This window comes from Sulfurimonas sp. (genome assembly GCF_034005705.1).
Lineage (GTDB): Bacteria > Campylobacterota > Campylobacteria > Campylobacterales > Sulfurimonadaceae > Sulfurimonas.
On sequence record NZ_JAVEUF010000007.1, the window covers coordinates 57,672 to 99,128 of the forward strand.

44 protein-coding genes (1 of these 44 cut by a window edge) are annotated in these 41,457 nt (G+C 41.4%); 34 read left to right on the forward strand and 10 right to left on the reverse strand.

Going from position 1 to position 41,457, the window contains the following annotated elements:
- The 6 genes from rnpA to ruvX all read left to right on the forward strand — a co-directional run.
- A protein-coding gene (gene rnpA, locus RBR61_RS05325; protein WP_320342656.1) for a ribonuclease P protein component crosses the window boundary here: on the forward strand, positions 1-97 show its final stretch. Its footprint begins 257 nt before the window's first position; only the last 97 of its 354 coding nucleotides appear in the window; its start codon lies off the left edge, out of view; its stop codon occupies positions 95-97.
- Entirely contained in the window at positions 90-425 is a 336-nt protein-coding gene (gene yidD, locus RBR61_RS05330) for a membrane protein insertion efficiency factor YidD (protein WP_320342594.1), read from the forward strand. The genes rnpA and yidD overlap by 8 nt, the downstream gene beginning before the upstream one ends.
- On the forward strand, positions 419-2,047 hold the full coding sequence (gene yidC / locus RBR61_RS05335) for a membrane protein insertase YidC (RefSeq protein WP_320342596.1): 1,629 nt from the start codon (positions 419-421) through the stop codon (positions 2,045-2,047). The genes yidD and yidC overlap by 7 nt, the downstream gene beginning before the upstream one ends.
- A complete protein-coding gene (locus tag RBR61_RS05340; RefSeq protein ID WP_320342598.1) occupies positions 2,040-2,924 on the forward strand; it encodes a Jag N-terminal domain-containing protein in 885 nt (294 codons plus the stop codon). Before yidC ends, RBR61_RS05340 begins: the two co-directional genes overlap by 8 nt.
- A gap of 3 nt (positions 2,925-2,927) precedes the next feature.
- Positions 2,928-4,268, forward strand: coding sequence for a tRNA uridine-5-carboxymethylaminomethyl(34) synthesis GTPase MnmE (mnmE, locus tag RBR61_RS05345; RefSeq protein WP_320342599.1), 1,341 nt, complete (start codon positions 2,928-2,930; stop codon positions 4,266-4,268).
- 112 nt (positions 4,269-4,380) lie between these two features.
- Positions 4,381-4,779 carry a Holliday junction resolvase RuvX gene (gene ruvX / locus RBR61_RS05350; protein ID WP_320342600.1) on the forward strand — a complete coding sequence of 133 codons (399 nt, stop codon included), beginning with the start codon at positions 4,381-4,383 and terminating at the stop codon, positions 4,777-4,779.
- A gap of 26 nt (positions 4,780-4,805) precedes the next feature.
- Here ruvX and RBR61_RS05355 read toward each other — a convergent pair whose 3' ends face one another.
- Positions 4,806-5,060: an excalibur calcium-binding domain-containing protein gene (locus RBR61_RS05355; protein ID WP_320342601.1), complete on the reverse strand. Its 255-nt coding sequence runs from the start codon at positions 5,058-5,060 to the stop codon at positions 4,806-4,808.
- Between the two features lie 227 nt (positions 5,061-5,287).
- On the opposite strand from RBR61_RS05355, the gene proB reads away from it, so the two are divergent.
- Positions 5,288-6,052 carry a glutamate 5-kinase gene (gene proB, locus RBR61_RS05360; protein ID WP_320342603.1) on the forward strand — a complete coding sequence of 255 codons (765 nt, stop codon included), beginning with the start codon at positions 5,288-5,290 and terminating at the stop codon, positions 6,050-6,052.
- A 15-nt stretch (positions 6,053-6,067) separates the two neighbouring features.
- Here the strand turns inward: proB and RBR61_RS05365 are convergent, their stop codons facing one another.
- Positions 6,068-6,568, reverse strand: coding sequence for a MarR family transcriptional regulator (locus tag RBR61_RS05365; protein WP_320342605.1), 501 nt, complete (start codon positions 6,566-6,568; stop codon positions 6,068-6,070).
- A gap of 91 nt (positions 6,569-6,659) precedes the next feature.
- Here RBR61_RS05365 and RBR61_RS05370 point away from each other — a divergent pair, with 91 nt between their 5' ends.
- Genes RBR61_RS05370 through RBR61_RS05380 form a run of 3 tightly spaced genes read left to right on the forward strand, consistent with a single transcriptional unit; the run spans position 6,660 to position 12,096 of the window.
- Positions 6,660-7,889 (forward strand): TolC family protein, encoded by a 1,230-nt coding sequence (locus RBR61_RS05370; protein ID WP_320342606.1) that lies wholly within the window; start codon positions 6,660-6,662, stop codon positions 7,887-7,889.
- Positions 7,890-8,990 carry an efflux RND transporter periplasmic adaptor subunit gene (locus RBR61_RS05375; protein WP_320342607.1) on the forward strand — a complete coding sequence of 367 codons (1,101 nt, stop codon included), beginning with the start codon at positions 7,890-7,892 and terminating at the stop codon, positions 8,988-8,990. It begins immediately after the preceding gene.
- Between the two features lies 1 nt (position 8,991).
- The gene (locus RBR61_RS05380) at positions 8,992-12,096 is read left to right on the forward strand and encodes a multidrug efflux RND transporter permease subunit (protein ID WP_320342608.1); all 3,105 of its coding nucleotides are present in this window, start codon (positions 8,992-8,994) and stop codon (positions 12,094-12,096) included.
- 12 nt (positions 12,097-12,108) lie between these two features.
- Here the strand turns inward: RBR61_RS05380 and RBR61_RS05385 are convergent, their stop codons facing one another.
- The gene (locus tag RBR61_RS05385; protein ID WP_320342609.1) at positions 12,109-12,729 is read right to left on the reverse strand and encodes a hypothetical protein; all 621 of its coding nucleotides are present in this window, start codon (positions 12,727-12,729) and stop codon (positions 12,109-12,111) included.
- A gap of 165 nt (positions 12,730-12,894) precedes the next feature.
- Here RBR61_RS05385 and ilvC point away from each other — a divergent pair, with 165 nt between their 5' ends.
- The gene (gene ilvC / locus RBR61_RS05390; RefSeq protein WP_320342611.1) at positions 12,895-13,917 is read left to right on the forward strand and encodes a ketol-acid reductoisomerase; all 1,023 of its coding nucleotides are present in this window, start codon (positions 12,895-12,897) and stop codon (positions 13,915-13,917) included.
- A 144-nt stretch (positions 13,918-14,061) separates the two neighbouring features.
- On the opposite strand, the gene RBR61_RS05395 is transcribed toward ilvC, so the two are convergent.
- From RBR61_RS05395 to RBR61_RS05405, 3 genes are read right to left on the reverse strand one after another with little or no spacing between them, the layout of a single operon-like run.
- Complete coding sequence (locus tag RBR61_RS05395; RefSeq protein WP_320342612.1) at positions 14,062-15,024, reverse strand: DNA polymerase III subunit delta; 963 nt, start codon at positions 15,022-15,024, stop codon at positions 14,062-14,064.
- Positions 15,025-15,026: 2 nt separating this feature from the next.
- Positions 15,027-16,982 carry a ribonuclease R family protein gene (locus RBR61_RS05400; RefSeq protein WP_320342614.1) on the reverse strand — a complete coding sequence of 652 codons (1,956 nt, stop codon included), beginning with the start codon at positions 16,980-16,982 and terminating at the stop codon, positions 15,027-15,029.
- A complete protein-coding gene (locus RBR61_RS05405) occupies positions 16,982-17,779 on the reverse strand; it encodes an HDOD domain-containing protein (RefSeq protein ID WP_320342616.1) in 798 nt (265 codons plus the stop codon). The genes RBR61_RS05400 and RBR61_RS05405 overlap by 1 nt, the downstream gene beginning before the upstream one ends.
- A 116-nt stretch (positions 17,780-17,895) precedes the next feature.
- Here RBR61_RS05405 and RBR61_RS05410 point away from each other — a divergent pair, with 116 nt between their 5' ends.
- From RBR61_RS05410 to purL, 3 genes are all read left to right on the forward strand, one after another.
- Positions 17,896-18,222 (forward strand): hypothetical protein, encoded by a 327-nt coding sequence (locus tag RBR61_RS05410; RefSeq protein ID WP_320342617.1) that lies wholly within the window; start codon positions 17,896-17,898, stop codon positions 18,220-18,222.
- Between the two features lie 10 nt (positions 18,223-18,232).
- A complete protein-coding gene (gene greA / locus RBR61_RS05415) occupies positions 18,233-18,745 on the forward strand; it encodes a transcription elongation factor GreA (RefSeq protein ID WP_320342618.1) in 513 nt (170 codons plus the stop codon).
- A gap of 63 nt (positions 18,746-18,808) precedes the next feature.
- The gene (purL, locus tag RBR61_RS05420) at positions 18,809-21,022 is read left to right on the forward strand and encodes a phosphoribosylformylglycinamidine synthase subunit PurL (RefSeq protein WP_320342620.1); all 2,214 of its coding nucleotides are present in this window, start codon (positions 18,809-18,811) and stop codon (positions 21,020-21,022) included.
- Here purL and RBR61_RS05425 read toward each other — a convergent pair.
- Entirely contained in the window at positions 21,019-21,330 is a 312-nt protein-coding gene (locus RBR61_RS05425) for an NGG1p interacting factor NIF3 (protein ID WP_320342622.1), read from the reverse strand. The genes purL and RBR61_RS05425 overlap by 4 nt on opposite strands.
- Positions 21,331-22,290, reverse strand: coding sequence for a 6-phosphofructokinase (locus RBR61_RS05430; protein ID WP_320342624.1), 960 nt, complete (start codon positions 22,288-22,290; stop codon positions 21,331-21,333). It lies immediately after the preceding gene.
- A 206-nt stretch (positions 22,291-22,496) separates the two neighbouring features.
- On the opposite strand from RBR61_RS05430, the gene purH reads away from it, so the two are divergent.
- Positions 22,497-24,032: a bifunctional phosphoribosylaminoimidazolecarboxamide formyltransferase/IMP cyclohydrolase gene (purH, locus tag RBR61_RS05435; RefSeq protein WP_320342626.1), complete on the forward strand. Its 1,536-nt coding sequence runs from the start codon at positions 22,497-22,499 to the stop codon at positions 24,030-24,032.
- Between the two features lie 93 nt (positions 24,033-24,125).
- Here purH and RBR61_RS05440 read toward each other — a convergent pair whose 3' ends face one another.
- The gene (locus RBR61_RS05440; RefSeq protein WP_320342627.1) at positions 24,126-24,368 is read right to left on the reverse strand and encodes a hypothetical protein; all 243 of its coding nucleotides are present in this window, start codon (positions 24,366-24,368) and stop codon (positions 24,126-24,128) included.
- Positions 24,369-24,455: 87 nt separating this feature from the next.
- On the opposite strand from RBR61_RS05440, the gene htpX reads away from it, so the two are divergent.
- From htpX to RBR61_RS05455, 3 genes are all read left to right on the forward strand, one after another.
- Entirely contained in the window at positions 24,456-25,331 is an 876-nt protein-coding gene (gene htpX, locus RBR61_RS05445) for a protease HtpX (RefSeq protein WP_320342628.1), read from the forward strand.
- A 78-nt stretch (positions 25,332-25,409) separates the two neighbouring features.
- Positions 25,410-26,300: a J domain-containing protein gene (locus tag RBR61_RS05450; protein ID WP_320342630.1), complete on the forward strand. Its 891-nt coding sequence runs from the start codon at positions 25,410-25,412 to the stop codon at positions 26,298-26,300.
- Between the two features lie 3 nt (positions 26,301-26,303).
- Positions 26,304-26,681, forward strand: coding sequence for a helix-turn-helix transcriptional regulator (locus RBR61_RS05455; protein ID WP_137015389.1), 378 nt, complete (start codon positions 26,304-26,306; stop codon positions 26,679-26,681).
- 3 nt (positions 26,682-26,684) lie between these two features.
- Here RBR61_RS05455 and murA read toward each other — a convergent pair whose 3' ends face one another.
- Positions 26,685-27,968: a UDP-N-acetylglucosamine 1-carboxyvinyltransferase gene (gene murA / locus RBR61_RS05460; RefSeq protein WP_320342633.1), complete on the reverse strand. Its 1,284-nt coding sequence runs from the start codon at positions 27,966-27,968 to the stop codon at positions 26,685-26,687.
- Between the two features lie 85 nt (positions 27,969-28,053).
- Here murA and RBR61_RS05465 point away from each other — a divergent pair, with 85 nt between their 5' ends.
- The 16 genes from RBR61_RS05465 (at position 28,054) to RBR61_RS05540 (ending at position 41,339) form a co-directional block, all read left to right on the forward strand.
- Complete coding sequence (locus tag RBR61_RS05465) at positions 28,054-28,482, forward strand: hypothetical protein (RefSeq protein ID WP_137015393.1); 429 nt, start codon at positions 28,054-28,056, stop codon at positions 28,480-28,482.
- A complete protein-coding gene (locus RBR61_RS05470; protein ID WP_320342634.1) occupies positions 28,475-29,014 on the forward strand; it encodes a hypothetical protein in 540 nt (179 codons plus the stop codon). The genes RBR61_RS05465 and RBR61_RS05470 overlap by 8 nt, the downstream gene beginning before the upstream one ends.
- On the forward strand, positions 29,008-29,724 hold the full coding sequence (locus tag RBR61_RS05475) for an exonuclease domain-containing protein (protein WP_320342635.1): 717 nt from the start codon (positions 29,008-29,010) through the stop codon (positions 29,722-29,724). Before RBR61_RS05470 ends, RBR61_RS05475 begins: the two co-directional genes overlap by 7 nt.
- A gap of 36 nt (positions 29,725-29,760) precedes the next feature.
- Positions 29,761-30,126 carry a hypothetical protein gene (locus tag RBR61_RS05480; RefSeq protein ID WP_320342637.1) on the forward strand — a complete coding sequence of 122 codons (366 nt, stop codon included), beginning with the start codon at positions 29,761-29,763 and terminating at the stop codon, positions 30,124-30,126.
- Complete coding sequence (gene rsmD, locus RBR61_RS05485) at positions 30,116-30,706, forward strand: 16S rRNA (guanine(966)-N(2))-methyltransferase RsmD (protein WP_320342639.1); 591 nt, start codon at positions 30,116-30,118, stop codon at positions 30,704-30,706. Before RBR61_RS05480 ends, rsmD begins: the two co-directional genes overlap by 11 nt.
- Before the next feature lie 45 nt (positions 30,707-30,751).
- The gene (locus RBR61_RS05490) at positions 30,752-31,795 is read left to right on the forward strand and encodes a flagellar basal body P-ring protein FlgI (protein WP_320342640.1); all 1,044 of its coding nucleotides are present in this window, start codon (positions 30,752-30,754) and stop codon (positions 31,793-31,795) included.
- A 9-nt stretch (positions 31,796-31,804) separates the two neighbouring features.
- Positions 31,805-32,086, forward strand: a complete 282-nt coding sequence (locus RBR61_RS05495; protein WP_320342641.1) for a rod-binding protein — start codon at positions 31,805-31,807, stop codon at positions 32,084-32,086.
- 70 nt (positions 32,087-32,156) lie between these two features.
- On the forward strand, positions 32,157-32,366 hold the full coding sequence (locus tag RBR61_RS05500; protein WP_320342643.1) for a flagellar biosynthesis anti-sigma factor FlgM: 210 nt from the start codon (positions 32,157-32,159) through the stop codon (positions 32,364-32,366).
- Between the two features lie 30 nt (positions 32,367-32,396).
- The gene (locus RBR61_RS05505) at positions 32,397-32,825 is read left to right on the forward strand and encodes a hypothetical protein (RefSeq protein WP_320342645.1); all 429 of its coding nucleotides are present in this window, start codon (positions 32,397-32,399) and stop codon (positions 32,823-32,825) included.
- A 1-nt stretch (position 32,826) separates the two neighbouring features.
- The gene (flgK, locus tag RBR61_RS05510; protein WP_320342646.1) at positions 32,827-34,710 is read left to right on the forward strand and encodes a flagellar hook-associated protein FlgK; all 1,884 of its coding nucleotides are present in this window, start codon (positions 32,827-32,829) and stop codon (positions 34,708-34,710) included.
- 6 nt (positions 34,711-34,716) lie between these two features.
- A complete protein-coding gene (locus RBR61_RS05515; RefSeq protein WP_320342647.1) occupies positions 34,717-35,511 on the forward strand; it encodes an ABC transporter permease in 795 nt (264 codons plus the stop codon).
- Between the two features lie 68 nt (positions 35,512-35,579).
- Positions 35,580-36,149 (forward strand): aminodeoxychorismate/anthranilate synthase component II, encoded by a 570-nt coding sequence (locus RBR61_RS05520; protein ID WP_320342648.1) that lies wholly within the window; start codon positions 35,580-35,582, stop codon positions 36,147-36,149.
- On the forward strand, positions 36,146-37,339 hold the full coding sequence (locus tag RBR61_RS05525; RefSeq protein WP_320342649.1) for a hypothetical protein: 1,194 nt from the start codon (positions 36,146-36,148) through the stop codon (positions 37,337-37,339). The genes RBR61_RS05520 and RBR61_RS05525 overlap by 4 nt, the downstream gene beginning before the upstream one ends.
- An 87-nt stretch (positions 37,340-37,426) precedes the next feature.
- Entirely contained in the window at positions 37,427-38,761 is a 1,335-nt protein-coding gene (locus RBR61_RS05530; RefSeq protein ID WP_320342650.1) for an ATP citrate lyase citrate-binding domain-containing protein, read from the forward strand.
- 9 nt (positions 38,762-38,770) lie between these two features.
- On the forward strand, positions 38,771-40,585 hold the full coding sequence (locus RBR61_RS05535; RefSeq protein WP_320342652.1) for a citrate/2-methylcitrate synthase: 1,815 nt from the start codon (positions 38,771-38,773) through the stop codon (positions 40,583-40,585).
- A 142-nt stretch (positions 40,586-40,727) separates the two neighbouring features.
- The gene (locus RBR61_RS05540) at positions 40,728-41,339 is read left to right on the forward strand and encodes a type II secretion system protein (RefSeq protein WP_320342653.1); all 612 of its coding nucleotides are present in this window, start codon (positions 40,728-40,730) and stop codon (positions 41,337-41,339) included.
- Positions 41,340-41,457 lie beyond the last annotated feature (118 nt).

Here is a 41,457-nt window from a genome sequence, read left to right on the forward strand (position 1 = left end):
GCAATCAATCAATGAAGCCACGCACCAAAAACTCAAAAATGATTTTCAAAAGATCTTAAATCGGTTAAATGCGATAAAGAAAGAGTCTGATGATTAGGAAGTTTTTGCTTAAAGTTCTGTGGCTTTATCAGAAGTTTTTTACGCTTATAGGTTACGGCAGTTGCAGATATTACCCATCTTGCAGCGAATATGCGAGAATTAACTTCGAAAAAAACTCCATTTCAAGTGCTTTTTACCACACTTTTATTAGAATACTGCGTTGTAATCAATTCTTTGATGGCGGTATCGAGTACCCACTGCTCGACAAACTCTCATTAAAGCCCGCAAAACTCGGGGTTGATTCTATAAAATATTGGTTGGTTCCAAATAAAAAAAACCGCTTTTATATTATAAAAAATTTTTCATTTAAGGGTAAAATGTGTTAGACAAAATGACACCAAATCAAAGATTAACGATAGCCGTAGTGCTCTCGATCCTGTTCTTCGTAGTATATACGCTTATTTTTCCGCCAGAGGAGATAGAAGCTGCAAAAAGCAATCAGACAAACGCTCAAGGCGTAGAAAAAACTCAAACAACACAAACTTCTTCCGAAGCTTCACCTGTGAAAGTAGAAGATGTAGTAAGCCATGAGATCTCAACCGATGAGAAGATGGCTGTAAACGATATGAGCACTTTAGTTACCGTAACAAGTAACAACTTCGTAATGAAGCTCGATACACTGGGGCGTATCTCTTCAAAAGTGCTTCTTCAAGACAAGTACAATGACAAAGACGACAAGCATGCACAGCTTATTCCTGATGCGGGTCCAAAACCACTTTTCATCAGATTTTTGGAGCCAAGTTTAAATGATGAAGCGTCAAAGGTTCCTTACAAGACTTCGGTCTCAGAGGTATCTCTAAAGGACGGTTCACAAAGAGTCATACTCACACAGGAGCTGCCTAGCCTGACGGTTACAAAAGATATTCTCTTTTTTGCTGACGGGCATTACGATGTAAAGATATCTCTATCCCAAGATAAGAGATACTTTGTATATCTGGGGCAGAGACCGCGCATTACTGAGCAGATGATGACGGTATCGGGCGCGATGGTCTATACAGACGATGAGCTGGTAACTATCATAGAAGACGGTGACGCTGCAGGAAGAAAAACATTTACGGGCGTTGAGCTGATCTCCGCGTTTGATCAGTACTCTGCGACAATTATGTACGGATTTGCAAAAGATACGAACATAATTGTAGAGAGAGACAGAAACGATGATCCGGTCATCTATTTTGAAGCACTTCAAAATATGACATTCAGCGGTTACGTAGGGCAAAAAGAGTACAAGACGCTTCATAGCATAAACCCAGTTTTGACGAACGCTATCGAGTACGGATGGTTTACGTTTGCATCAAAGCCACTCTTTCAGCTTCTCTCATGGCTATATGACATTTTTGGCAACTGGGGTTGGTCAATCGTAGCTCTCACTATTATTATTAGAACAATCCTCTACCCTTTGACATACAAAGGTATGGTCTCTATGCAGAAGATGAAGGATCTCTCTCCTCATATAAAAGAGCTTCAGAAAAAGTACAAAGGCGATCCGCAGCGTATGAACGCAGCAGTTATGGATACATACAAAAAGCACGGTGCAAACCCTCTTGGCGGTTGTCTGCCGATGCTATTGCAGATCCCGGTATTTTTTGCGATCTACCGCGTACTTCTAAATGCGGTTGAGCTTCAGGGTGCAGAGTGGGCGCTTTGGATAGACGACCTCTCTAGAATGGATTCTACGTTTATACTTCCTATATTGATGGGTGCTTCAATGTACTATCAGCAGAAGCTTACGCCTAGCAACTTTACCGACCCTATGCAAGAGAAGATATTTAAGTTCCTGCCTATAATATTTACGTTCTTCTTCTTGACGTTCCCGTCAGGCTTGGTTCTTTACTGGTTTGTAAACAACCTTTTCTCTATCGCGCAGCAGTTTATCGTAAACCAGCAGTTCAAAAACGCTAAAGAGGCGGAGATCGCAGCGCATAAGCATGTGGAGAAAAAAGATGATTAAGATAGAGTCAACAACTCTGGAGCAGGCTTGCAAGGATGCTGCAGCTGCTTTAGAGTGTTCGGCAAGCGAGCTTATGATCGAGATCGTACAGAGTCCAAGCAACGGCTTTATGGGGCTTTTTAAAAAGAGCGCGATAATAGTTGCGGCTAAGAAAAAGCCAGAGACAAAGAGCGTTGATGAAAAACCTCTTAAAAAAGAGAAACAAGAACAAAGACCAAAAGATAGAACAGTACAAAAAGCAGAGCAAAAAAAAGATAGCAATAAACCTTCACAAAATATAATTAACGATACAATTATGCCAGAGTCATTCGTCAGTATGCAAGAAGACGAAGACTACGATATGGAAGATATCAACTATACAGCCGACTACGAAGAGGATGAAGAAAAGAAACAAGAGAGCAGTGCTAGAGCCGTTAGCGCATATGAAGTAGCTAAAAAAGTAGAAAAAGAGATAAACGAGCTCTTTGGTCTCATCTGCTTTAAAATAGATAAGATAGAGGTGAGCGCATACGATGAAGATACTCTTCTAGTAGAGTTCAAAGGCGAAGATGCAGCGCTTCTCATAGGTAAAGAGGGCTACAGATACAAAGCGCTCTCATATATGATATTTAACTGGATAAATACAAAGTACCAGCTGCAGCTTCGTTTGGAGATAGCAGAATTTTTAAAGAACCAAGAGGAGTCGGTAGCCAGATACCTGAGCGCGGTTTATGAGAACGTGGAACGAGACGGCAGAGCACAGACGAAAATACTAGACGGTGTTTTGATCCAGATAGCACTAAAAGAGCTTAGAGAGAAGTACCCTAATAAATATGTGGCAGTCCGCTCTACGCGCGACGGGCTTAAATTTATCATCATAAACGATTACCACAACTAAGAGATGAGTGAAGATACCATAAGTGCCATTGCTACAGCAAACGGCATAGGCTCTATAGCGATCATCCGCATAAGCGGGGATAGAGCCTTGAGTATTGCTAAAAAGCTCACCCGCAGAGAAGATTTTTCCCCAAGATACGCAACACTCTCAAACATCTACGATCAAAACGGCTGCCTTATTGATGAGTCTATACTTATCTACTTCAAAGCACCATTCTCATTTACGGCTGAAGATGTGGTCGAGATACAGTGCCACGGCGGTTTTATAGTCGCGCAAAGCATACTAAAAACCACCCTCGCTCACGGAGCAAGGCTTGCAACTGCGGGAGAGTTCTCAAAAAGAGCCTTCTTTAACGGCAGGATAGATCTGAGCGAAGCAGAAGCGATCGCACAGCTTATAGAGGCAAAAAGCGAAGACGCCGCAAAGATACTCGCACAGCAGATGAAAGGCTCGCTAAAAGAGTATATAGAGAGTATCCGCGATGAGATCATCCATGTACTTGCCTACTCAGAAGTGAGCATTGACTATGCGGAAGAGGACCTGCCGGAGGACTTGGTAGCTCAGATAGAGGCAAAACTAAAAGAACTTAAGCGCTCTCTCTCCTCGACCCTTCTAGCAAGCAGGGCAAGAGAGGGGCTGATGCAGGGCTTTAAGGTGGCGATCGTCGGAAAGCCCAACGTCGGCAAAAGCTCGCTTTTAAATGCACTCCTAAGCTACAACCGTGCGATTGTGAGCGACATAGCAGGGACGACAAGAGACACCATAGAAGAGCAGGTAAAGATCGGCACGCATCTTATACGCATAGTTGACACTGCGGGCATCCGTGAAGCAGGAGATGAGATAGAGCGCATAGGCATAGAGCGCTCGCTAGAAGCGATAGAGCAGAGCGATATAGTTGTCGCTCTTTTTGACGCATCAAGAGAATCTGACGCAGAGGATGAGAAGATAATATCTCTGCTTGAGTCAAATGCAAAAAACAAAGATGTCATATATGTAAAAAACAAGATAGACCTTGAGCCGAAGTTTAAGGCTTCTGGTATTGAGTTTGATATGGCTCTCAATACAAAACAGAGCGTTGATGAGTTGATCCAAGCTCTTGAAGATATTATGAACAGAGCAAACTCCTCAGATGAGATGATGCTTATATCGCAAAGACAGATATCTGCGGTTGAGAACACGCTAAAAAATATTGACGAAGCGTTTGAGCCGCTTGGCGACCAAGAGCTTGAGATATTCTCTTTCCATCTAAACGAGGCGGTAAAAGAGATGGCATCTATAACAAGACCTTTTGAGAACGATGAGATGCTTGACAAGATGTTCGGCTCTTTTTGTCTAGGAAAATAGAATTGGTAAATTCTATTTTCCTAAGCCTTGTAAAAGGCTACTTTAGTGCCATAGCGGCTAGCGCAAACTATATGGGCTTTGCTCATATAGTTTATATAAAAAAGTAGAATAATTGAAATATATTGCTATTGATCTAGGCTTAAAGAGAGTAGGTTTGGCGTACAGCGCGCATAAAGACCTAGTAACTCCGCTTAAAGCCGTTGAGCGAAAAAACAGAGACCAAGCCGCAAGAGATGTAAAAAAAGTTCTTGACGAGTGGGAAGCGGATGCGGTCGTTGTCGGCATACCGATGGGCGGAAGTTCTGAAGATGAGATGAGACGCCGCGTCGCACACTTTATGAACCTGCTCGATTTCAAAGGCGAGATATTTTATCAGGATGAGAGCAACTCCTCAAAAGAGGCAGAAGCGATGATGAGGGGCGAGATAAAGCAGATACGCGACGGACGCATCGACTCCATCTCCGCTATGATAATTTTGCAGCGGTTTTTATCCAACAAGAGTAATTATTAGATAATATCCTTGTGTCTGATTGAGTTTTAGTGACTGATACAATGTTGTTTTTCACAAGGAATTCCGTCCCCATCACCATCTGTTTTTTGATCTGGACAATTTCTTAAGAAAAATTTTGCTTCTTCACATGAACTCATTTGGCTACAATATTTACGACCATCACACTTGAACTTCGGTTGGCTTTTGGCAAAAAGGTGCTTGTCAAAATTTGTTTTTATTTCTTCTGCATAAGTTGCTGATGTTGTAAGAAGAATAAACATTAGTAAAATCACTTTCTTCATTATTAAAAGCCTTATTTTGATATATTAAAACTACTTATTCAAAAAACATTATATATCAAAAGTCTTGATATTGTCTAAATAAACTAACACAAAAGATAGATTATGCCACGCTGTTTATATTTAAGAGTACTTTTTTTAACAAAGAGGAGAATCTCTTTTTGCTTCGGAGTTTAAGAGTAGGAACTATACACATGTTATAATGGGTGTTACACATAAAGGAATTTTATATGAAACGTATCGTTGTTAAAGTTGGTAGTAGCGTCTTAATTGAGGATGGTAGAATTGCAAATGAGAGGATGTTAAATCTCGTCTCTCTTATTGTAGAGTTGCGAAAAAAGCATGAAGTTATTTTAGTCACATCCGGAGCTGTAGCAGCCGGGTATACCGCAGTCCAACTCAATAAACTTGTACCAACAAGTAAAAAAGTGCTGGCTTCATTGGGGCAGCCTATCCTTATGAGTTCATATAAGAACCTGTTTGATATTTTTGACGTTACGATCTCCCAGATCCTTATGACAGAAGATGATTTCAACTCAAAACCCCACACAGAAATTTTTCAAGAGATCATAGAGAGAACATTTAAAAATGACATATTGGCTATTGTCAACGAAAATGACATCTCAACTACACCGGAGCAGCTTTTTGGGGATAATGACCAGCTCTCAGCACATATAACATACTATGCAAGAGCAGATCTGCTTGTGATACTGAGTGACATCGACGGTTATTACGACTCAAATCCAAAAGAGAATCCAAAAGCGAAAATACGAAAGTATGTAAACGAGTTAACCAAAGAGGAGTTAGACCAAGAGTTCACACCAAATTCTAAATTTGCATCAGGCGGCATCGTAACAAAGCTAAAGGCGGCTAAATATATAATGGAAAACGATCTGGAGATGTTCTTATGTAATGGCTTTGATCTAACATCAGCGAGACGATACCTGCTTAGTGATGTTCATGAAAACGGCACGCTCTTTACGACTAAAAAGTAGAAGTGAAGTGGAGGGCTACTTTACACTGTTGATATTTAAGAGTACTTTTTTTAACAAAGAGGAGAACAGCTCTCTCTCTTCTTGGCTGAAAGCTTCAAAGTATTTACTGCACTCTTTTGAGATTTCGCCCAAAGAGTTTAGGACAATATCTTCACCGCTTTGTGTAAGGCAGACAAGCATACATCTCTTGTCGTTTTCATCCTCTTTTCTGTAAATAAAACCTTTAGACTCAAGTTTTTTTAAAACCTTGGTCATACCGCCAGATGAGAAGATGGTCAGGTCGTAAAGCTGTGTCGGAGAGAGTATTTTTCCGTGTGTAAATAGCGAGGCTAAAACATCTACTTCTGAGTTTAGGAGATCAAACTTCTCTTTTAAAAAACTCTCTGCATGTGTAAAGATTGTCTTTTGGATGAGTGCTATTGGAAAGGTCATTAAAAAAACTTCGGGAAGCTCCCCGCCGCCCACTTTGTCATAAAAATTTGTTATAAGGTCAGTATGTACTCTATTTTTTTTCATAGTAGAAGTATAGCCAAAATATATCTTTCTGGCAAGACATATTTAAGAGTTTATGTGATACCATTTCGCATTAATAGATAAAGGAGAGTAAGTGAGATTTTTATTTCCAATGCTCTGCATCCCGGTTTTTCTATACTCATACACGCTTGATGAGCTTATAGAGTTATCGCACAAAAACAGGGTTGTCGAGTCCGCTACGCATCAGCTTAGCGCAAAAGAGAAAGCTTATGATAGCTCCAAAAGTTCCTATCTGCCTACACTGGAGCTTGGCGGAACATATCAAAACGTTTATGAAGAGACTCCCGCACTTGCGCAAAACTCTCTAAAGGTCCAAGCAAGCCTGAAGTACACCATTTATGACGGCGGTAAAAAAGGGAGCCTCTACGATCAGTTGGAATCAGGCATAGATGCAAGCAGACAAAATGTTGAGGCCATCAAAAACAGCATCTCTCTTGATGTGGCAAGGCTCTATTTTGAGTATCTCTCGCTGGAATCGGACAAAGATGCTACAAATCAGGAGATAGAGCAGCTAAAGGCGGAGTTTAAAAGACTCGATCTCTTTTACAAGTCAGGCTCTGCGACAAAAGATGAGGTCGCAAAGATCGACTCCAGACTTAAAAATGCAATGGTTATGCTAAGCGAGATAGAGCTAGAATCACAGAGAATACTGCACACTCTTGAGTACTACACGACGCAGAAGATCCAAAAGATAGACGAAGGCTCCGTAGTCACACTAAATGAGCAGGAGAGAGTTGCAAGAGCCGATATTGAATCGCTTGAGTATGAAGCACTCTCCGTTTTGCATGAAGCCAAGACAAAAAAGAGCGAGAACCTGCCAAAGGTATATTTTGACAACACGCTAAGTTACAGCGACTACTATTTTGACGACAAGAGTCTGGAGAGCAGTTTCTTGGTAGATACTCAAAATATAGCTATGCTGAACCTCTCTTGGAACGTCTTTGACTTTGGCGCGCGCACAAAGGCTTATGAGTCGAAATTTCAAGAGTATTTGAGTAAAAAATCCGCACTGGAGCATGAGAAGCATAGGGCGGATGTCGAGTATAGATTTGCAAAAAAAGCGTTAGAGATCGCCAAGCAGAAAGTCGATGCAACCAAAGCAACGCTGGATGCCGCATCTTCAACCTATGAGCTTGTAAAGTTTAAGTACCAAAACGGAACTATCGACAATGTGGCGTATCTAGAATCAATGAGCGAGAAGTATGATGCTGACAGAGGTTATAAAAGAGCGCTATTGGATTTGGAAGTGAAAAAAGCGGAGCTGATCTACTACAGCGGAAAAGATGTAAAGGAGTTTTTATAGATGAAAAGTTTAGTATTGTCGCTTGTGGCGGTCTCACTGCTGTTTATAGGGTGTAGTGATGAAAAGGGTGCTGCTTCAAGCCAGCCGCAGATGGCACAGATGCCGCCACTACCAGTAAAAGCCCAAGTCGTAAAATATGAGAAGGTTGATTTTACCAAAAATTACTCGGCAGTTTTAAAGCCGTTTAAAGAGGTTCAGATCGTTGCGAGAATAAACGGAGTTTTGGAAAAAGAGAACTTTGTGGAGGGCTCGGAAGTCAAAGAGGGCGATGTTTTGTATGAGATACAAAAAGAGGAGTACAAAGCTGCGCTCGATGAGACAAAAGCGACACTCCTAAAAGCAGAGGCAAACTTTAACAAAGCTTCAAAAGATTGGAGCAGAGCCGAGTATCTATTTAAAAACAGCGCAATAAGCGAACAGCAAAGAGATGAGTTGTTATATGCATATGACAATGCAAAAGCTGAAGTGCAAAAGGCAGAGGCGGCAGTTGCAAACGCAGAGCTGAAATACAGCTACACGACCATAAAAGCACCGATAAGTGGCGTAATAGGCATGAGCGGCAGCGATGAGGGAAGCTACATAAACGTAGATGCTCCAAGTGCAAATCTCACCACCATAACGTCTTTGGATTCTATATATGCAGAGTTCTCCGTGCCTAGCAGCGATGTTTACAGATACTCTTCGCAAATAAAAAACTATGCGCCCGTATCTCTTAGAGTGGGCTCAAAAACATACAGCGGTAGAGTTGATTATGTGGCTCCAAAGCTTGATATGCAGACCGATACGCTTGGGCTTAGAGCAGTTTTTAAAAATCCAAACAGAGAGCTTGTAGTGGGCTCTTACGTTGAGGTCGGAATGGACGGGTTTAGTTATGACAATGTCGTGAAGATCCCGCAAAATGCCCTCATTAAAACTCCGGAAGCGGTGATGGTGTATGTCGCCAAAGAGGGTGTGGTCTCTATGCGCCCGGTTGAGGTTTTACAGGTAATGGACGGTATTGCACTGATCTCTAAGGGACTTAGCGAGCAAGAGAGTGTTGTCGTGAGCAATATCGCAAAGCTAAGACCAAACTCAAAAGTGGCTATTATGGACGGTAACTAAGATGTTTTCTGCTTTTTTTATAAAAAGACCCATCTTCGCATCCGTAATAGCGATAATCATCGTTCTTGCAGGAACGATCTCCATGATGGGACTTCCCGTAGGCGAATATCCAAGAGTCATTCCACCGCAGATCGTGGTCTCAACCTCATATCAGGGTGCAAGTGCAGATACTATCTCAAAAACGGTTGCAGCACCTCTTGAACAGGAGATAAACGGAGCAAAGGATATGCTCTATATGAGCTCCATCGCCGCAGACAACGGCACTCTTAGCATAAATGTCTTTTTTGAGGTCGGTACAAATCCCGATGATGCCAAGATAGACGTAAACAACCGTGTTCAAGCCGCACTCTCAAGACTTCCCGAGCAGGTTCAAAGACAGGGTGTTAGAGTTGCGGAAAAGTCACCCGATATGCTACAGGTAATCATTCTACACTCTCCAAAGCAGACAAAAGATGTAACATTTCTTTCAAACTATGCTCTTATGAACATAGTCGATGATCTAAAGAGGGTCAAAGGGGTCGGAGACGTAACGATCTTTGGTGCAAAAGATTACTCCATGAGAGTCTGGATAGACCCTCTAAAGCTCAAAAAATACTCTCTTACCGTAAATGATCTCATCTTGGCCATCAGAGAGCAAAATGAGCAGTATGCTGCAGGTAAGCTCTCGGCTGAGCCGGTCTCCGGGAGCGAGATGTTTACCTACACTCTTGAGACGCAGGAGCGCTTTAGCGATCCATCGGAGTTCTCTGATATCATCATAAAATCAAACGAGGACGGAAGCTCTCTTAAACTAAAAGATGTAGCAACCATAGAGCTCGGCTCTCAAAGCTATGTGATGAAAAACAAGCTGAACAATGCTCCTGCCGTTCCTGTTGCCGTATTTTTACAAAGCGGTGCAAATGCGATCGAGACCGCAAAAAACATAAGAGAGGTGATAGCTTCGATCAGTAAGAACTTTGAAGAGGATGTAGAGTATGAGATACCTTATGACATCACGGAGTTTGTCGAGCTCTCTATAAACGAGGTTATAAAGACTTTTATAGAGGCGATCATTCTTGTTGTTCTTATCATCTACCTCTTTTTGCAAAGCTGGAGAGCTACGCTCATACCTATTTTGGCAGTTCCAGTATCAATTATAGGTGCTTTTATAGGGATGTATATTTTGGGTTTCAGTATCAACCTGCTTACGCTCTTTGGGCTTGTTCTGGCGATCGGGATAGTGGTGGATGATGCCATTATCGTTATTGAGAACGTCGAGAGGCATATAAAAGAGGGGCTCTCACCAATGGAGGCTTCGCTTGTTGCCATGAAAGAGGTCTCAGGTGCGCTTGTAGCCATAGTGCTTGTTCTCTCTGCCGTCTTTATCCCGGTCGCATTTTTGGGAGGGCTAAGCGGCGAGATGTACAGGCAGTTTGCGGTTACAATCGTCATCTCATTGGCAATATCCGGTTTTGTGGCACTTACTCTTACGCCTGCGCTTTGTGCGCTTATGTTAAAGCCGACACATCAAGAGCCGAAATATTTCTTCAAATGGTTCAACAGCTTTTTTGAGTTCGCTACAAGAGGCTACTCAAAAGCATTGAAGCTGACCATAAGATATGCATTTTTAAGTATGCTTCTCTTTGGAGGACTTATCTACATAACATACGATATGTTCAACTCTCTCAAGACAGGGCTTGTCCCGACGGAGGATAAGGGAACGGTCTTTGTATTTAGCTACAATCCTCCGGGCTCCGCTCTCAGCAGAACGGACGCTCTTACTTCAGAGGTCTACGACATTGTCTCTAAAGATAAAGAGAGCATAAAGAACATAGTCCAGTTTGCGGGAATAGACTTTGTAACATTCTCGCTAAGAACGAACTCTGCCGCTACTATTTTGAAGCTTCAGCCTTGGGATGAGAGGACACAGCCGCATCAGCATGCCGTACATATAGCATCACAGATGGGTAAAAAGCTCTCAACTACCAGTGACGGTTTCTCTTTTGGCGTAGTGCCTCCTCCGATCCGCGGGATGGGGATAGCAGGCGGTTTTGAACTATATGTTCAGGATAGAACAGGCTCGGATATTAAAGAGCTTCAGAAGTATGTAAACGAGATCATACAAAAAGGGAACAATAGGCCAGAACTTGAGGGTGTTAGAAGTACGCTCAATACAAATGTCCCGAAGTATAAAGTGATTGTGGACAGTGCAAAGGTAAAAGCAAAGGGAGTCGGCATAGATGACGTTTACCAGACTCTAAATGCGACCTTTGGAACTTTTTACGTAAACGACTTCAACCTCTTTGGCAGAACCTATATGGTAAATATGCAAGCGGATGAGTCCTTTAGAAAAACTCCCGAAGATCTGGGCAAGATATATGTCAGAAATGACAAAGGGGAGATGCTTCCGCTTAGCTCGTTCGTTGAGCTAAAACAGATAGTAAGTGCCGATCTGGTGGAGAGGTTCAACCTCTTTAGCGCGGCTAAGGTCTCAGGACAGCCTGCTCTTGGATACAGCTCAGGCGATGCCCTAAAAGCCATAGAGGAGGTCGCAAACGAGGTTCTGCCTCAGGGATATACCATCAGCTGGATAGGAACCGCATATCAGGAGAAGCAGATAAGTAGTGCGGGGAGTATGGCGTTTATATTCGGGATAATATTTTTGTACCTGATATTGGCTGCGCAGTATGAGAGATGGCTGATGCCTGTCTCCGTTATTTTGGCGGTTCCTTTTGGGGTGTTTGGGGCAGTTGTCGCAAACCATATAAGAGGGCTTGAAAACGATATCTACTTCCAGATAGGTATTCTTGTTTTGGCGGGTCTTAGTGCAAAAAATGCGATCCTTATCGTAGAGTTTGCTATGCAAAAAAGAGAGCAGGGCATGGAGCTTGTAGAAGCAGTACTGGATGCGGCAAAGATTCGTCTGCGCCCTATCATTATGACCTCTCTTGCATTTACGCTCGGCGTAATTCCTCTCGCACTTAGCAGCGGAGCGGGAGCAGCGAGCAGACACTCAATAGGTACTGGAGTTGTGGGAGGAATGTTGGCAGCAACTTTCTTGGCGATCGTATTTATTCCGCTCTTTTATGTTCTTGTTTCAAAGTTCGGAAAGAAAAAGAGCAGTTAAAAAAAGCAGAAGCTAAAGAGCCTTAAAAAACTCTGCAGCTTCAAGCTCATCATCATTCAGACTCTCTTTTTCAAAATCCTCATCTTCTTCGATCAGTCTCTTTACCTCTTTTTGGCAGTATGCAAAGAGAGTCTCTGCCGCATGTTTATGGTCTGCAATAAAACCAAGACCGCTGAATTGGTAAGGGTCCTCCTGCTCTATGCAGATTAGTGTTCCTTCGCACTTCTCCTCAAGAAGCTCGACAAGCGTTCTGTAGTTGATGTTAAACTCGGCGGCATGCCACCCGATATCCTCCATCTCTTTTGTACTGAACTCATCGACACCGTCACCCGTAGTATCGTCGTATGTAGCTCTTGGTGTGTTAAAACCAATGATCTCCTGCCAGTTTGAAAAAGCTTTGATGAGAACTCTGCTGCCGTCCTCTACAACCTGATATTTTCTACCAAGAGCCTCACAAAGAGCGGCTTTTGCGTCTGGAATGCCTATGTAGATGAGAATATCATCTGTCGTAAAGGGCTCATGGCAAATCTTGCCGCCAATATCTATGCCAAAAGTTTTTTGTGCATCTATCGCAACTTGTAGACTATTTTTATCGACCGTGATGATTTCTTTAAAAAGATTAAATTTTTTCATAAATATTCCTCTGTTTTTGCTTGGTATTATAAAAGTTTTTGCTTTATTCTAGTATAATGCCAAAAAAATTTTAAGCGTTTAAGGCAACTCTAAAAATTTTATAAGTTCTCAACAATACTATTTTTAGAGTTGCCTTTAAGCTTAATATAATATCAAGGAAAACAAATGGCATTAAATGTTTACTACGACAAAGATTGTAATATCGAACTGATCAAAAGCAAAAAAGTTGCAATGATAGGATTTGGTTCTCAAGGTCACGCACATGCGGAAAACTTAAGAGACAGCGGTGTTGAAGTAGTTGTTGGTCTAAGAAAAGGCGGTTCTTCATGGGCTAAAGCTGAAGCTAAAAACTTCAAAGTTATGAGCGTTGGCGAAGCTTCTGCTTACGCTGATGTTGTAATGATCCTTTTACCGGATGAAAACCAAGCAGAGATCTACAAAAACGAGATCGAGCCAAACCTAAAGCAGGGTGCTACTATAGCATTTGGACACGGGTTTAACATCCACTACGGAAGAATCCACCCAAGAGCAGACATCAACGTAACTATGATCGCTCCAAAAGCACCGGGTCACACTGTTCGTTCAGAGTTTGTAAGAGGCGGCGGTATTCCGGATCTTATCGCTATCGGTCAAAACCCAAGCGGTACTACTAAAGAGTTGGCACTTTCATACGCTTCTGCTATCGGCGGCGGTAGAACTGCTATTATCGAGACGACTTTCAAAGATGAGACTGAGACTGACCTTTTCGGAGAGCAGGCTGTTCTTTGCGGCGGTGCAGCATCACTTGTTCAAGCAGGTTTTGAAACTCTGACTGAAGCTGGATACGCTCCAGAGCTTGCATACTTTGAGTGTCTTCACGAGTTGAAACTTATCGTTGACTTGATGTTTGAGGGCGGGATCGCTGATATGAGATACTCGATCTCAAATACTGCAGAGTACGGTGACTACGTTTCAGGCAAGCGTGTTATCAATGCAGAGTCTAAAGCTGCGATGAAAGAGATCTTAAAAGAGATCCAAGACGGTAGATTTGCAAAAGACTTTATCCTTGAGGGTCAAGCAGGCTATCCGAGAATGAACGCTGAGCGTGCAAATGCAAGAGCTTCTTTAATCGAGCAGACAGGTGTTAAGTTAAGAACTATGATGCCGTGGATATCTAAGAATAAAATAGTAGACACAACTAAAAACTAAAATAGCGACGCATTTTCTGCGTTGCTACACTCGTCACGTGCTTTAAGCACGCTTCCTCGCTATGCGCCTTGAAACTCCATCACTCTTTTAGTTTTTAAAATATCTAAAATCTAAGCACTATAAATCAAAAATCTTTAGCTTTTACTATAGCAGTTGCTGAGCTCTTAAAAGCGTTGATAGCAAAACAGCGCCTTTGTCAACGTGAGAGCTCTTCATCTTTAGTTCGCTATCAAGTAGCAGTTCATGCAGTTTATAGTAGGTTTGCGGTTTTATCTTTATCGACATTGCCGCTTTAGCATCGACTACAAATTTCGGGGCAGGGTATCCAAGTATCTCCATAGCATTTGGAGCGCCGTTTAGGCGAATGTAGATGTGAAACATATAGAGCTGCGTCATGTAGGAGGTTATGGCTGTCAGTATCCTTATCTCATCCTCTCCGTGATCGAGCATACTCTCAAGGTCTGCTTTAAAATCTTTTTTATTCAGTATCTTGTTTATAAAACTCTCAATATTTACCTCTGCCAGACCGAATACAAGATTGTCTATATCTTTTGTTGTTATCGCTCTGTCGTAGACTTTTAGCTTATCTATCTCATTGCTTGCAAGGGATACATCCCAGTTGTGGATTGAGAGCAGATGGCTGATGGACTGGTTGTCGATAGTGACATTTTTTTCGCGGGCTACCTGAGAGAGCGTGAATATTGCCTCGCCCTGATTTGGGTTAAAAAAGCGCACACACATGGTCTTTGTCTTTGCGGGAGCTTTTGCATAGGCCTTATGGTCATCGCCGTAGTAAGCGTAGACAAAAACATTCTCCTGATTTTTTTCGCAATACTCTATCAGCGTCTCAAGCTCTTTTTTTGGTATCTTCTTCTCGCTCTTGATTATGAGGACATTTCTGTCTCCAAAGAGAGAGGCTTGCGATAGGTGGGCTTTTGCGCTGCTAAAATCATACTCGTCATGGTAGAACTTTGCAACGGAAGCATCAGGAATGTTTGTGAGAAGATGAGTATATCTGTCTATTAAAAAGGCGCTCTCCCCAAAAAGTATAAAACTGTTTGCAAGAGTTCCTTGTTGTATATGTTTGTCAAGTTCGCTTTTATACACGCTTAGAGGTCTCTCTCTACTCTCTCGACAACGCTTGCGTATATCTTAGCTTTAGCGATGTCCGCTTTGTCAATTCTTACTTTTACGTCTTCAAAGAGCTGAGCATCAAGCCCGTGGTTAATAAGAAATCTGGCACCTTGGATCTCATCATGAAGCTCTGCTTTTAGATACGGATCAGTAGAGGTTATTCTGGCTTTAAAGACGCCGCCGATATTCTCTCTTGCCCAGCGGGTGAACTTTCTTGCCATAAACTCATTCTCTATGGTTGAAGCCTCTCTCTCTTTTTCGCTCACGCTCATACAGAGTGACTCTATGTTTCTAAGCACGTAAGAGCTCTCCTCTTTATCGCCTCTGGCAATCGCTTTTAAGAGCCTGTGAACGATAAGGTCCGAGTATCTTCTGATAGGTGAAGTAAAGTGCGTATACTCATCAAAACCTAGCCCGAAGTGCCCAACATTGAACGGTGCATATCTGGCCTGCATCTGAGACTGGATTATAAGCGTGTCTACCTCGCTTGCAAGCCCCATCTCGCTTGCTTGATTCTGTATTTCGGTGATAGTGTCTTTTATAGATTTTTTAATATCAACATACATACCGATCCCTGCTAGCTCTTGGTAGAGATTTTGCAGTTTCGCTTGGGTCGGCGGCTCATGTATACGGAATATCCCTTTTTTAAACCTCTTTGCAGCCTCTTTGTTCGCAAGCAGCATACAATCTTCAATCAAAGCGTGCGAAGGAGTCTCTTGAGCGTAAGTTGTATGTGTGATGTTTGAATTCTCATCTATGAACATCTCAAGTTCGTTGGAGCGAAAGTTATAACCAACTTCGAGTCTTTTCTCTTTGAGTCTGTCCGTTATGATTTTGAGTTTGGAGATGTACTCAAATATCTCCTTTTCAGAGTCATTTTGCGCTTCAAGCCTTCCCTCTAAAAAATCGTCGATCTCTTCATAGTTGAATCTTCTCTGCGAGTGTATTATCGCCTCATAAACTTTTGAGTTCTTTACTTCAAGCGAATCAAGATCCAGTTTTATTTCAAAAACATAAGAGAGTCTGTCGACATGCGGCTGCAAAGAGCAGAGCGTCTCACTTAGCTGGCGTGGGAGCATCGGGATTGAGCGATGCGGAAGGTAGATAGAGAAACTTCTGTAGATCGCCTCGTTGTCGATCGCTCCAAAAGGGGTCACATATTCGCTGACATCCGCAATCGCTACATAGAGAGTAGAATTCTTGTCATCCCAGTATATCGCGTCGTCAAAATCTTTTGCGGTTACTGGGTCGATCGTACAAAATGCAAGCTCTCTTAGATCTTTTCTTGAAGGGTATTTTGAGGCGTCTACCTCTTTGAATGATGAAGCAAGTTCGAGTACTTCGGGCTCAAATTCATCATGTTTGTTGAACTGTGCAAGAACGATCTTCTCATCAACGAGAGGGTCCTCTATATTGCCCAGACGCTCCATAATGGTAAAGTCCTGATTGTTGATCTTAAATACATCGCCATTTTCATACTCATCCAGCTCATCTTGCGTCATCTCCACGCCGGTTGGGTACTCGGTCTTTAAATCAACCAGAGACTTTCTGCCATCTTTTGAGATAATATATGCGACGCTGTAGCTCTGCGCTCTTCCTACTATCTCGACGACTTTTGCACCGGGGGCGCCTCTTTTGCCAAGGAGTCTCTGCACTATGACAAGGTCGCCCTCTTTGGCATATGAGAGATCCCCTTCGCCCACGAACATATCACGTACATACTCGCCTATGACGTGAAGGTATGCGGTCTCGTTCTGTATTAAGCCTAGTGTTCCTGCGCGATATTTTGAGTTAAACTTGTAGACATCATCTTTTTTTGTGATGTATCCTTTGGCAAGATAGTTGTTTATATACTCTCTCTCATCCGAGGCAACATCCTGCTCGTTAAGAGCGTTTGTAAGTTTTATAAGGAGCGATTTGATATCAAGCATTATAGATTTTGCAACGCTCTATCGAAGCTCTCCATGTCAAGAGAGTATTTCTCTATTAGCTTTTTTGCAGCGGCAATGCTCTCGTCCGTTACCGTACCGTTAAGCTCAACTACCGTGCGTACCACATGCAATATCTGGGCAGGCTTTTTTATCTCATCGTTCGCCTCTTGGGGATTTAGGCAGTGGCGGATTGTATCTACAAGCCCCGCTTCAAATCTCCAGTGCTCAAATATTTTAGCACTTACTTCCGGCGTATCTACACCGGTCACTTCTCTCTCGGCCTCTTCAAGCGTAGCAGAGCTCTTGATCGCTTCTTTGAATCTGTCTTGGGTATTGTCGGACATGATCTGCTGAGCTATTAAAACTTTGCCTATCTCGACCAAAAATGCCGCAGGGGAGAGTATTCCAAGAAGTTTAGAATCTTTTTTAAGGCACCATGATGTCGTAATGGCATGCTGTTTTTTTGATAACATTGAGAATGTATCGTTGTCAATTCCGTAAACCGAGAGGTCAAGCTCAAAGCTCTTCTTTACTATGCTCGCAAGTGCAAAACCTCTTACGGTTCCCATGCCAAAGAGTCCCACAGCTTGGTTTATAGCATTGATCTCACGGCTAAATCCATAAAGAGGAGAGTTCGCCGCTTTTAATATGTCCGCTGTTAGAAGGGGATCTTTTTCGAGTATTTTGACCATGTCGTTAAAGGTGCTTTCAGGGTCTTGATAAACAGATTCAATTTGCATAACTGATTCAGGAAGCGGGGGTAATTGTTTGATTTTTTTGAGTATCTCTTCAGTCATTTAATTCTCTCTTTTACCGAATATTAATTTAGGGTAGATGATACATATATGTTCATAAAAAAGTACTGAATATTTACAAATAGTTGATACTATTTTAAAAAAAAGAGGAATTAGATATGCAAAAAGAAGCGATGCTTACACAACTTGGTTACGTCCCAAACAACGCCTTGCTTGAACAACTTCAGAGGATCGAAGAGAACACTTCCGGTTATGAAAAAATACAAAAACACATCATGGATCTGCATGACCATCTAAAAGTGGACGGATCTTATGTTGCAATGTCCAATTCAAACGATTTTTTTAAGATAAAGGTCGAAGCTCCAAGCCCGGAACTTGCAGAGGAAGCTCACGAGAAGATACAGCACTTTAGCGAAAAGTACAAAGTTGCAATCAATAAGCTTGAGAATAAAAACACATATTACATACTAGGGTTTAGCCATTAGCAAAGAGCCGATGAGCATTGAGGGGTATGACCTCTTGATCGAGGAGTTTAAATTTCTGCTCGAAGTTGAAAAACCGAAGGTCGCGCAGGAAAAACTCGTAGCCGCCGCTTTGGGAGATAGAAGCGAAAATGCCGACTATCAGGCAGCCAAAGAGAAGCTCAGGTTTATTGACAAAAGACTCTTTTACTTAAACTCTATGATAGAGAAGTCACAAATTATCGACCCCTTTAAACTTCCGCACGACAGAGTCAGTTTTGGAAGCAGCGTAAAGATTGTAAATCTTGAGACGGATGAAGAGGAGAGCTATACGATCTGCGGTGTTTTAGAGTCAGAACCCGAAAACGGACTTATATCCGTCCACTCTCCTTTAGCTTGTGCGATGATGGGAAAACAAGTAGAAGATGAGTTTAAGATCACACTTCCGCTTGGAAAAAAGGAGTATGAGATAGTTGAGATCAGCTATAAAAACATCTTCTCTTTAAAGAAAAATATCCGCACAAAATCCGACTTTTCTTTTCATTAAAAATCTTTTTACCTCATATTAGATATAATCCCACTTTAAAAACTAAATTTTTAGGATTCCCCTGTGAGCCAACAACTAGAAAATATTGAAAAAGTACTTGCTTCGCATAAGCTTTCAAATGACGATTACGCACATATCAAGCAGATTTTAGGGCGTGAACCGAACTTGGTAGAGATAGGGATTTTTTCTGCAATGTGGAGTGAACACTGCAGTTACAAATCATCAAAAGTCCACTTAAGCGGCTTTCCTACAAAGGCTCCTTGGGTTATTCAAGGTCCGGGCGAGAATGCAGGGGTCATCGATATAGGCGGCGGATATGCTGCGGTATTTAAGATGGAGTCACATAACCACCCAAGTTTTATTGAGCCGTATCAGGGTGCTGCAACAGGTGTAGGCGGCATTATGCGTGACGTATTTACAATGGGAGCCCGCCCTGTTGCAAACTTGAACGCTCTTAGATTCGGGAATGTTTTAAACAACGATGACGTCTCAAAGCATCAGAGATATCTGGTTCGCGGCGTTGTTGAGGGTATCGGCGGTTACGGAAACTGTATGGGAGTTCCTACAATAGGCGGCGAGACAAGTTTTGACGAGTGCTACAACGGAAACATTTTGGTAAATGCCTTTACTCTGGGACTTGCAAAAAGCGATGAGATATTTTACGGAAGAGCAGACGGTATCGGCAACCCGGTGATCTACGTGGGTGCGAAAACAGGTCGTGACGGTCTGGGCGGCGCAGTTATGTCATCGGACAGTTTCACGGAGGAGTCAAAATCTCTTCGTCCTACTGTTCAAGTGGGTGACCCTTTTACTGAAAAACTTCTGCTTGAGGCTTGTTTGGAGCTCTTTAAGACTGACCATGTTGTCGGTATTCAGGATATGGGAGCTGCAGGGCTTACATCTTCGTCATTTGAGATGGCGGGGAGAAGCGGAAGCGGTATGATAATGCACTTGGACCGTGTTCCTGCACGCGAAGAGGGTATGCAGCCGTACGATTTTATGCTCTCCGAATCTCAAGAGCGTATGCTTCTTTGTGCTAAAAAGGGAAGCGAAGCTGAGATCATCAAGATTTTTGAGAAGTGGGATCTAGATGCTGCTGTTATTGGTGAGGTTACGGATACGGGCAAGATGGAGCTTTTCTGGCATGGAGAGAGAGTTGCAGAAGTTCCTGTTGATCCTGTAAGTGAAGAAGCACCTGTACTAAACCGTCCTATGAGCAGACCTGCATATCTGGATAAAATTGCAGATGTAACGATAGACGACTTTGCAAAAGTCGCAAATCAGGAGGCATTTGAGAAGCTCACAAAATCCATGGAAGTTGTAGATAAGTCATGGATATATACGCAGTATGATTCTATGGTGCAGACAAATACGGTTAAAAAAGGCGGGATGCTTGATGCTTCTGTAATCCGTGTAAAGGAGAACGGCAAAGCTCTTGCAATGTCGGCTGACTGTAACGTGCGTTACTGCTACATAGATCCAAAAGGCGGAGCTGCTGCGGCAGTTATTGAGTCAGGCAGAAATGTTGCGATGAGCGGGGCAAGACCTTTGGCTATTACCGATTGTCTAAACTACGGTAATCCTGAAAATCCTGAAGTTATGTGGCAGTTCGGACAAGGATGTCTGGGGATAAAAGAGGCTTGTGCTGCACTGACGACTCCTGTTATCGGCGGGAATGTCTCTCTTTACAACGAGACGAACGGCGTATCTGTTTTTCCTACACCTTCAATCGCGACGGTAGGTGTGAACGATGATGCCAATAAAGTGTTGATGTCAAGCTTCCAAGAAGAGGGAAACACTCTTTATTTGGTAGGCGATAACATGAGCGAGTTCGGTGGATCTCTTTACATGAAAGAGATTTGTGGAACAGTGGCAGGAAAGCTTCCTGAGATAGATTATGAAAAAGAGCTTGCTCTTTGGGAACTGGTCATAGAGGCAAACAAAAAAGGGATATTAGAGTGTGCAAAAGATGTAAGCAGCGGCGGTGTTGCGATAGCACTTGCAAAAATGGCTGCTGTAAGCGGTCTTGGATGCAGTACAAAGATGCTTGTAAATGATGAGAGAGACATCTTTGCTGAGAGTATGAGCCGTGCTATTATTGAGGTTAAGCAGGAAAACAGCGCCTCTTTTGAGAGTATGGTTGGAACTTTAATGTGCCAAAAGATCGGAACTGTAGGCGGAGACAGGATCAAAGTTAACAACGTTGAGATGAGCATGCAAGAGCTTCAAGACAACTACTTTAACACATTTAAAAGAGTTATCGAGAGAGATATCTAAAACTCTTCCATTTTAAAAACTTCATAAGCCACCTCTTCATAAGGGTGGCTCTCTTTTAGAACTTCAACAGCTTTTTTTATAATTTCAGCAGAGCAGATCATCTCTACTTTATACTCTTCAACGTGTTCTATAACATTCAATTTGCCTATATGCGGATTTGCCTTGTTTATAGGCTTGAACTGTCCGGTTCCGAGTGTCTCAAAAGAGCAGCATTCGTAGTTTTCATATCTGCCTACACCGATAGCAAACAGAGCCTCTTTTACTCTCTCTTTATCCTCGGATGGTACGAAAAAGTTTAGCTTATACATCTAAAACCTTTTCAAGTAGCCCAAAAGTTCGCTATCAAGCTGATACTTCTTGTTTGCGACTTCATCTATGCTTTTGTACTCAAAACCTTTTTTTGCATAGCAGATCACGCTCTCGTCTCTGCCGCCGAGCAGACCGTCAATAGCGTGATTTACGAACTTATATGCCATGAGCCTGTCGTAAATAGTCGGGTTTCCGCCTCTTTGCGTATGCCCCAAGATAGTCACTCTTGACTCAAGCCCAATCTTCTGCTCAAACCACTCTGCGATCTCGCTAGACTTCTCTTTTATCCCCTCCGAGACTACCGCTATGAAGTATTTGCGACCGCTTCTTATCTGCTCTTTGAAACTATCTTCATACTCTTTTAGATCATACTCTATCTCTGGGATTAGACAGAGTTCCGCTCCGCTGCACAGGGCTGATACAAGTGCCAAGTAACCGCAGTTTCTTCCCATTGTCTCTATGACAAAAGCTCTTGAGAATGAGGCTGCGGTATCTCTTATGTTGTCTATGGAGTCTTTGATGACGTTTAGTGCCGTATCTACTCCCAAGCAGTACTCGGTGCCGTTTATGTCGTTGTCAATTGTAGATGGAATACCGCAGAATTTTACTCCGTGCTCTTTGTAGAAAATATCCATTCCTCTAAAAGAGCCGTCACCGCCAAGAACAAGCAGCATATCGATACCTAGAGCGTCAAGATTTTTCTTCGCAACTTCTCTAAACTCTTTTTGCATAAATCTTTTGCTTCTGGCACTCCCGATTATAGTTCCGCCGCGGTTGATGATTCCTGCCGCATCTTTATGGGTTGCTTTAATTATTTTGTTATCAATCAGACCCTCAAAACCGTCATAAACAAAGTAGGGCGTCAAAGAATTTTGCAGTGAATACTCGACAAACTGTTTAAGGGCGGGGTTCATACCGCTGACATCGCCGCCTGAGCATAAAATGGCTATGTTTTTCATTTTTCATATCTCTTTTTTATTAGATATATTTCATAACTATTGCGAGTGAACGATTCTGCAACGGAAGGGTCAAATTTCTCTTTTGAAATTTGGGGTACCCACCGTGAAGCCGAAGTGAGCGAGTATAAGTTATGAAAAAAGTTAGTTTACCATCTTCTAATCTCAAATGAGATAAAATTCCATAATTTATTTTCACAAGGTCATTAATGAAAAGAGCATTGGTAAGCGTTAGCGATAAAGCAGGAGTGATAGATTTTTGTAAATCTTTAGTAAAAAACGGTTTTGAGATAATCTCAACCGGCGGAACCTATAAAATATTAGTAGAAGAGGGCATAAAAGCTATCGAGATAGATGAGGTCACAAAATTTCCTGAGTGTTTTGAAGGGCGTGTAAAGACTCTTAACCCTTACGTTCACGGCGGAATTTTACACAGACGTGACAAGCAGTCTCACCTGGATCAGGCAAAAGAGCTTGGCGTTGAAGCAATTGACTTGGTTTGTGTAAACCTCTATCCGTTTAAAGCGACAATCGAGAAGACTGACGATTTTGAAGAGATCATAGAAAACATCGATATCGGCGGTCCTGCGATGGTTCGTTCTGCTTCTAAAAACTTTGAGAGTGTTATGATCGTGACTGATGTAAATGATTATGCAAAAGTTATAGATGCGATAGAGAATGAGAAAAATACGCTTGAGTTTCGCCGCAATCTTATGATAAAAGCGTTTGAGCATACCGCATCATACGACTCTATGATCGCAAACTATATGAACAAGCGTTTTAACAGCGGTTTTGGCGAGAAGCAGTTTATTGTAGGAAATAAAGTGATGGATACACGTTACGGTGAAAATCCTCACCAAAAAGGTGCGCTTTACGAGTTTGACAAGCACTACTCAAATAACTTTAAAACGCTTAAAGGCGAAGCTAGTTTTAATAACCTGAACGATTTAAGCGGCGCGGTTAAGATAGCTTCTGCATTTGGAAGCGATAATGCGGTTTGTATAACCAAGCATGGAAACCCGTGCGGTTTTGCTATCCGTGACAATCTTGTAGATGCTTACGTAGAGGCTTTAAAATGTGACCCTGTTTCAGCATTCGGTGGTGTTGTAGCAGTTAACGGCATTGTGACAAAAGAGCTTGCGCTTAAGATGAACGAGATCTTTTTGGAAGTCATCATTGCAGGACGCATAACTGAGGAAGCTCAAGAGGTTTTTGCATCCAAAAAACGTATCAAACTCTTTGAGATGGGTCATGACAAACTTGTTCTTGCAAATGACGAGAAAGATTTCAAGCACATTGACGGCGGTTTTGTATATCAGGATGCCGACAAAGTAAACGACGATGAGGTAAAAAACGCAAAGCTGATGACTACAAGAGAAGCAACTGCGAGTGAGAAAAAAGATATGGAGATAGCTTACAAAGTAGCATCTCTTACAAAATCAAACTGCGTTGTCTATGTCAAAAACTCTGCGATGGTAGCTGTGGGAATGGGAATGACAAGCCGTGTTGATGCAAGCCAGTGCGCGCTTAAAAAAGCAAAAGAGATGGGACTTGATGTGGAAGGTGCCGCACTGGCTTCCGAGGCGTTCTTTCCGTTTCGTGACTCAATCGACGCTGCTGCTGCGGCAGGTGTGAAGTCTGTAATAGAACCTGGCGGAAGTATCAGAGACGATGAGATCATAGAGGCTGCAAATGAGTTTGGAATGAGCCTTTACTTCTCAGAGGTCAGACACTTTTTACACTAAAATATTATCTGCATGTCAAGCATTTTGCTTGACTCTTTAAAGACAAATAAAGCGTATGCAAAAAGCATAAACTCTCTTAAGAATATTAAAAAATTATTTTTCTTTGCTTTCTTCTTCTTGAAATAAATTCCAAAACCATACACTAGGCGCTAACACTGTTTCAATGACCGCACTTACAACTGTTGCAGGAGCATAATAAAATGTTGATGACGCTGTGCCATCTTTTCCCATCTCTTTTACAAAAGAAGTTGTAGCCGAATAATACTTAATTTTATCGGCATTAACCGTAGTGCTCAACATTATCCCAACAACCAATAAAAACATTATCTTTCTCATACCAACTCCATTGAATAATTTTGAAATCATTCTACCATATTATTTACTTATGTATCTTAAAATTATTAAAATTTTAAAGGAATAAAAATGTTTAAACGAGTCGGACTTTTCCTTCTTACAAACTTGGCTGTAATTGTTGTTATTAGTATCATTGTCAATATATTCGGATTAAATAGATTTTTAAATGAAAATGGACTTGATCTGGCCTCTCTTTTTACCTTCTCTTTGGTGGTCGGATTTACGGGCTCTATCATCTCACTGCTGATGTCAAAGAAGATGGCGAAGATGGCGGTCGGGGCGAGAGTTATAACGAATCCAACAAATCAAGAGGAGTTATGGCTGGTCGATAGCGTAGCAAAGATGTCGGCAAAAGCTGGCATAAGGATGCCAGAAGTTGCAATATTTGAAGACATGAGCCCAAACGCTTTTGCAACGGGAGCTTTTAAAAATGACGCTTTGGTGGCGGTGAGCCGCGGGCTTCTAAGAAGCATGAGCCAAAGAGAGGTCGAGGCTGTTTTGGGTCATGAGATAGGTCACGTTGCAAACGGAGATATGGTAACTCTTACCCTTTTGCAAGGTGTCGTAAATACTTTTGTGGTATTTTTTGCGCGCATAATCGGCTACGTTGTAGACAGGGTTATTCTGAAAAACAGAAGCGAAGGTGTAGGTGCGGGCTACATGATAGCAAGTATTTTGGCGGAGATAGTTTTGGGAGTGCTGGCTATGATGATCGTAATGGCATTTTCAAGATACAGAGAGTACAGAGCGGATGAGGCAGGTGCGTATCTTTCCGGCAGAGAGAATATGATAGCTGCTCTGCAGGCTCTTTCAAGATCAAAAGAGGAGCCGCATCTGCCTGAACAGATAAAGAGTTTCGGCATAAACGGCAAAGGGCTTATGGCGCTTTTTAGCACACATCCATCGCTTGAAGATAGAATTGAGAAGCTAAGAAGATCTGCTTAAAGTTGATTGACTTTGACTCAACTCTTATGATATAATTTCGCTTAATAAACAATAATATAAATTTTAGGAAGAAAAATAATGAGTAAATCTTTATATGAAACACTGGAAGTTTCTGAAAATGCAAGCGAAGCAGAGATAAAAAAAGCGTATAGAAAATTAGCAAGACAGTATCACCCTGACGTAAACAAAGACAAAGGCGCGGAAGAGAAGTTTAAAGAGATAAATGCCGCGTATGAGATACTTAGCGATAAGCAGAAAAAAGCACAGTATGATATGCACGGGGACAATATGTTCGGCGGGCAGAATTTCCACGACTTTTCACGCTCATACGGCGGCGGACAGGCCGACTTGGATGAGATTTTAAGAAGTATGTTCTCAGGCGGCGGCGGTTTCGGAGGATTCGGCGGCGGCGGATTTAGTTCCAGAGGCTTTGGAGGCGGCGGTTTTTCACAGCAGCAGCAACAGCCAAACCTCGATATAGAGACAAGCGTTACTATACCTTTTAGCGTCTCTATCTTAGGCGGTTCCCACTCGGTTTCAGTCAACGGTGAGAGATTTGACATTAAGATCCCTGCGGGTGTTAAAAGCGGAGAGAAGATGCGCGTCAAAGGAAAAGGACACGCACAGGGCGGCAGAGCTGGGGATCTCTTTTTAAAGATAAATGTCGCTTCGAATCCTGAGTATATCAGAGAGGACGACGACCTGATCAAAAAGTTTGACGTGCCTCTTTACGCGGCGCTCTTTGGCGAGAAGATATCCGTGCAGACATTGGAGAAAGAGATAAAACTCAAAATTCCTCAAAACACAAAGAATGGACAGAGATTCCGTGTAAAAGAGATGGGTGCGATGAACAGAAAGACAAAAGAGCGCGGAAATCTCTACTTGGAAGCTAATATAGTTCTGCCAAAAGTTGAAGATCTGGACGAAAAGTTAGTAGAATTAATGAAAGAAAAACTGCCCAAGGAGTAAAGTATGATACATCAGTATGACGAACCGGTATATTTGATCAGCATTGTCGCAAAGGTTTTGGATATACATCCGCAGACTCTAAGACAGTATGAGAGGGAGAATCTTGTAACACCCTCAAGATCAAACGGCAGAATAAGGCTCTACTCACAAAGAGATATAGACAGGATCAAGCTTATACTAAGACTTACGCGTGAGCTTGGAGTAAATCTGGCGGGTGTTGATGTCATACTGAGGCTCAAAGAGAATGTTGATAATATGGAACAGGATATCAGAGATCTTAAAAATGAGCTTTTAAGAGCGAAGAACTCTCAAACGGTCTCGCATGATAAAGCTCTTGTGACTAAAAAGAGTATCTACGAGATGATAATATTTGAAGATTGATCGTTAAGCCGATCCCTCTTTAAGTCTTGTTATATCTGCTCCCACATTTTGAAGCTTCTTCTCCAAGGAGTCATATCCTCTATCAAGATGGTAGATACGGTGAACGTCTGTAATACCGTCTGCTACAAGACCTGCTAGGACAAGTGCGCTTGAAGCTCTTAGATCAGTTGCCATGACATCGGTTCCGCTTAGTTTTGATCTGCCATTTACCGTTGCCACATTTCCGTTTAGGGTTATATTTGCACCCATTCTTTGAAGTTCGCTCACATGCATAAATCTGTTCTCAAAGAGTCTCTCTTCGATGATAGATGTACCGTCTGCCTGAGTTGCAAGTGCCAAAAACTGAGCCTGCATATCGGTCGGGAAAGCAGGATACTCCTGAGTGACTATCTTGACAGGTTTTATGATCTCGGATGGATGGATGGTAATTGAATCTTCTGTTATCGTAAACTTACTGCCCATCTCTTGAAGTTTTGATATGACGGAGCCAAGATGTTTAGGGTTTACATCCCTTAATGTCAGTTCCGATCTTGTAATTGCCGCAGCACAGAGATATGTTCCAGCTTCAATACGATCTGGAATAACGCTAAAAGGTTCAATATTTAATAGCTTCCCGGCTGTTCCGTGGATCGTTAGGACCGCTGTTGCGATACCTTCTATTTTCACGCCGTTTGCATTTAATATCTCACAAAGCTGCACGACCTCTGGTTCTCTTGCCGCATTTGTAATGGTCGTCACTCCCTCTGCAAGAGATGCCGCCATAACGATGTTTGCGGTTCCCGTTACGGTTATCTTGTCAAAAATAATCTCGCACCCTTTAAGACCATCTGGAGCAGTTGCGTGAATATAGCCAGCTTCTATATTTATGACCGCGCCCATCTGCTCTAGCGCTTTTAAGTGCAGATCAACAGGTCTCTGCCCTATGGCACATCCGCCCGGAAGCGAGACTTCACAGTGTCCGAATCTAGCTAATATAGGTCCTAGAACAAGTATGGAAGCGCGCATGGTTCTGACAATGTCGTAAGTCGCTTTTGTCTCTTTAAGGTCTGAGGTATCAATTGTTGTTATATTCTCTTCATCACTCCAAGATGAAGAACACTCGGCTCCCAGATTTGAGAGTAGTTTTAAAAGTGTATTTATATCCGCAACATGAGGAAGATTTTTTATAGTTACGCTGTTGTTGGCAAGAATAGTCATAGCTATTAGCGGCAGAGAGGCGTTTTTAGCGCCGGAAATTTTTATCTCTCCACTTAGGGAGGCAGCTCTTTTAATCTGTAAGTAATCCATGTCTCTCTTTTTTTTTAAATGTGAAATTATATCTAAATTAGTTTTGCTTTTTGGTATAATCGCTTAAGCAAACAGAGGAATATTGATGAGTTCAGCCTTAGATAGATTAAAAAATATAACAAATAAGATCTCTAGTTACGAGCGTGCCAGAAAAGATAACTTAACTCTGCTAAAAGAGCTATATAACGAACTTGGCATAAATGAAAAGGTTGAAGAGTTTAGCGATCTTTTTCATTTCAAGGCCATAAATCTCTCGGGTGCTTCGCTTCTTAGCGAGAGTCTGGGAGAGATAAAAAAAGGAAAATATCTTCAGATACTTGCCATCGGTTATGACAAAGAGGCGGTTGTAAAGAGCAAAAATATCTCTCTGGGCTATTATGGGAAAGCAGAAAATGTAGATGCTGGGCTTAAAAATAAAATAGTAGAGTTCATCATCCGTTTTAGATTTGAGAAGAGTTTTATGACGCTTGAGCACTACTACACTATGCTTGAAACATTTAAAGCAGATGAGTAGATTTTATCTCTTTTTATGGCTTAGATGGGCGGCGCGCCTCACTTTTTGCAGTACCTCTCTCGCAGCACTTTCATCTTTTTTAGTCACCGCAATAACATATGTATCAAGAGGTTTGCCTGAACTGAATATGGAGATAGCAGGCGCTCTAGTTGATATTTTTATATTTTGGTTTCCTCTCTTTTTCTCTTTTACGATCTTGATCGCACTCTTTAGAGGGTTAAAGTATATATTCAACAGCTGCATAGACGGCTTTGAACTACAGTTGCTGACGTGCGATGGCAACGAAGTAATAGAGAACATAGGCTACGGAGACCTGGTGAAGGTTTGGCGAAAATGGCTGATGCTGCTTATCTGGCTGGTGGGTTCCATCATGATACTCGCACTTATCTACACAAACCTCTTTACATCTTACAGCGCTCTTTTTGAGTGGTTTAATATCTACTGGCTCTATGGTTTTATTCTTATTGGCGGACACTTCTCTTTTATCATTATGAGTTCCAGATGCAAAAAAGTAAAGATCGTAATGTGTTGATATTTTTAGATCTAGAGACCACAGGGCTGCAATGTAGTGATAAGATCTGCTCTATCGGGATAATAGCCGTAGATAAAGAGGAGAGCTTAAGTATCTATGAGCTTGTAAATGAGGGCAAAAAGATACCCGCAGAAGCTTCAAGCATCAACCATATAACAAATGAGATGATAAAAGGCAGACCTTCACTAAAAGAGAGCAGCGCATGGAAATTTCTGAGTGAGCACAATCATGAAAGTTCGACTCTTATCGCTCACAATATAGATTTTGACCTAGGCATGCTTGAGTCATCCGGATTTGTGTGGCAAGGCAAAACAATTGATACATTAAGAGTCACAAAACATCTGATGCCAGAGTGCGAACAGTTCTCTTTGCAGTTTTTGAGATATGAGTTAAAGCTCTACAGAGATGAGCTGCAAGAGGCGTTTAAGTATGGTCTTGATGGTGGAGGAGTAGCGCATAATGCACTTGGCGATGCACTGTGTGTAAAACTTCTATATGAGTCTCTATTGCAGATAAAAGAGCATGACACTTTAGTCGAACTGACTCAAAAAAATGTTTTGATGCAGAAGTTTGATTTTGGAAAATACAGCGGAAGATATATTGAGGAGATAAGTATGTGCGACAGGGGCTACCTGGAGTGGATGCTCTCAAACATAAGTGACCTGGATGAGGATATGAGGTATACCCTCAAAAGATATTTACATGGTTGATATGCTATACTTCAAACTAAAAAAACAAGGATCGCTTTGAGAGTAGCTGTTGAGTGCAAATCGCCGTTAATGCAAAAATCACTAGAACTTTTCTTGGACAAACATCTTAGTTCCGTAAAAAATTGCGATATTCTCATCAGGGATGTAAAGTGCTTTGATGATGAGAGATGTTTTTATATCTCGAGTGCAAAAGATGCCGATCTGTTAAAACCGTTTTCAAAGTCACAGCTTATTTTGGCGTTGGAAAAAAGATACAAAAGTATGAATAAGACAAAGGTAGAAGAGGATCTCGAAGAGGATGAAGATCTTGATTTTGACATTTTGCAAAAACGCATAGAGTCGCTCACCCAAGAGTATCAGGCAAATATTTTAAAGGCAGTGCGCGCATTTTATGAAAAGTAAGACAATAACTAAAAAAATAGTATCCGGAAAATTCAAAAACAAAACCTTAAAACTCCCCTCAAAAACAACGACAAGGTCATCAAAAGCTATAGTTTTGGAGTCTTTTTTCAACACCGTGCAGTTCGAGATAATAGACTCTACCTTTGTAGAACTATTCTCAGGCAGCGGCTCCATCGGCCTAGAAGCGCTTAGCCGCGGTGCAAAAAAAGTAATCTTTATGGAGAAGGACTCTGAAGCGCTGAAGATATTAAAAGAGAATATAGCTCAGACCGACCCTGCGTCATGCGAAGTTCATAGCGGCGATACGTTTTCAAATATTGCAACTGTAGTAAAATCGCTGCAGAGAAAAAATGAAGAGGCATACTTTTACATCGACCCGCCGTTTAGCATAAGGGAGGGAATGGAAGATATTTATGATAAAACCATCTCTCTTATCGCCTCTCTGCCACCTGAGTGTGTAAAACTGATCATAATCGAGCACATGAGCACTCTTGAGATCCCACAAAAGATCGGCACTTACACAATAAAAAAATCCAAAAAGTTTGGAAATACTTCACTTACCTACCTTGAGAGCGAATAAAGTGGAATAAAGTTTGCTACTTATCGCTATATTCAAGGATTAGCGATGAGAACGATCATTTTATTTTTACTTACTTTTGCAACTATATATGCCGCTAAGATAAGCGATGTTGCAAATATCGTCGGAGTCAGGGACAACCACCTTATCGGCTATTCACTGGTAGTGGGCTTGGAAAAAACCGGTGACGGTACGACCTCAAAATTTACACTTCAATCAATTGCAAATATGCTAAAAGCCATGAATATTGATATGAACTCTATAGATATCAAGTCAAAGAACGTTGCGGCGGTCGTTGTAACGGCGGAACTTGCTCCTTTTGCAAGACAGGGCGATAAGATAGATATAACCGTCTCATCCATCGGTGATGCGAAATCACTTGAGGGCGGAACGCTTCTTATGACTCCCTTAAAAGGGGTTGACGGCAAGATATACGCGCTTGCTCAGGGTTCTATAAGTATAGGCGGCAGAAACGGACAGGGCGGGGCAGACTCTCACCCGACTACAGGTCTTATCTATAACGGCGGTTTGGTCGAGAGAGAGATCAACATAGACCTCTACAATCAAGAGTTTATAACGCTCTCGCTAAAAGATGCAAACTTTCAAAACAGCGTAACGATCCAAAAGACCCTAAACGAGCTTTACAGTACGCAGGTAGCCGTGGCAATGGACTCTAGGACCATCAGACTAAAAAAGCCTAAAAACAAAAGCATGGTGGAGTTTTTAGCTGAGGTCCAAGAGATAGATATGGACTATAACGTAAAAGACAGAATTGTCATAAACGAGAGAACCGGAACGATAATATCCGGAGTCGGCATTGAGATAAAACCTATTGTAATGACGCACGGGGATATAACAATTAAAATCACGGAACAAGATGAGCTAAGCAGACCGGCAGGCTCGATGAGCGTAGATGAAAATATGGTGATAGGGCTTAATGAGAACGAGCTCTATACAAAAACCGGAAGTACGACAGTGGCAAATCTTGTCCGCTCACTGCAAAAGCTTGGGGCTACACCAAAAGATATTATTTCGATCTTAGAGGCTATAAAGAGTGCCGGAAGTATCTCTGCAGAGCTAAAACTAATATAAGGATTGATGATGAACATAGATGCACAACTTATATCGCAACAGCATCAACTGCCTAAGATAGATGCAAAAGTCGATGATGCCAAGTTAAGAGAGCAGACGGATGCATTTGAGTCTGTCATTTTAAAGATGTTGATGGATGATGCGATGAAGGATGAGAAAAACCTTTTCACTCAGGCGAATGACCCTGGAGACAAGATATATAAATCCATGTACAGGGAGGAGCTTGCAAAGGCAAGTGCAGGAGGATTTGGCTTTTCTCAAATGCTTTACGATTTTTTAAGCCGTAAGTAGCAAAAAAGCTAATATTTTATCTGTTTTTGTCGATATGGTTGTATTGACAAGAAGATAAAAAGGATAAGTTATGATTTCACAAGTTAATCAAGCGGGTGTTCGCACCGCTTATGCAAATAGTTTAGGCGAAGGAAAGGAAGTCTCCAAGAAAGCTTCCGCAACAGTTTCGCAACAAGGCGACACAAGCAAGGTCGAACGGATAAAAGAGGCTCTTGAGTCCGGCGAATATAAAATAAACCTGCAAGCTCTTTCAGAGAAGATAGCTGAAGAGTTGATGTAGGTTTTAATTCAAACAAATAAGGATTATGCCATGTTATCTTATCATTTACAAAGCGCTATAAACGATTTAAGGGATTTAATAAAGATCACGGAGTCGGACATAGAAGATATTCAGGTGGCAAATCACAATCCTCAGTTTGACAGATTAAAGCTAAAAGAGGAGAAGCTAAAGAGCTTTGAATCAAAAAAAGCAATGATAGACCATGAGATCTCGGCTCTTATACGTCTTCATCCGGATGTGGAGCTGCCGGAACTTTTAAACGAAGAGCAGCATAATATGCTAAATGAGCTAAAAGTTGAACTCTCAAATCTTCACTCCATCAACAAGCGTTATGCAAAGCTCGTACTTGCCGTCAGCAATCTCTACAACACTTTTTTAGAAAATTTAATCCCTACAGAGATGAACGGCTACAATAAGGTCGCTTCGAAAGATTCGACAATATTGAAAGTGAGAGCGTAATATGGCTTCAATATTCAATACACTTAACATCGGTTACAGCGGACTTTCTGCTTCTCAAGTTGGAGTCAATACCACCAGCCATAACATAACTAATGCCGAGAGCGACGGTTATACGAGACAAAGGGTTGTGACAGCGGCGTCAACTCCTATCTACAGTGCGGCCGGAAATGTGGGCAACGGCACGCAGATAATGGATATTGCCCGTATATTTGACAATTTTGTTTATGACAGATATACAGGAATTTCATCCGATAAAGAGTATTCCGATTTTACTAAAACTACGCTAGAAGAGCTCTCCACATACTTTCCTGAGATAGATGATGTCGGGATAAAGTCCGATCTCAAAGAGTACTACAATATGTGGCAGACATTCTCGGACAATCCGGATAACGATGCGATAAAACTTGCACTTGCAAAGCAGACCGAGACGCTATCAGCGAGCATAACATCTGTACAGGGCAAGATCGTTGCCCTTCAAGAGAGCATTAACGAGCAGCTCTCGGTAAATGTAAAAGAGGTAAATACGTTGGCTGAAGAGCTTGCCAATGTGAACAAATCAATTGAGATAGCAGAAGCTGGCGGGGCTTATACGGCGAACGATCTAAGAGATAAAAGAAGCTCAATAGAGTTAAGACTCGCAAAGCTTATTGGTGCTGAGTCGCATATTGAGAAAATCACATCAAATTCGGCTATTGACAGCTCGTCAAACGAGGGTTACGGCAGTTACACTTTAAGCGTGAACGGTTTTAACATAGTAGACGGCGGCTCTTTTCATCCTATACACATTTCAAGCGACAATAATATCAACGGATTTTACGAGCTCTCATATGAGAGACAGGATGGTGTGCTTATCTCCATGGATGAAAGTATTCAAGGCGGCAGAATAGGTGCGATCCTAGACCTCAGAGGAGACAAGAGACTCGATGATACTTCAGGTGTTCCGAGCAACGGAGTGTTGCAGCGGGTTATAGACCAGATGGATGCTTTTGCCAACACTCTGATAGAGTCAACAAATAATCTATATGCTGCAAGTGCCACAACCAAGATGGAGTCAAATACTATTGACATAAGTGACACTCAGTCCATAGTCCGCTCTTCACTTAATATAAGAAACGGTTCTTTTGACGTGGTTATGTATGACATCGACGGAAATGTGACTGCAAGAAGAGCTATAAATATAGATTCAGTTACTTCCATGACTGGTGCTCCGGGCTCTAACTCAATAGAGGGACAGCTAAGTGCACAGGGTGATGACAATGGTGACGGAAATGCCAATAACGATATAGATGATTTTATACAGTTCAATTGGGCTACATACCCGGACGGAACTAATGCTGTCGAGTTTATTATGGATCCTGCTTATGCGGCTAAAGGCTACTCTTTCTCAATTGAGGATAATCTGATAGACGGAAATTTTAACACAGGCTCAAACTTTGCGGGAGCATTGGGGTTAAATAGATTTTTTGACGGTAGCAATGCAAAAGATATTAATCTGAGTTTTGAACTAAAAGAGAACACTACAAAAATTTCTGCAGGAAAATCTTCTTCAACGGGTGATAACAGACTCTCTATGGACATGATCCAGCAGCAGTTTGAAAAGTATGATTTTGAAGTAGGAAATACGGTGTATGACTCTACAATTTATGGAATGTTCGATGTTGTTGCTACAGAGGTCGGTGTGACCACCAATCAGGCGATAATAAACAATCAGACAATTTCTGCTCAGTTTAACGCTACAGAGATGGAGTTTTTCTCCATCTCAAAAGTAAGTATTGACGAAGAGCTGACAAATCTAATAAAATATCAAACATCTTACGGTGCCGCTTCAAAGATAATCACAACAGTTGACCAGATGATGCAGACACTGCTCGGAATCAAACAGTAACTCTGTATGCCGAAATTTAGTATATTTATACTTCTGTTTGTTTTTATTTTCTCTTTTTTAGGCTCTTTTTTCTATGGCGTAGATGCATACTCTTTAAACAGTGCCGCTATTTTACTGCCGCCTTCAAGTGAGTACTTTTTGGGTACGGACAGGCTTGGCAGAGATATTTTGGCCAGGCTTATCGAGGGAGGCAAAGTCTCCCTTGTCATCGGGGTAGGGAGCGCATTTATAGCCTCTTTAATAGGTCTTATATTGGGATCAATGGCTGGATATTTTCGCGGAAGCGTAGACAGAGGTTTTGTTGTTTTGGTTGATCTGTTTTTGACATTCCCTACTTTTTTTCTTCTTTTGGCACTTGTGAGCTACGTAAATGCCTCAGCTTGGGTACTGATCGTAATTATCTCTATAACAGGATGGATGACCACGGCAAGGCTTATCCGCTCAGAGAGTTTTAGCATAACATCTCAGCCATACATAAAGATACTAAACATTGCAAATGTAGGCAAATTAAAGATACTCTTTAAGTATTACGCTCCGCTTCTCGCACCCATCTACTTTGTAAGTTTTACTTTTGGAGTAGGCGGTGCGATTTTGGCAGAGTCCGGGCTTAGTTTTTTAGGACTGGGAATAGTCGCGCCGCAGATGAGCTGGGGTACTATTCTTAGCAGCGGAAAAGATGTCGTAGAGATCGCATGGTGGGTCAGTTTCTTCCCGGGTCTTATGATATTTTTGGTCACGTTCTCCCTTATAAATATTTCGAATTACCTTCAGCAGCTAACCAATAAAAAAGAGATCCAATAAAAAATTTAAATAAGTGACACAAAAGAGCAAAAGCGATATAATGCACCCAATTGAATTTAGGATAAATTATGATTTTAATGATTGATAATTATGACAGCTTTACTTATAATATTGTTCAGTACTGCAGAGAATTAGGGGCAGATTTAAAAATAATCAGAAATGATGAATTGAGTGTGGAAGAGATAGAAGCCCTAAAGCCTGAAAAAATTATCATATCACCCGGTCCTGCGACCCCTGATGATGCGGGCGTTACCCTCAAAGTAATAGAACATTTTAAAGACAAGGTGCCAATTTTGGGCATCTGTTTAGGCCATCAAAGCATTGCTCAGGCTTTTGGAGCAAAAGTAGTGCGGGCTAAAAATATGATGCATGGCAAAACATCTACGATGAAGCGCACGAAAGAGTGCGAGATATTTAAAGATATTCCAAAAGAGTTCATTGCGACCAGATACCACTCTCTCATAGTGGACAAAAACTCTCTTCCCGATACTATAGAAGCGACCGCATACAGCACGGATGATGACGAGATAATGGCGTTAAAGGTAAATGACAAAGATATTTACGGTGTCCAGTTTCATCCAGAATCCATCATGAGCCAATATGGTCACGAGATGATCGGAAACTTTTTAAAGATATGAGCATAAGAAACATCTTTTTCTTGATAATAGGATTAGATGCACTCTGGCTTGCCTTGCAGATAGGAGAACTCTCTATCTCATATAACGAAGCTGAGATATTAAATGGGGATTTCTCGCTTCTGCAGCTTTTGATCAACAGCTCGATAATGCTCTTTGGTCAAAACGATTTTGCTTTGCGACTTCCTATGATACTTCTGCATATTTTGAGCGCTATACTGCTGTATGATATATCAAAAAAGTACATAAAAGTTCAAAGAAACAGACTCTGGCTTATTATAATCTTCATACTCTTACCCGGAGTAATAAGCTCATCCATCATTGTTAACAGCGCAGGCTTGATTCTCTTTGGTCTGTTTCTGTTTGTATATATTTATGAAAACTACTCCATAAAGTACAGCTATATTCTGCTTCTTTTTTACATGCTTATTGATGGTGGATTTTCCGCTCTTTTCATGGGACTTGTTTTCTATTCGCTTTATAAAAAAGATAGAAGATTTCTTCTATTCAATATACTTATGTTCTTCTCTTCTCTATCTATTTACGGAATAGATACTCACGGCTCTCCAAAAGGCTATTTTTTGGACTCTATTGGAATATATGCGGCAATTTTCTCACCGATCATCTTTATTTATCTTTTTTACACGCTCTATCGGAGATATTTGACCAAAGAGTTCGATATGTTGTGGTTTGTTTCAACCGTTGCACTTCTCTTTTCGCTTCTGCTCTCATTTAGACAGCGTGTTCCCATAGAGTATTTCGCCCCGTATGTCATACTCTGCCTTCCTCTGGTAGCACAAACTTTTGAGCACTCCTATAGAGTACGCTTAAGTATTTTTAGAAGGAACTATAGAGTGGCATTTGTCGTCTCGCTTGTTCTGCTTCTGATAAACTCTTCGGTGGTATTTTTTAACAAATATCTTTATTACGTCATAGAGGAGCCAAAAAAGCACTTTTCATATAAGATGCATGTCGCAAAAGAGTTGGCGCAAGAGCTTAAAGGCATGGGAATAGAGTGTATAAACTCAGATGAAAAGATGTCAAAAAGACTTGAATTTTACGGTGTAACAAAATGCAACAATTATCTGCTTGAAGAAATTTCTACAGATTCTAGAAAAAAGGATAGTGTAACTATAAGTTACAAAAATAGAGCAGTTTATTCTGCTAATGTTACTAAAATATACACAAATTAAATCTATTTCCCACTTAATCTCCATATATACCGCCAGATTGGTTTACATGTGATAATATTTCATAAATATTAAAAATAGGGAGTTGCAATGGCTCAAAAAGCGATTAGAGAATTTGACGCAAAGTCAATTTTGGCTAAGCATTGGGATAAGTATTTTCCAGATTTCACTTATGCATACGAAACGGTTATGGTTCAAAATGGATCAGAACTTACTAAAGCTGCAAAAGAGAAAAAATGGTTAAAAGAAAAAACATTAGTTGCTAAACCAGATATGCTATTTGGTAAAAGAGGAAAGAATGGTTTGGTTCTTTTTAAAGACGCTAAGCCGGGCGATGTATCTTTAGCAAAAGCATCATCTTGGATCGATGAAAAATCTTCTGAAAAACAATCAGTATATTTTTCATTTGACGGTGACACCCCAACAGGCGAAGCAAAAGTTGATATGCTCACTCACTTTATCGTTGAGCCGTTTACTCCTCACTCTCAAGAAGAGGAGTACTATATCTCTGCAACATGTGTCGGTGATGACGATGTTCTATATATGTCTGCAGAAGGCGGTATGGAAGTTGAAGAGAACTGGGACAAAGTTGTAGAGGTGTCATTCCCTATTACTGCAACTGAAGAAGAGATCGCTGATAAGATCAGAAAAAATATCCCAAAAGATGTTGCAAAAAATGACAAAGAAGCGTTTGCAGAGTTCGCTATAGGTTTCTTTAAAGCTTACAGAGAGTTAAACTTTGCATACCTAGAGATCAACCCATTTGTTCTTCAGGGCAAAAAAGTCGAGCTTTTAGATATGGTTGCAAAACTTGACGATACTGCTGGATTTATGATGAGAGAGCAGTGGGGTGATGTTGAGTATCCTACATCATTCGGTATGGAAGAGAAATCTCCTGAAGTTTTAGCTATTGAAGATGCAGATAGCAAATCAGGAGCTTCATTAAAACTTACAATCCTAAAGCCAGATGCTAGAGTTTGGACGATGGTTGCAGGCGGCGGTGCTTCGGTTGTTTATGCTGACACTATTGCTGACTTGGCAGGTATCGAAGATCTTGCTAACTACGGTGAGTATTCGGGCGGACCGACTACAAGCGAGACAAAATTTTATGCTGAGACGATTCTTGATCTTATGACAAGAAGCAAAGATGCTAAGGGCAGAGATAAAGTTCTTATCATCGGCGGTGCTATTGCAAACTTCACGGATGTTGCAAAAACTTTTACGGGTATCATTCAAGCATTTGAGAACTATGCAGACAAAATGAAAGATGTAGGCATCAAGATCTACGTAAGACGCGGTGGACCAAATTATGAAAAAGGTCTTAAAGATATTAAAGAGGCAGCGGATAGACTAGGGCTTTATATTGAAGTTTACGGACCTGAGACGCATGTTACAGATATCGTGCGTATGGCATTAACAAAGTAAGGATTAGAGATGGCGCAATTATACACAAGAGACACACAGGCGATTTTTTGGAATAACAACGCAAGTGCTATTCAAAGAATGCTAGATTATGACTATACTATAAAGAGAACTAAACCTTCGGTAGCGGGAATTGTCGCACCTACAAGCAGCTCTAAATTTGAGAAGTTTTTCTATGGACCGGATGAAGTTATGATCCCTCTATATAAAACTACTGCAGAAGCTAAGGCTGCTCAGCCGCAAGCTGACGTACTTTTAAACTTTGCATCGTTTAGAACTGCATACGATGTAACTATGGAAGCGCTAGAGATAGGCGGATTTAAATCTATCATGGTAACAGCTGAAGGTATTCCTGAGAGATTGGCACGTAAGATGAACGCTACTGCAAAAGCTCAAAACGTGATCGTGATCGGACCTGCAACTGTTGGTGCAATTGCTCCGGGTGCATTTAAGATCGCAAATATCGGTGGAACAATTGAAAATATCGTTCAGTCTAAGCTTCACCGTGCAGGTTCATGCGGACTTGTGACTCGTTCAGGTGGTCTTTTCAATGAACTTTCAAACATCATCGCTATCAATGCAGACGGTATCGCTGAAGGTGTTGCTATCGGCGGAGACAGATTTGTCGGTTCAGTTTTCATTGACAACCTTTTAAGAATGGAAGCAAACCCTGAAGTTAAATATATGCTGCTTTTAGGTGAAGTAGGCGGAACTGAAGAGTACAAAGTTATCGAAGCTGTAAAAAGCGGAAAGATAAAAAAGCCAATTATCGCATGGTGTATCGGTACGATCGCTAAGTACTATGACAGCGGTGTACAATTCGGTCACGCAGGAGCATCTGCAAACGGTGACATGGAGACAGCTGAAGCTAAAAACAAGGCTATGAAAGAGGTTGGCATCCACGTTCCGGCATCATTCAACGATCTACCTGAGATAATAAGTGCAGTATACCACGAGCTACATGCTGAAGGTATTATTAAAGATATTGCAGAGCCTGCGATCAATGTATGTCCGAGCGTTAGAAAATCTAAAGAGTTTATCTGTACTATCTCTGATGACAGAGGTGATGAGGCAACATACGCAGGTTTCCCTATCTCTTCACTTGCTACTCCTGACACAGGAAAAGGTATCGGTGATGTTGTTTCGCTTCTATGGTTCAAAAAACAGTATCCGAAATGGGCTACGGACTTTATCGAGACTGTTATCAAAACGGTTGCAGATCACGGTCCTGCAGTTTCAGGTGCTCACAATGCAAAAGTTACTGCACGTGCAGGCAAAAGCGTTGTTGAGTCACTTGTAACAGGTCTTTTGACAATCGGACCAAGATTCGGCGGTGCAATTGACGGTGCTGCACAATACTTCAAGTATGCAGATGACAACAAGCTGACTCCTGCAGAGTTCTTGAATCATATGAAAAAAGAGGGCGTTCCTATTCCTGGTATCGGGCATAGAATCAAATCTCTTAAAAACCCTGACTTGCGTGTAGAGGGTCTTAAGAAATATGCGGCTGCCCACTTTCCTGCGACTCCGCTACTTGACTATGCACTAACTGTTGAGCAGTTGACAACGTCTAAAAAAGAGAACCTGATTCTTAACGTTGACGGTACTATCGGTATCTTAATGGTCGATATGTGGAGAGCGCTTGGATACAGCGAAGATGAGATAAACGAGTTTATCTCAAGCGGTACTCTAAATGCATTCTTTATCGTTGGAAGAAGCATAGGATTTATCGGTCACGTGCTTGATGAAAAACGTCTTGCAATGCCGATGTACAGACATCCGATGTCTGACATTCTTTACGATGTTCAGGTTGCAGAGAAACTGTAGTCTATTTTCTATATTTCAAGGAGATTACTCTCCTTGAATTATTATTTATCCTCATTTTAAAACTCTCTCTTTAATAAAATTATTTCCGATTTTCATAATTTTTTTGATATACTTGTAGTAAATAGATTTAACTGGATTGGTTATGAAAAAAGCATTCACTATGCTCGAACTTGTATTCGTAATTGTTGTTATTGGGATTTTAGCTGCTGTAGTAATTCCCAGAATAGGATCGAACAAACTTCAAGAAGCTGCAATTCAGGTTGTCTCACATATTAGATATACTCAGCATTTGGCGCTGGTTGATGATAAGTTTAATGAAGCTCCTGTTGCTAATGAATGGTATAAAAAAAGATGGCAGATTCAATTTGAATCTGGCGCAGTAGAAGTGGGCTATATGATTTATTCAGATATAAATCATGGGGGCAATGCAGATGCTGGTGAATTTGCGATAGATCCATTGAGCCGTAAAACAATATCAGAAGGCAGTGATATTGCAAATTTAAAGAAAAAGTACGGAATTACACAGGTTCAATTTGATAATACTTGCAGAGGTGGAGCTACCGGTGAACTGTCATTCGATTTTTTAGGCCGTCCTTATTTCCATTTAACTGCAACTTCAAATAATTATGAGAATTTACTTACAGCTAATTGTGATATAACGCTTACAAGCTCTGAAGGTGAAGCAAAAATAAGAGTTCATCCTGAAACAGGGTATACGTGTGTATTAGACAGTGCAGGAACTGACTGTATTTAAAGTCTTAATTAATTTCCAAAAAAATTAAGAAATAAATAAGCGTAACTTCTCTATAATTCCCCTCCACAAAACAAGCGAAGCGAAGTTTCTAGGTGAGCAATAGCGAACTGGAAAACAG

Excerpts from the sequence above, each read along its gene's own strand:
- RBR61_RS05525 (WP_320342649.1), top strand. The coding sequence starts at position 36,146 with ATGAGCATAAGAAACATCTTTTTCTTGATAATAGGATTAGATGCACTC.
- RBR61_RS05385 (WP_320342609.1), bottom strand. The coding sequence starts at position 12,729 with ATGAAAAAATTTAATCTTTTTAAAGAAATCATCACGGTCGATAAAAAT.
- RBR61_RS05520 (WP_320342648.1), top strand. The coding sequence starts at position 35,580 with ATGATTTTAATGATTGATAATTATGACAGCTTTACTTATAATATTGTT.
- RBR61_RS05365 (WP_320342605.1), bottom strand. The coding sequence starts at position 6,568 with ATGAAAAAAAATAGAGTACATACTGACCTTATAACAAATTTTTATGAC.
- RBR61_RS05470 (WP_320342634.1), top strand. The coding sequence starts at position 28,475 with ATGAGTAGATTTTATCTCTTTTTATGGCTTAGATGGGCGGCGCGCCTC.
- RBR61_RS05515 (WP_320342647.1), top strand. The coding sequence starts at position 34,717 with ATGCCGAAATTTAGTATATTTATACTTCTGTTTGTTTTTATTTTCTCT.
- RBR61_RS05495 (WP_320342641.1), top strand. The coding sequence starts at position 31,805 with ATGAACATAGATGCACAACTTATATCGCAACAGCATCAACTGCCTAAG.
- purH (WP_320342626.1), top strand. The coding sequence starts at position 22,497 with ATGAAAAGAGCATTGGTAAGCGTTAGCGATAAAGCAGGAGTGATAGAT.
- RBR61_RS05535 (WP_320342652.1), top strand. The coding sequence starts at position 38,771 with ATGGCGCAATTATACACAAGAGACACACAGGCGATTTTTTGGAATAAC.
- RBR61_RS05505 (WP_320342645.1), top strand. The coding sequence starts at position 32,397 with ATGTTATCTTATCATTTACAAAGCGCTATAAACGATTTAAGGGATTTA.
- flgK (WP_320342646.1), top strand. The coding sequence starts at position 32,827 with ATGGCTTCAATATTCAATACACTTAACATCGGTTACAGCGGACTTTCT.
- RBR61_RS05405 (WP_320342616.1), bottom strand. The coding sequence starts at position 17,779 with ATGACTGAAGAGATACTCAAAAAAATCAAACAATTACCCCCGCTTCCT.
- greA (WP_320342618.1), top strand. The coding sequence starts at position 18,233 with ATGAGCATTGAGGGGTATGACCTCTTGATCGAGGAGTTTAAATTTCTG.
- RBR61_RS05355 (WP_320342601.1), bottom strand. The coding sequence starts at position 5,060 with ATGAAGAAAGTGATTTTACTAATGTTTATTCTTCTTACAACATCAGCA.
- murA (WP_320342633.1), bottom strand. The coding sequence starts at position 27,968 with ATGGATTACTTACAGATTAAAAGAGCTGCCTCCCTAAGTGGAGAGATA.
- RBR61_RS05530 (WP_320342650.1), top strand. The coding sequence starts at position 37,427 with ATGGCTCAAAAAGCGATTAGAGAATTTGACGCAAAGTCAATTTTGGCT.
- RBR61_RS05375 (WP_320342607.1), top strand. The coding sequence starts at position 7,890 with ATGAAAAGTTTAGTATTGTCGCTTGTGGCGGTCTCACTGCTGTTTATA.
- htpX (WP_320342628.1), top strand. The coding sequence starts at position 24,456 with ATGTTTAAACGAGTCGGACTTTTCCTTCTTACAAACTTGGCTGTAATT.
- yidD (WP_320342594.1), top strand. The coding sequence starts at position 90 with ATGATTAGGAAGTTTTTGCTTAAAGTTCTGTGGCTTTATCAGAAGTTT.
- RBR61_RS05400 (WP_320342614.1), bottom strand. The coding sequence starts at position 16,982 with ATGCTTGATATCAAATCGCTCCTTATAAAACTTACAAACGCTCTTAAC.
- RBR61_RS05540 (WP_320342653.1), top strand. The coding sequence starts at position 40,728 with ATGAAAAAAGCATTCACTATGCTCGAACTTGTATTCGTAATTGTTGTT.
- RBR61_RS05425 (WP_320342622.1), bottom strand. The coding sequence starts at position 21,330 with ATGTATAAGCTAAACTTTTTCGTACCATCCGAGGATAAAGAGAGAGTA.
- proB (WP_320342603.1), top strand. The coding sequence starts at position 5,288 with ATGAAACGTATCGTTGTTAAAGTTGGTAGTAGCGTCTTAATTGAGGAT.
- mnmE (WP_320342599.1), top strand. The coding sequence starts at position 2,928 with ATGAGTGAAGATACCATAAGTGCCATTGCTACAGCAAACGGCATAGGC.
- RBR61_RS05440 (WP_320342627.1), bottom strand. The coding sequence starts at position 24,368 with ATGAGAAAGATAATGTTTTTATTGGTTGTTGGGATAATGTTGAGCACT.
- ilvC (WP_320342611.1), top strand. The coding sequence starts at position 12,895 with ATGGCATTAAATGTTTACTACGACAAAGATTGTAATATCGAACTGATC.
- RBR61_RS05465 (WP_137015393.1), top strand. The coding sequence starts at position 28,054 with ATGAGTTCAGCCTTAGATAGATTAAAAAATATAACAAATAAGATCTCT.
- RBR61_RS05490 (WP_320342640.1), top strand. The coding sequence starts at position 30,752 with ATGAGAACGATCATTTTATTTTTACTTACTTTTGCAACTATATATGCC.
- RBR61_RS05500 (WP_320342643.1), top strand. The coding sequence starts at position 32,157 with ATGATTTCACAAGTTAATCAAGCGGGTGTTCGCACCGCTTATGCAAAT.
- RBR61_RS05380 (WP_320342608.1), top strand. The coding sequence starts at position 8,992 with ATGTTTTCTGCTTTTTTTATAAAAAGACCCATCTTCGCATCCGTAATA.
- rsmD (WP_320342639.1), top strand. The coding sequence starts at position 30,116 with ATGAAAAGTAAGACAATAACTAAAAAAATAGTATCCGGAAAATTCAAA.
- RBR61_RS05455 (WP_137015389.1), top strand. The coding sequence starts at position 26,304 with ATGATACATCAGTATGACGAACCGGTATATTTGATCAGCATTGTCGCA.
- RBR61_RS05450 (WP_320342630.1), top strand. The coding sequence starts at position 25,410 with ATGAGTAAATCTTTATATGAAACACTGGAAGTTTCTGAAAATGCAAGC.
- RBR61_RS05410 (WP_320342617.1), top strand. The coding sequence starts at position 17,896 with ATGCAAAAAGAAGCGATGCTTACACAACTTGGTTACGTCCCAAACAAC.
- RBR61_RS05430 (WP_320342624.1), bottom strand. The coding sequence starts at position 22,290 with ATGAAAAACATAGCCATTTTATGCTCAGGCGGCGATGTCAGCGGTATG.
- RBR61_RS05340 (WP_320342598.1), top strand. The coding sequence starts at position 2,040 with ATGATTAAGATAGAGTCAACAACTCTGGAGCAGGCTTGCAAGGATGCT.